The organism is Oligella urethralis DSM 7531, from assembly GCF_000372065.1.
Lineage (GTDB): Bacteria > Pseudomonadota > Gammaproteobacteria > Burkholderiales > Burkholderiaceae_B > Oligella > Oligella urethralis.
On record NZ_AQVB01000001.1, the window covers coordinates 288,357 to 335,121 of the forward strand.

Genomic DNA, 46,765 nt, shown 5'->3' on the forward strand with positions numbered 1-46,765 from the left:
GTGAATTTAAAAACGGTTAAGTCGCGTTTACCAGCTTTTTTGATACCCGCAGATGCAATACCAATCTCAACACCTGGTACTGCATGGATAGCTTCTGGACTGGGGATATGAAAATTAACAGCCATTTAACTTCCCATAAAACTCACAACAAATTTCGGTTCACCCGAAGTAGGTGGCCCTGAATCCATTCATTGTAACTTAGTTTAATCCTCCACTTTTTATGGTGGAGGATTTTGAGTAAAAAAATCTAGGGTTTTTACTAGGAGGGCTGCTTGTTAAGCGAGCTTTTGGAAACTGGCGCGAGCGGCTTGTAGCGTTTCCTCAATAATCTCGTCATTATGCGCGGCGGAGATAAAGCCTGCCTCAAAGCCTGAGGGAGCAAGGTGTACGCCGTGTTCTAGCATATGGTGGAAGAACTGATTAAAGGCATTTTGATCGCTGGCGGATACTTCGGCAAAGTTGGTCGGCACCTTTTCCGTAAAGTAGAGACCAAACATGCCGCCTGCAAAATCTGCACTAAAGGTGACGCCAGCCTTTTTCGCTTCCTCGACTAAGCCAGTGATCATCTTTTCCATTTGCGCAGTTAGTTGCTCATAGAAGCCGTCACGCGTGATGATTTCGAGTGTTTTTAAACCAGCGGCAACCGAGACTGGGTTACCGGATAGGGTGCCTGCTTGATACACTGCGCCGAGTGGTGCAATGTGCTCCATAATATCCGCACGACCACCAAAGGCACCCACTGGCATCCCGCCACCGATGACCTTACCTAGAGTGATAAGATCGGGCATAATCCCGGTGATACCCTGTACCCCTCTAGGACCGGCACGGAAACCAGTCATGACCTCATCAAAGATAAGTAGTGCGCCGTACTCATCACATAAACGACGCAAGCCCTCTAAAAAGCCGGCCTTAGCTTTGATTAAATTCATATTGCCAGCATAGGGTTCTACAATAATGCAAGCAATATCCTCTGGATGGGCTTCAAAGGCGGCACGTACCGAGTTTAAATTATTAAACTCTAGCACTAAGGTGTGTTTAACAAACTCCTCCGGTACGCCGGCAGAAGAGGGGTTGCCGAAGGTCAGTAGGCCAGAGCCAGCTTTTACCAATAAACTATCGGAGTGACCGTGATAGCAGCCCTCGAATTTAATGATCTTGTTGCGATTGGTCGCACCGCGAGCTAAACGAATCGCACTCATGGTGGCTTCCGTGCCGGAACTGACTAAGCGAACTTTTTCCACTGGGGCAAGCAACTGGGTGATTTTCTCGGCCAGTAAAATTTCAGCTTCGGTGGGAGCGCCATAGGATAGACCACGTGCCGCCGCTTCTTGTACCGCTTCAACCACCTCGGGGTGAGCGTGCCCCACAATGGCTGGACCCCATGAGCCTAAATAATCGATAAAGCGATTACCCTCGGCATCCCACATATAAGCGCCCTCAGCTTTGGCAATAAAGCGCGGGGTGCCGCTAACGGATTTAAATGCACGCACAGGTGAGTTAACGCCGCCAGGAATAGTTAAGCAGGCGCGGTCAAATAAAGCTTGATTTGTTGTCATGAAGATGCCTATTAAATAGTTTGCATTTAAAATAAATTACTAAGGTAGCGTGCCGTTGCTTCAATCTCATCGCTCTCAAATAATCCGCTGATGACGGCGATGCTATCTGCGCCAGCCTCAACCACAGAGCGTGCATTATGGCAGTCAATGCCGCCGATACCGACCAGTGCCGGGCGCTCGGTGGCCCCTAGTTGATGCGCTTGCATCACGGCTTTGGCTGCCGCAAATAAGTCCAACGACGCAACCACTGCCTCGGGCTTGACCGAGGAGGGGAAGAGCGCACCAAAGGCTAAGTAGTCAACCTGATCCTTAATCGCTTGCTGCGCTAAATTAATATCATTGTAGCAACTTACGCCGATGAATAAGCTTTGTCCCTGTGCTTGGCACGCTTTACGTAGCGCCTCGACGGAGCCGTCGTCACGACCGATATGTACCCCATCGGCACGACAGTCTAGGGCCAGTTGCACTGAGTCATTGACAAAAAATTGGCATTGATATTGGTGACAAATCGCTTTGGCCTCTAACGCTAGCGCCAAGGAGTCGGCATAGCTGAGCTTTTTTTGGCGCCATTGTAAAACCCGCATGCCACCGCGGCAGGCAGCCTCAATGGCGTGCAGCAGTTTGGCGTGATCCTGCCACTCAGGCGTAATCCCGTAAAGACCGTTTGCAAAGCGTTTAGTTACTTGTGTCATCGCTTAATCCAGTGGAAAATTCCTCTCAACATATGCCGTTCTAGTCAACAGTTTAGAATGTTAACAGTACAATTAGAACATAGCGTCTTTATCTTAATTAATTATTACTGGTTTTTAATGAGAACTTGGATGTGTTTGATCTGTGGCTGGGTCTACGATGAAGCGACAGGCGCCCCTGATGAGGGGCTTGCACCCGGCACCCGTTGGGAGGATATCCCCGATGATTGGATCTGTCCCGAATGCGCAGCGCGCAAGGTGGATTTTGAGATGGTGGAGGTTTAAATGGGAAGCTTTGATAAGCAACACTCATCAAGCGACGATCGCAATGTTGAGCATTTTACCGACTTAAGTGGTCAGTTTTTATTAGCCATGCCAGGTGTGGATTCCGATTTATTTAACGGCACGGTGATTTATTTATTTGAGCACTCGCCCGAGGGAGCAGGTGGGGTGATTGTTAATCGTGCCACCGATATTGAGTTAAGTGATTTAGTCGAGCGTTTCGAGTTGGAAGCGCCAGCCGATTATGTCAATAAAACCATCTTTTTTGGTGGCCCGGTGCAGCCGATGCGTGGCTTTGTATTACACCCACCGCTGAAAACTGCCGACGTTGATAGCACGAGCGGTCACAAAGACGTGCTTTTGCAAATCAGCAATTCATCCGATATGCTGCAGGATTATTTGCTTGGCAAGGGCCCCGAGGATGTGTTTATTTGCTTTGGTTATGCCGGTTGGGATGAGGGTCAGTTAGAGCGCGAATTAAGTGCAAATGTCTGGTTAACTGTGCCGGCTGACCATGATTTGATTTTTAAGCGACCACCCTACGATTGTTATCAGGCTGCCTTAGCCAGTTTGGGCATTGATATTAGTCATTTGTCGACACAAGCGGGTCATGCCTAAGTGATGAGTCAAGAAATACGTTTTTTAGCCTTTGATTTTGGCTTAAAAAAAATTGGTGTGGCGATTGGTGATTCATTGATACGGCAGGCGCGACCGCTTGCCATTATTAAGTCGGAAGTGAAGCAGCAACGCTTTGCGCAAATTGAGGCCTTGCTCAGTGAGTGGGAGCCCGATCAGCTAGTGGTGGGTTTGCCACTCACCTTGGCGGGCGAGGAGCAGGAGGCCTCGGCGCGGGCGCGGCGTTTTGCTAATCAATTACATGGTCGTTATGGCTTGCCGGTGGTCTTGGTTGAGGAGCAGTACTCCAGCATGGAAGCGCAAGATCTCATTCGCCAATATCAGCAGTTTGATGCCAAGTCAGCACGTCGTTTTGCAACTGAGGATGATGCAGTGGCGGCTGCAGTTATCTTACAACGACATTTAGATGTCCTCGCCTCTTAAGTGATAAAATAGCGGGCTAACTAGATCATTTAAACTCAGGAATAATCATGCAAAATGGATCCCCTAAGCAGCCTAAGCAGCGTAGCTTGGATGAGCTACCTAAGGCCGAGGAGCTATATCAGCGCTTAAAACAAGGTGTTGCTGAGTTAATCGCTGCACACCCGGCCGATGAGGTGCATTTGGTCGGTATTTATTCAGGTGGTGCGTGGTTAGCTCAGCGCCTTAAGCAGGATTTGGCGATTACGACGGACAATGCCTTAATTAATACCAGCCTCTACCGCGACGATTTTCGTAGGATTGGATTGCACACGCAAAAGCTACCCAGTTCGGTGCCTTTTGATGTGACGAATAAGCATCTGATTTTGGTGGATGATATTTTATATACCGGTCGTAGTGTTCGCGCCGCAATGAATGAGCTGTTTGATATTGGGCGTCCGGCCACCATTGCCTTGGCGGTGTTAATTGATCGGGGTGGGCGGGAGCTACCAGTACAGCCCGATGTGGTAGGTGAGGTATTTACCTTACCTAAGACACAGCGCTTTGTATTGTCGCAGGATGAAGAGCATGTATTTGATATTGCTTTAAAAGAGGTTGAACATGACTAACCCGCAATTAAATAAGCATGGTGAATTAGTGCATTTGCTCAGCACTGAGGGCTTGCCGCATGATGTGATTACCCATATTCTTGATACCGCAGAGACCTTTGTGCCCCTGGCTGAGCGTGAGGTTAAAAAAGTCCCCATCTTACGTGGTAAAAGCGTTTTTAATCTGTTTTTCGAAAACTCAACCCGTACCCGTACCACCTTTGAAATTGCTGCTAAGCGTTTATCCGCCGACGTTTATAATTTAAATATTAACGTCTCCTCCACCGCCAAGGGCGAGACCTTATTAGATACAATTGCCAATTTGACCGCCATGCAAGCGGATATTTTTGTTGTGCGGCACCAAGCCAGTGGCGCACCTTATCTGATTGCGCAGCATGTGGCACCGCATATTCATGTGGTCAATGCAGGTGATGGTAGGCATGCGCATCCGACGCAGGCCTTATTGGATATGTATACCATTCGTCATTTCAAAAAGGACTTCAGTAATTTGACGGTGGCAATTGTGGGGGATGTGCTGCATTCGCGGGTTGCTCGCTCTAATATCCACGCCTTAACCACGCTCGGGGTGCCAGAAATTCGTGTGATTGGTCCGCAGACCTTGATTCCTGGTGATTTATCACCGATGGGCGTACGGATTTATCATGATATGGATGAGGGCTTACGTGATGTGGATGTGGTGATTATGTTACGCATTCAAAATGAGCGTATGAGCGGTGCCTTTTTACCTTCATCGCATGAGTATTTTAAAAATTACGGTTTGACCATGGAGAAATTAGCGCTAGCCAAGGACGATGCGATTGTGATGCACCCTGGGCCAATGAACCGCGGGGTCGAAATTGCCACCGATGTGGCTGATTCGCCGCAGGCCGTGATTTTAGATCAAGTGACCTTTGGTATTGCTGTACGGATGGCAGTCATGAGTATTGTTGCAGGAGCTTCTGAATAATGAATATTCTAATTAAAAACGGTCGCTTACTGGATCCTAAAAATAAATTAGATGCGGTGCATGATATTGCCATTGCGGGTCAGCGTATTGTCGCCATTGATCCGGTGGATTTTGAGGCAGAGCGCGTAATTGATGCGAGTGGCTTGGTGGTGATTCCGGGCTTAGTGGATTTATCCGTGCGTTTGCGTGAACCCGGTTATGAGCATCGCGATACCTTGGAAAATGAGTTAATGGCCGCCTTGTCTGGTGGCGTGACTCGTCTGGTCTTACCGCCGGATACCGATCCAACCTTGGATGAACCAGGCTTGGTCGAGATGCTAAAGCATCGTGCCCGCTCATTAAATCAAACCTATGTGTACCCCTTGGGTGCGATGACGGTAGGGTTAAATGGTGAACGCATCACCGAAATGGCCGAATTGACTCGTGCAGGTTGTGTGGCTTTTTCACAAGCGAATCGTCCCTTGCCGGAACTGGGTACACTGAAGCAATGTATGCAATATGCCAAGAGCTTTGATTACAGTTTATGGTTAAGACCGCACGAACGCAGTCTTAGCGCTAACGGGGTGGCCGCTAGTGGTGAAGTGGCTTCGCGTCTCGGTTTAGCTGGTATTCCAGTGCAGAGCGAGACCATTGCCTTACATGCGCTCTTTGAATTGCAGCGTAGTATTGGCGTGCGTTTACACCTATGTCGTCTGTCCAGTGCTCAAGGCATTGAGTTGGTGCGTCAAGCCAAGGCTGAGGGTCTGCCAGTGACGTGTGATGTTTCCATCAATCATGTGCATTTGAGCGATGTAGATATTGGTTATTTTGACAGTAATTACCGCTTGGATCCGCCCTTACGCAGTCAACGAGACCGTGATGCCATTACGCGTGGCTTGATGGACGGCACTATTGATGCGATTTGTTCGGATCATATTCCGCTAGATGACGAGGATAAATTAGTCCCCTTTGCCGAGGCGGTTCCCGGCGCTTCCGGTGTGGAATTACTGTTTTCTCTGGTCTATAAATGGGCTCAAGAAAATGAGGTGCCGTTATTGGAGGCGCTGACCAAGGTCACTTGCGGACCAGTCTCTATTCTACAGCAAGCGGCGCCGGCCTTTTCTGCTTGCGGTCAGCTCTCGGTGGGCTCACCGGCTGATTTGGCTTTAGTGGATTTAGAGGCGTACTGGACGGTGAATCGCGACAACCTACTGAGTCAAAGTGTGCATACGCCATTTATTAATTACCAAGTACCAGGTCGCGTCAAGCTGACCGTTGTGAGCGGTTGCGTGATGTGGGAGGAAGGCAAGTGATTCTAATTCGAGTGCTGCGCTTTTTAATTCGATTAGTGTTACTTGTATTGCTACTGATGATCGGCCTTTTTTTTACCGGTCTGGTCTTCCCCTTGCTAAAGCAGTCTCAGCGCGAAGCGATTATTAAGGCTTGGTCCAAGCTCTTAATTTTGGTCTTGGGGGTTAAGGTCAGGATTGAGGGGGCGCCATTGCAGCAAACGGCGGTGATGTTGGTGGCAAATCACGTGTCCTGGATTGATATTTTTATTCTCAATAGCTGTCGCACCACCGCCTTTGTCGCTAAGCAAGAGATTAAGCAGTGGCCGATTGTTGGTCGCTTAGTGGCACAAGCGGGCACGATTTTTGTGGATCGCAGCAGTCGCTCCGCGATGCGCGAGGTGAATCAGCAGTTGGCTAGTCGCTATGCGCAGGGTATGTGTACGGGTCTATTCCCCGAGGGTACGACCTCTGACGGTTTAAGTGTTAAAAGCTTTTTTGGTGGTTTATTGGACGCACCACTAAAGGCACAGGTGCCGTTACAGCCGGTGGCGATTTTGTTGTACTTTAAGGGCGAGCGTAGTGGCTATCCATCTTTTATTGGTGATGAGACCTTAGTGCACAATATCTGGGTTTTATTGAGTAATTTTGGTATTTCGGTGACGGTACGCTATTTACAACCCCTAAGTGGCGAGGGGATGAATCGGGTCGAAGCGGCACAGCGTTGCTATGAACTGATTAAAACGGAGGTGGAGCGCGATGTGGTGGGCGCAGCTAGCGTCGCCACCGCTACGGGCGCTGATAGCAAGCATTAAGCACTGTGACTGCTTAGCTTTTTATCGACCAAATTTTTGAACCTAGCTTATCAACGGTACCCTCGGTATAGGGGATTTGGATCACTTTTCTATCGTTTAAGCGAATGGCCGTGAGCCGCCCACCCCAAACACAGCCTGTATCTAGGGCCAATAGATGCGGGCGAATTAATAAGCCGAGCGTAGACCAATGACCAAAGATAATCGTGGTGTCGGTCGTTTGGCGCTGGTCCAATTCAAACCATGGCAGTACCTTGACACCGTGATGAAGTGGGTACAATTGCGGTGCCCCTTTATAGGAAAAGTCCATGGCACCATCTAAAAAGCACATGCGCATACGGGTAAAGGCATTGATCACGACCCGTTGACGCTTACTGCCTTTTAAGGAGTCGTCCCACTGATTAGGCTCGTTGCCAAACACCTGTGCGAGCTTTTGCTGCCATTTATCCGAGCGTAAGACCTTGGTGCTGACCTCCTCTGCGAGTTCCAAGGCCTTTGCCGTTGTCCACGGCTTCATCACGCCGGCATGCACCATCAGGTGGCCATAGGCATAATGGGCGAGCGGACGGGTGCGTAGCCATTCGATATAATCGTTACGGTTTTTGGACTTTAAAATCTCGCCGATGGTATCGCTATGATGCTCACGCCTAAAGCCGGCAGCCACGGCTAAACAATGAATATCGTGATTACCAAGTATGGTAATCGCACGGTCGCCCAAGTCCATAATGCGTTTAAGCGTTTTTAAGGAGTCCTTGCCGCGATTAATAATATCTCCAGCAAACCAGAGCTTACAGTTTGGATCGTTTCTAATTTCCGGATGATTTAATAAGCTCTCCAGTTGTTGATAGCAACCCTGTACATCGCCAATTGCCCAGATATTAGGCATTGCTGAGGCTGGATTTAAGTCCAGCAGCGAATTGGCAGTGGTGCTTGCTTCAATAGCAGATTGTGCAGTCGATTTTTTGGTAGCTTTTTTAGGCATGAGTCTTGCGCTTAGGGCGATTCTTTCTTTCAATTAAATACAAGGCTAGGCTCGCAATGACGAGGGCGATGGTATTAGGCGCAAGTGCCGTTAACCAGGGTGGTAAGTTATTCAGCATACCAAGGTTAAGCGCCAATTGGTTGATCATAAAAAAGACGACCCCAATTAAGATACCACCAAAGACCTTAAGTCCGGCGCCACCCTTGCGTGTTTGCATAAAACTGATGGGAGCGGCCAAGGTAATCATCACCAAAAGGGTAAAGGGATAGACCCCCTTACGCCATAAGGCGACCACTTGTCGATTAGACTGTAGATGATTATCCTCTAAATATTGAATATAGTCTAATAAGCCCATAATCGACATGCGATCGGGCTGTAGCTCACTGGCTAATAAACGCGCTTGGGTCAAGCTGGTGCTAATCGTATAGCTGTCTAGCATCGTTTGTGTACTTAAGGGTGTCAGCGGCGCAGCCGGATCCATTAAGGCAGTTTCTAAATCAAAATCCGTGCGGATCAGCTTGGCCTGCGTTAATTGTAATTCCTGATGTTGGAATAGGCCGCGCTGGGCATGAATTAACTCCTTGAACTTGCCCTCGGCATCAAAGTTATAAATGCGGATATTTTCTACTTCGCGCTCGGAGCTGATGCGGGAGATATTAATCACTCGCAGGGCGCCGTTATCAGTTGGTTCTCTAAACCAATAACCACTATTCATACGCGCTCCGCTGCTTTTACCGAGTAGCTGGAGGTTTAGTTGACCCGTTTTGGACTCAGCATAAGGCGTCACGCCCTCTGACAGTAGCAGGGCAAACACCATAATCGGGATAGTCCCCATCCATAACATGCCGAGCAGACGACGGCTACTAATGCCGGAAACACGCAGCACCACCAACTCATTGCGTTGCGCCAAACCGGCTAAGGCAATGATTGCACCGATAAGGAGCGCAATGGGGAGCAAATCATAGAGCCGTGTTGGTATCTGCATGAGCTGTAGCAATAGCAGGGTGCCGAAGGTAAAACGCTCATTAAGATTGTCGAGGTTTTCGATCATGTCGAAAAACATGAATAAACCCACCAAGACAAGCGTGACTGCAATGGTGCTACGGTAGATTTCGCTGGCAATGTATCGATGCGCTGTTTTCATAAAAGCTTTAAAGGGTCAAAAGGCCATTTTAGCCGATTCGTATCATGACTGTGGCGCTTGTATGGCCAGACGTAGTTCACGCAATACTTGAGTTGCGTCGACTTCTAAGCCATGCCAGATCCTAAAGCTCTCCATGCCTTGCGCAACTAGCATACCAAGACCGTCTAATACATGCTTGGCACCTAAGCGCTTACTTTGCTCCAGAAAAGCGGTGCTGCCGCTAGGGCGATAAACCATATCATAGGCCAGAGCATTGTCCGCAAAAATGGTCGCAGGAATAGCCAAGGGCGCATCCTCTAAGCTACTGGCACTGGCATTGATCACAATATCCCATTGCCCAGGGATGTCATCTAAAGCGCTGGCACTAATGGCTGTGTCGTTCTTATCCAAGGCTTGCGCTTGTTCGGCCAAGGTCTGCGCCTTGCTGGCAGTGCGATTCGCAATATGTAAGGCGACACAGCCTGCCGTTAGCAAAGGTAGTAGAGTGCCACGGGCGGCTCCGCCAGCACCAATTAAGAGGATTCTTTTGCCCTGAATGGTGTGACCATGGCTTTGAATATCATTGACTAAGCCGATGCCATCGGTGTTGTCGCCGTGGATTTCATCCTCTTCAGACCACAAGGTATTAACCGCCTGCGCCGCCTTGGCGCGCTCGCTTAAGTGATTTTTAGCGAGTTCAAAGGCCTCAAGCTTAAATGGAATGGTAATATTCAAGCCGCGACCGCCGTCGGCAAAAAACTGCTGTACCGTTGCCACAAAATCCTCTGGCTTTACCTCTACCTTGTCGTAGCGGAGTTGCAAGCCACAGTGTGACGCAGCAATGGCGTGGAGGGTGGGTGAGAGACTTTGCGCAATGGGGTAACCGAAGACGGCACAATGCACCGTTTCTGCCGCTCGTTCAGGGTCAATCTCGCTTGCAGTCACGCCATTCAAGGTGTCGCCATCAAGGGCCTCATCAAGGGCGTCGTCGAAGAGCTCCTCATCCTCATCTGTCGCCGCATCATCTATCTCAGGGGCGGCGATAAACTCAAGAAAATGAGCGTTGGCTTTAAGTTTAAGCAAATTGATGCCATCCATCTTAATCTTTACCAAGGTGCCGCGCTCATACGCCGGCATATCACTGACCGTCAGGCTGAGGGGCGCATTGATGAGACGCACCACATCATCGCGTAGCACCTTGGCCTCGGCTTCGGTGATGCCTTGTTGCTGTAACCAACGCAAGCTCCAAAAGCGCTCCATGCTGTCTTGGAAATGGCGCCATTGCTGAATCAAAGTGTCGAATTGCGTCATTATCTTTAGTAAATCGAGGTCCTTAGGTTTATAAGGAGCGACCAAGGGTGCTGACACACCATGGTTAATGGCGCTGATTAATTGTTGTTGATTTAAGAGGTCCACATAGCGTCGTAGCGGTGAGGTCATCCAAGCATATTGTGGTACCCCCATGCTTTGATGTGCTACGGGGTGTGAGCTTTGTTTAGCGCGACCAAATTGCTGGGTACGGAAAATGCCTGGGACCTTTAAGCGACTCAACATCCCGGACCAAACCACATTGGTGAAAATCATCATTTCACCTATCATCAGATCCAGAGGATTATCGCGGCGGCGAGGTATTAACTGAACCTTAGCGTTCTGATCTCGCCAGTCGCCAGCTAGCTCAACGCTAAACTCAAGACCTTGGTGCTTTTCAGGGTAGCCGCGTAGCTCGTCACGCTTGGCGCTAAGGTGCTGGCTTAAGCGCCACAAGGGGCGGAGTAAAAAAGCATAGGGCATGTCCACCGATTCATCAGCCAGATTTTCTCGGCTGAGGAGCACCTCATCAAATTGTGATAGGCGTAGGTTTTCCTTGATGTAGATACTTTCTATCTTGCTCTCCTCACTGATAATGTCGCCAGTGCTAAGATCTGCCACCACATAAAGGGAAATACAAGGCTTAATTGCACCGGCATTCAGCGAAAAGGCATCCACCAAGGCCGCACTTTGCATGGTGATTTTTTTGCCCGGCAAATAGATGGTGGACATGCGTTTACGGGCGGCTAGGTCTAGCTCGGAATCCTTACTTACCGCAAGTGCCGGGGCGGCAATATGCACGCCGAATTGATAGGTGTCATCGGCTATCTGTTTAATCGAAAAAGCATCATCAATTTCCGTGGTTGAGTCATTGTCAATGGAATAGGCCTCCACCTCGGCGATGGGTAGTTCAGGCAAACTCGGTATCGTAAGCTCCGGCGCCTCATAACCTTTAGGCAGAAATTTTTCGCAAAAGCTAGCCAAGGTAATTGCCAGTTCGTCTTGATAAACCCCGAGTTTGAGTAGCATTTCCTTAATACCTAAACCGCTTCGTGAAAGCGCAGATTCAAAGGCTTTCCAGGCCATGGTGTTTTTATTCGGGTGGCTTAGGAAGGTGTTTAGGTCCTCACGCATGGCGTCAGGAATCTGGAAATTAACTAAGCTTTCAACCCATTGTGCTTGCAATTCCTCCTGTAAGCGCTTTTTCTCAATGGCCGCTAGTGCCGCTTCAAGAATGTCTGGTGGCGCAGCTTTATACAGCCCTTTGCCCCGGCGATGAAAATAAACCGGCGAGCCGTGTAGGCGCACTAAAAGCGCTAGTTTTTCAATAATGCTTGGTTCATGACCGTAGTAATCCTCGGCCAAATCCTCCGCCCTAAAGTCCTCTGGCGGCGCAAATTCCCATAAAAAAGCGGGATCCATCTCTGCGGCTAGATTTTCTGCGGTAGGAATGAGCTCGCTTAAGGTGCAAGGCGCTTTATCAAACTCGAAAATGACATGACTGCGTTTTAGTTTGCTGCGTTTACCGGTGCTTAATTCAATTTGATAATTGGCTTCGGTTTCGGAAAGAATGCGGGCAACTTTGAACTGGCCACTTTCCTCAAAAATAACATTCATGCTGATTTCACTCGGTGATAGGGCAAAGGGTGCTGAAAAAGGGTTGGGGTCTAGGCTAAGCAGGCAAAGGCAAATATATCTTGTATATAGTCGCTAAAGCAGCTGAAACTATGATCGATGCCGGGTACCATGATTTGCTTGGCACCGGCATAGCGTTTGCTCATTTCCTGCCAATCCAACACCTCATCACGGTCACCCGCTAATAAAAAATAGCGCTCGGGCTTGATTTGCGCCCGGAATAAGGGCCTTAATTCACATAAATCCTTGAGGGTAAATTGAAAGGGCCGGTCATCATGGAAATAGCGTAGCTGACCTAATTGGGTTGATAAATCACGGGTGGCGTAAATTGCTGGATTAATCAGAATAGCGCGACAGTCGTGTTGCTCCGCTAAATAGGTCGCATAATACCCGCCTAAAGACGAACCGATAATGGTTAAGGGCTGCTGGCCATCGTGCTGCTCGGCAATCAAGGCTTCGCAAAGGCGTATGGCTGCTGCCGGTGAGGAGGGTAATTGTGGCATAAAAAACTGTGCCGATAAGCCTCGCTCAGCCATGGCCTGAGCCATAAGCTGCGCTTTGGTGGACTGTGGCGAAGAACGAAATCCGTGTAGGTATAAAATCATCGTCTTAACTATATTTTTGCTTTAGCTTGCTAATAAGTTTGTCGTGAAAGCCACCAAAGCCGCCATTACTCATCACCAAAATATGATCGCCGGGCTGTGCCGCTGCGGCTACGGCTTGCACTAATTGCTCTAAATCATGATGGACCTCGGTGGGTTGTGACATAGTGGCAAAAACACGCTCCGCATCCCAATGAATGCTGTGTTTACCCTGGGTTTCGTTATAGCAAAAGAGCAAATCGGCTTGCTGTAGTGATGCTGGTAGGCGCGCTGACATGGTGCCTAATTTCATCGTATTGGAGCGTGGCTCAAGCACCGCAATAATGCGTGCATCACCGACTTGCTTGCGTAAACCCGCTAGGGTCGTACTAATCGCTGTTGGATGATGTGCAAAATCATCGTAAACGGCAATGTTTTGAACGGTCGCCCGTAATTCCATACGCCGTTTAATACCTTCAAAATGGCTCAAAGCCTCACAAGCAAGCGTTGGGGCGACGCCGATATGCTCGGCCGCACTAATTGCCGCCAGCGCATTTTGTACATTATGTAAACCGATCAATGACCACTCAATGGTGGCAATTACTTCTGCGCCATGGAGCACTTCAAACTGACTGACTGAGGCCTCAATGAGGCGGACATTCCACGTGGCTTTAGGATCACTGGCATGGTCATGCTCATGCGCCAGACCGCTGCCCAAGCTGCATTGCTCACTCCAGCAGCCCATCGCCAACACCTCCTGCAGCGCCTGATCGGTCGCAGGATAAATGACACGTCCCTGCTGGGGAATGATGCGCACTAAATGATGGAACTGCTTTTGAATGGCGGCCAGATTTTCAAAAATATCGGCATGATCAAATTCTAAGTTATTCAGTACTGCCGTGCGTGGACGGTAGTGCACGAACTTGGAGCGTTTGTCGAAGAAAGCGGTATCATACTCATCTGCTTCAATGACAAAGTAGCGTTGTGCTGCATCAAAGCGTGCAGAGATACCAAAGTTTTGGGCAATACCGCCAATCAAGAAATTCGGCGCTAAACCGGCGTATTGTAAAATCCACGCCAACATGGAGGAGGTGGTGGTTTTGCCATGCGTACCGGCAATCGCTAAGACATGCTGTTGGCGCAAGATCTGCTCACCCAACCACTGCGGTCCTGAGGTGTAGGGCAGCCCCTCGTTAAGAATGGCCTCCATCAAGGGGTTACCTCGGCTAACAACATTGCCGATAATAAATAAATCGGGCTTTAATGCCAGTTGCTCGGCACCGTAGCCCTCAATCAGCTCAATCCCTTGCTCTTCAAGCTGTGTACTCATGGGCGGATAGACCGCCATATCACAACCGGTCACTCGATGGCCAGCAGCACGCGCAATGAGTGCTAGTCCGCCCATAAACGTACCACAAATACCTAAAATATGAATGTGCATAAAAAATCTCTCCTGCGGACTAGTATTTTAAGCTTTTTAAACAGTCTGCCGCTTTATTCCTTCGGGAATGGCTAAAATCATCCATTATGTACCAATTTTTTTGTAGCCCCATGATAATTTTAAAAAGAGGCTTTGCAAGCAAAAAAAGTCGCTTCTTAACTAGGCTCAAGGGCCTTGTGGCTAAGCTTGTTTCCTTATCCGTGATGGCAGCTTCGGCACTGGTGATGACGGTAGCGCTGGGTTTGCCGTCGAGCCCAGTTCAGGCGACGCCCTTAAAGCTGCAACCATTCACAGCTGCCGAGGTGGACAGAGAGAGCTTAGCGCATCTACTCAATACACCCTTAATGAATCTTGCGGGTGAAGCCATCCGTATTAGCGATTATCAAGATAGGGTGATCGTGCTTAATTTTTGGGCGAGTTGGTGCCCACCTTGTGTTGAAGAAATGCCGGATTTAGCAGCGATCCATCAGGCGCATGAGTCTGTGCAGGTGATTGCTTATGGGGTGGATACGGAGGCAAATATCCGTCGCTTTGTTGATAAGCTAGCGCTGGATTTGCCGATTGTGATTGGTGAGCCGACGGCTATTCGTTTGATGCGTCAACTGGGTAATCCCTCAGGTGGTCTGCCATTTACCTTGATCTTTGCGCCTGGTGCTGAGCTGAAGTATAAGATCATTGGTCAGGTGAATGCCGAGGAGTTGCGTAGTAAATTAGCCGAGATGACGAGGTAATGGCTTGGCTGCATGCGTTGAATTCTTCAGAAATGGTAGAATTTAATAGACAAAAGCAGTCATTTAACGTTAAATTAACGATTGTCAAAATTTATTAACGGCGTTATGCGTATTTTAATCATTAACGGTCCTAACCTAAATATGTTAGGCTTGCGTGAGCCTGAGGTTTACGGTGCGCAGACACTCGCAGATATTGAGTCTGAGTTGCAGCATTTAGCGGCTGAGCTAGGGCTTACTGTGGAGTGCCTACAGAGTAATTTCGAGGGCGAGCTTGTGAGCCGTATTCAGCAGGCACGAGGACAGTTTGACGGCATCATTATTAACGCCGCTGCGTATACCCATACAAGTATTGCAATACGTGATGCGCTGGCAGCAGCCGAGGTGCCATTTATAGAGGTTCATTTATCAAATGTGCATGCGCGGGAGCCTTTTAGACACCACTCCTATCTTGCCGATAAGGCAGTTGGTGTGCTGTGTGGTTTAGGCTCATTTGTGTATGAGGCGGCATTACGGTATTTTGCACAAACAACAAAAAATTAAAATCAAGGATTACGGGATAACCTTATGGATCTTAGAAAACTAAAAACGCTTATTGACCTGGTGGCTGAATCAGAGATTTCAGAGCTTGAAATTACTGAGGGTGATGGTAAGGTCAAGATTGTCAAATCAAAACCTCAAGCTGAGGTAAACACGGTCTATTCACCTATGGCCATGCCGCAGATGTACCAAGCGCCGGCCGTAGCACCGCAAGCACCGGTTGCAGCGCCTGCTGAGGCAGAGGCAGCCGCTGCTGCGCCAGCACAGGAAGATGGTTATGTTGTTAAAGCACCGATGGTCGGTACCTTTTATCGCTCCCCAAGCCCTAACGCTGCGCCTTTTGTGGATGTGGGCAAGCCAGTAAAAGAGGGTGATACCTTGTGTATTGTAGAAGCGATGAAGCTATTAAACGAGATCGAGGCAGATGTCAGCGGTGTGGTCAAAAAGATCCTCGTTGAAAATGGTGAGCCGGTGGAATTCGGTCAGCCTTTATTCATCATTGGCTAAGTGATAAATCGCCAATCGCCAATCGTTTAATCAAGGTTTAAAAGTATTCTATGTTTGAAAAAGTGCTCATTGCCAACCGTGGTGAGATTGCGCTGAGAATTCAGCGAGCTTGTCGTGAGTTGGGTATCAAAACAGTGGTCGTGCATTCGGAAGCCGACCGTGAAGCGAAATACGTCCGTTTAGCCGATGAATCCGTCTGTATCGGACCAGCGCCGGCCCAAGAAAGCTATCTGCATATGCCGGCCATTATTGCTGCGGCTGAAGTGACTGATGCCGAGGCGATTCACCCAGGTTATGGTTTCTTGGCGGAAAATGCGGATTTTGCGCAGCGTGTTGAAAGAAGCGGTTTTGTTTTTATCGGTCCGCGCCCTGAGTCCATTTTAACGATGGGCGATAAGGTCAGCGCCAAAAAAGCGATGATCGAAGCCGGTGTGCCAGTGGTACCTGGTTCGGACGGTGCCTTAGGTGAGGATCCGGACGAGATTTTAGAGACCGCACGTCGGGTTGGATTGCCAGTGATTATTAAGGCTGCCGGTGGTGGTGGCGGTCGCGGTATGCGCGTGGTGCACCATGAGTCCGAATTGATTAATGCGGTACAAATGACTCGGGCTGAGGCAAGAGTGGCTTTTGGTAATCCTGAAGTCTATATGGAAAAGTACCTTGAAAAACCACGCCATATCGAGATTCAGGTGCTTGCCGACGGTGAGGGTAAAGCGGTTTGGTTAGGTGAGCGTGACTGCTCTTTACAGCGTCGTCACCAGAAAATCATTGAGGAAGCGCCCGCGCCTGGCATTGAGCGTGAATTAATCCGCAAAATTGCCGAGCGTTGTGCCGAGGCTTGCCGTCAAATGCGTTATCGCGGTGCCGGTACCTTTGAGTTCCTATATGAAAACGGCGAGTTTTACTTTATTGAGATGAACACGCGGATTCAGGTGGAGCACACCATTACCGAGTGCATTACCGGTATCGATTTGGTGCAGGAGCAGATTAAAATTGCGGCGGGTGAGCCGTTTACCCTAACCCAGGATGATATTCAGTTAAAAGGTCACGCCATTGAGTGTCGCATTAACGCTGAGGATCCTTATACCTTTATGCCCTCACCTGGTTTGGTGAGCAAGTGGCATACCCCTGGTGGGATGGGCGTGCGTATGGATTCTCACGTCTTCTCCGGCTATCGTGTGCCGCCGCATTATGACTCCATGATTGGTAAAATCATTACCTATGGTCAGGATCGTAAGCAGGCTATTGCGCGTATGGAGATTGCCTTATCTGAGATGATTGTTGAGGGCATTAGCACTAATATTCCTTTGCATCAGGAGTTATTGCATGACCCTGGCTTTATCCAAGGGGGCATGGATATTCACTATTTAGAGAAAAAGCTGGCTGCGCGTAGTAAAAAATCCGCTTAGTCATCTTGTGGGTGAGTAGTTGATGAGATACCTTCGGGTAGTGAAGCCGGGCTTAGACTCGGCTTCTTGGTTTGTAGATCGTATTTGAGAGGCGCAGCATGCGTGAATTAGTCATTCATTGTAATCAGGATATCGCCGAGGAAATTTCCGATTTTTTGATGGATCAGGGGGCGCTATCGGTATCCGTTGAGGATGCGGATCGTGATACTGAGGAGGAGCAACCGCTCTACGGTGAGCCCGGGATGGAGCTCTTAAACTATGCATGGCAACGCAATCATGTGATTGCCTTATTGGACGATGAGACGGCCACTGAGGTTTTATTGCTGTCAATGGCGGTGGCCTTTGGCGAGGATGAGTATGAGGTAGCCAGCATTACCGAGGTTGAGGATAAAGACTGGGTACGTTTAACACAAACGCAGTTTGATCCGATGAAGCTTGGTGAGCGTATTTGGATTGTGCCGAGCTGGCATATGACGAGCCATGATGTGCTGCAAATTCGCCAAAATACTGATAACTTAGTGATTCAACTCGATCCTGGGATGGCTTTTGGTACCGGCTCGCATGCGACCACGCGCTTATGTGCGGAGTGGTTGGAGCAGCACCCACTCGCCGGCAAATCGGTGCTCGACTATGGTTGCGGCTCTGGTATTCTATCGATTATTGCCGCTAAGTTACATGCTGCCGAGGTGGTCGGGATTGATATTGATGCCCAGTCCGTGGATACCGCACGTCATAATGCCTTAATCAATGAAAGTCAGATTTATTACGGCTTGCCAGATGAGTTGCCGGAGGGTCGCTTTGATGTGGTGGTCGCCAATATTCTTGCTAATCCGCTGAAAGCCTTAGCTCCCTTACTAGCAAATCGTGTTAAAGCAGGCGGCTCCTTAGTACTTTCCGGTATTCTTGAGGGGCAGTATGAAGAGATGATCGATTACTATCGAGCTTGGGTGCATTTGGAGGTATGGCATGCGGATGAGGGTTGGGTATGTCTGCACGGCAAGGTCGAGGCCTAAACAGCACCTAGTCAGATTAAATGGTGCCTATTGAGAACTCAACGCTTATGAAAACTCGCTGCCCGAACTGCCAAACCAGATTACATGTCACCCCAGAGCAATTGCATGCGCGCGGGGGCAAGGTGCGTTGCGGTATTTGTCATACGGTGTTTAGTGCCAATGACTACGCTGAGAATCCAAATGCGCCTGCTCAGCCTCAAGCAGCTAGACCGCATCGCTACCGTGAAGAGTCACCACCGGGCTATCTGGAGGATGAACCCTATGTCGATGAGCGCAGGGCAGGTAGACAGCATCAGCGGATCTATCAGGACGAGCCTTTTATCGAGGACTCAAGGGATTATGACGAAGGCTATGATGCTATCAGACACGATGATTATGATGATGAGGTCTACTATCGTGAGTATCGTCGAGCGCGCCGTCGTGGTGGGGTGTTTTGGCTGTTTGTGGTGTTAATACTGCTTGTCGCTTTGTTGTGGCAGGGTGCGGTGGTGTTTCGTAATCAGTTGGTGCATTACTTTCCCGCCACACGCCTTGTGATTACCCAAGTATGTGCTATCGCGCAGTGTGAATTAGGTGGGACGCGATCGATTAGTCAGTTTAGTTTGGAAAATGTCTCACTTAAGGTGCGAAGCGATGTGCCGCCACAACCATCACACACGGCCTTGTTGTTACAAGCTAGGCTAGTTAATAAAGAGAATAGAGTGGCCGAATGGCCGGCGCTTGTTTTAAGCTTAAAGGATGAGCGTGGTCAGGTGGATCGACGACGTATTATTAAAGTTGAAGAGTATTTGCCCGCGGCAATGCGAGTGCAGCCAATGGCCGCATTATCCCAATATCCTATTGTCTTGCGTTTAAACTTAGCTGGTGCCATGGCGACCGGCTTTGAATTAACACCCTATTACGAAGAGTAGTTATGTCAGAACAATCAAACGACGTTTTAATTTGTGGCTCCTTAGCCTTTGATACCATCACCCGCTTTGAGGGACATTTCAAAGATCATATTTTAGCCGATACCATTCATAGCTTAAGTGTGTCCTTTTTGGTGCCGACCATGCGCAAGGAGTTTGGTGGTTGCGCCGGTAATATTGCCTACAATTTAAAGTTGTTAGGTGGAGCGCCAGTGCCAGTCGCTACGGTCGGACGTGACTTTGCCGACTATCAGCAGCATTTTGCAAGCCTCGGCATTGAACAACGTCGTATTGCCGTGTTAGAGGATGTTTTTACTGCACAATGTCATATCACCACGGATTTATCAGGTAATCAAATCAGTGCCTTTCACCCAGGCGCCATGAGTTTTGCGGCAGATAATGATATCAGTCAGGAGCAGGCGGCGTGGGCCATTGTGGCACCAGATGCGAAGGAAGCGATGTTTAAGCATGCCGAGCGTCTGCATGCAGCTGGCATTCCATTTATTTTCGATTTGGGTCAGGCCATGCCCTTATTTGATGGCAATGACTTAGCGGCCATGATGAAATTAGCCCGTGTTTTAACGGCAAATGACTATGAGATGGCTGTGATCGAGCAACGAATGGCAAAGCCAGTAGACGAACTAGCTAAGGATTTGGAAGCGATTATTGTGACCCTGGGGGGCGCTGGTTCAGTGCTTTATCATGAGGGAGAAAAAATCACCATTGAGCCGGTAACGCCAACGGCTATTGAGGATCCCACCGGTTGCGGTGATGCGCATCGTGCGGGTGTGTTGTATGGTCTTGCGGCTGGTTGGTCCTGGCTTGATAGCGCTCGTCTGGGTAATGTGATGGGTTCGATTAAAGTAGCCGTGGGTGGTCCGCAAAATCACCGACCAAGCTTAGAGGAAATTCAAAGCATATTTATTAAGACCTACGCCAATAATCCTTGGCAGTAAGATGAACAAAAGCGCCAGTATGAGAAATATTAGGCGCTTTTTTTATGCTTAGCCGATTTTGAGTGGGTATTTGTTGAACTCGATCATAGTTAAGAATAAAGAGCTTCAATACCCATTGTTAGATGTATAGAGACGATAAATTGTTCTTAATTTTTTCAGAAAGAAACCTCTTTGTCTTAATTATGTAAACACTAATGTTTTCGGGGTTTTACTCATTTAATGACACTCAGCATATTGATAGACTGAGCAGTCGTTTACATTATCTCTACTTTTAATATAGGTGCCTTATGAAAAATATAAATGTTACACGTCGCCGATTACTAACGACGAGTGGTAGCGTCCTAGGCTTGGCATCAGTTAGTGCCCTCAGTAACTTTAGCTCAACTACCAAAGCATTAGCAGCAACCCAAGGAAGCACGGCAAACAACTCTGCTTTACCAGCCTATGCCGATTGGAAAGACGCCAACCATTTAATTATTCATAGTGCTAACACTATGGAGACCAAGCGTCATGCATTTGGTAGCGGGATTATTACTCCTCTTGAACGCCTATTTGTACGTAATAACATCGCTCCGCCAAGCGAAGAAATTGTAAAAGATCCTGATGCCTGGGTTTTAGAAATTAGTGGAGTTAAAAATCCTCAAAGTTTGACCGTTGCTGAACTTAAGACATTAGGTGTGAGCACTGTTGCTATGGTCTTGCAATGTAGCGGTAATGGCCGCGCTTATTTTCCCTCGAAACCGAGTGGGACCCAATGGACAGTTGGTGCTGCTGGGTGCGTTATGTTTACGGGTGTACCTGTTAAAACTTTGTTAGAACACGTGCAAGGCATGGATGAAGGCGCGAAATACATGACAGGTACGGGTGGAGAACCAATCCCTGATGGTTTGGATCCAAATACTATTCAAGTTGAACGTTCAGTACCTCTGGAAGCCATTGAGGACGCTTTACTCGCTTGGGAAATTAATGGTAAACCTATTCCGTTGGCTCATGGTGGTCCTTTGCGTCTGGTCGTGCCTGGTTACACTGGTGTCAACAATGTTAAGTATATCAAGCGTCTAGCTTTTACCGCAGAACAGTCAGCAGCCAATATTCAACAAAGTGGTTACAGACTTGCTCCCATGGGAGAGAAGGGAGCTCCTACTCAAGAATCAGTATGGACCATGCCAGTTAAGTCGTGGATTACTTACCCAAGCGATCCCGATGAGCAAGTACATGCTGGGAAAATACAGATCCAAGGACTTGCGATGGGCGGTACTACAGATGTCACGAAGATTGAAGTTTCTACTGATGGTGGAGAAAGCTGGCATGAAGCTGAATTTATCGGTCCAGACTTGGGTCCTTACGCATGGCGACAATTCGTCTTATCAGTTGAGTTAGAGACCGGTACATACAAGCTTGCTAGCCGCGCAACTAATAAAAACGGCGAGACTCAACCGGCAGATCGATTAGAAAATAATCGCGGATACCTTAATAATAGCTGGGTTGATCATAGCTTAGAAGTAGTTTTAGTTTAGTCCTATCATTTTTATACAACATGCAGGCTGAAACTCCTTGTTTTCAGCCTGCATGTTACGTTTAATCCGGTATTTATGAAACAATTATTAGTCGCTTTAGGCACCCTTATCGTATCATTCTCTAGTGTCACCGCATTTGCAGACGAAGCACGTTTGGAACGTGGCAAAGAGTTATTTATTAGTTCAGCGCAACCTATTCCCTGTGCTATTTGTCACACTCTCAATGATGCTGGCACCACAGGCACTATCGGTCCGAATTTTGATGAGTTAAAACCAGATGCAGAACGCATTCGCAGAACCATGCTTGAAGGCATGGGTGCTATGCCTTCATTTGAGGATATGGATGAAGACGATAGAGAGGCAGTTATCGAGTATTTAGTGTCAGCTACTCAATAGCATCATTTCACATGACATGATCTAAAGATCAAAACGCCCTATAACATCATATAGGGCTATAATTTAATTGTCGGTAGCTCTCAAAAGTCTGAATGTCAGACTTTTTTGACGGGCTGAGCTACTCCTTTGCTTTAAAGGGGTAAGACTGATACCAAGAGCAGATGAGATTGTGGACATTTGTCGTAAAACAAAGCAAGCGATTGTTAGTCTTCGGCGAGCGTGTCGACAACTTTCCCCGATATTGAACTATGATGAGTCAACTTGTACTTGCTCACTCAACTTTATCTCGAAGCACTTGGTCTTAATTGTGCGGCGTAATGACTGACCATACATAGCTGAGCCAGATAATTCTTTTCAACCATCTTTCGATCCAGTGCCGTCGCAGGAGTCCATTCGGAGCCGCTAGGATGGATTTTCTTTTGACTGCGCGCTTTATAAGCGTAAAACTTTGCCACTCGGGTTGTGCAAGGCGCACATCATAACACTGTCGCATCAGCTGGTACATACTGCTTAACACGTATTATGAGCAACACTTATTTTTTGCTAAAGACTTCTATGGCTGACCTCTGTTTATTAAACAGGTTAATGGTCATCACCATATCCTGGGTGAGCAGACGAAGCTTAAAAAACCGAACTTTATAAGCCTGATTGACCAAAAACTCAATTTTCGACAGAGTTATTCGTGTTTTATATCGCCATTGATTTTGCGCGCCCAAAAACCAGTGAGATGGGATACGCTAAACGCTATGGCGATTGTTAATTAAATGGAGAATCGTATGACTGATGATATACATAAGCTACCAAAACAGACCAAAGCGCAACTATACAGGGCGCTTGATGAATACCGAATTGCTTTTATTATGGCGTGTAATAACCTGTATTCGAAGAAGTTATATGACCAAGGGTTGACCTATGCTGATGTGATCGAAGCAATGGATAACGTATCAGGATGGCTACAATTTGTTGAGGGTGACGAGATTCAATATGTCGTAACGACAAATGAAGCAGGTCGCCCCCTCTTAGTACCCATAAGCCACTACGGTCGAGACTTAATCAGTCAGTACAACATTAGAGAGTATCAGGGCACTCAGGACTATGTTGATAAGGCAATCATAGTCGACGAGAACCCGCAGATATTCATTTTAGAACCGACAGCAGAAGTGGTTGCAGGGCTAGCAAAATTAGCAAATCAAAACCCCAATCTAATGCGGGCGTTCGGGCTAGATCCTGATGACTTTAAAAATTATAAAGAGGAAGACAAATAAAATTCATCATCCCAATAACCTCATTGCCATTGAACGTGATGACCACGTCACCTTGTTAACCTGACTGAGCGTTTGATTGAGTGGAAGAAGACAGGTCGCTTTCCAGCTTAATTGACATTTTGTTCATATAATCCCTTATTTCATTTCGCAATGACTGTGTTAGCATGATTTGAAGTTTCTACCCATCACTTCATCTGGTTGCAGGAGGTTAGCTATGAAAATCATGGATCTACGCAGTGTTGGTCTTGATATGGATTTCCCATTCAAGAAGCGTTATGAAAACTACATTGGCGGTAAGTGGGTGCCACCGACCGCGGGTAACTATTTTGAGAATATCAGCCCAGTTAATGGTCAAGCCTTTTGTGAGGCACCACGATCTGATGCTGATGATATCAATTTAGCCATTGATGCAGCCGAGCGAGCGTTCAAGGGGTGGGCTAGTACACCCGCCCAAGAGCGTTCGGCCGTGCTGTTACGCATCGCCGATCGCATGGAGCAAAACCTTGAGCTGCTCGCAGTTGCAGAAACCATTGATAATGGTAAGCCTTTACGTGAAACGATGGCGGCTGACTTACCACTCGGTATCGATCATTTCCGTTATTTTGCGGGGTGCCTGCGCGCCGAAGAGGGTGCCATCTCTGATATTGAGCCAAATACCGTGGCTTATCATTTCCAAGAGCCAATTGGTGTGGTGGGGCAAATTATTCCGTGGAACTTCCCACTCTTGATGGCGTGTTGGAAGTTGGCGCCTGCCTTAGCAGCGGGTTGTACCATTGTGATGAAGCCGGCGGAGCAGACGCCTGTATCGATTCTCTTATTGATGGAGATTATTGGTGATTTATTACCACCAGGCGTTGTTAATATTGTGAATGGCTTTGGTAAGGAAGCGGGTGAGGCCTTAGCAACTAGTCATCGTATCGCCAAGATCGCCTTTACCGGTTCGACCCCAGTCGGTCAGCATATTTTACGTTGCGCTGCGGATACTCTTATCCCCGCCACGGTGGAGTTAGGCGGTAAGAGTCCAAATATTTTCTTTGAAAACGTAATGGATGCCGATGATGCTTTCCTCAATAAGGCGCTTGAGGGTGCTGCGATGTTTGCACTTAATCAGGGTGAGATATGTACTGCACCGTCACGCCTTTTAGTTCAAGAGTCAATTTATGAGCGCTTTATTGAAAAAGTGATCGCACGCGTTGATGCCATTAAAAAGGGTAATCCACTCGATAAAACAACCATGGTCGGTGCTCAGGTATCTGAGGCCCAGCTTAACCGTATTCTAGGCTACATTAACCTTGGTCGGGATGAGGGCGCGACGGCCTTAATCGGAGGTGAGCGCAACCTACTTGGTGGTGAGTTAGATAGTGGTTATTTTGTGAAACCTACGATGCTCTTAGGGGACAACAAAATGCGCATCTTCCAAGAGGAAATTTTTGGTCCTGTTGCTGCCGTGACTACCTTCAAAGATGAGGAAGAGGCGCTTGCGATTGCTAATGACAGTATCTTTGGTTTAGGGGCTGGGGTTTGGAGTCGTAATGGTTCACAAGCCTATCGTATGGGTCGTGGTATCCTAGCCGGTCGTGTATGGACGAACTGCTATCATATGTATCCTGCACATGCTGCCTTCGGTGGTTATAAGCAATCAGGTATTGGTCGTGAAACCCACAAGATGGCGCTAGCGAACTACCAGCAGACGAAGTGCTTATTAGTGAGTTACAGTGATGATGCCTTAGGCTTCTTCTAATTGTGTAGCGCTCGCTTAAGTTAAACCCCAAAGTCCGACATAGATTTTGGGGTTTTCTTGTATTAAAAAATAGTGTGAGCGCTAGTTTATAGTCACTCCCCCAAAATAAAAAAGCGCCAATAGCATGACATACTAGGCGCTTTGCTGATAAGAGTTGGATCTGCAAACTAAATAAAGGCTTTAACTAAGGGGGACTCAATTCCCTTTAGACCGGCTAATAACACCTGACATACAATCGCTACCACCATCGGTGATAAATCAATGCCTTGCATGCGATTTAATAGCGGCAAATTACGGATGGGCGTAAGAATCGGTTCCAGTAAGGCCTTAAAGAGGGTGATCGCTGGTGACATGGGGTTAATCCACGACAAAATGGCATAAAACAGGGTCAACCAAAAAAGTAGGTTGAGCGCATTTTTAGCTAAAAGCAATAAGCCTTCAAACGGCAAATAGCTCAAAAGGGCTTGCGCTTGACTGCCTAGGACAATGAAGAGTGCCAATAATAGCTGCAATACACAGGTTATGTAGGCAGCGAGTAGGGAGGCTGTATCAATGCGACGGGTCACTGGGAGGATTTTGCGTAAAGGCACCACGAGCCAACTGGTGAACTGAGTGACATTGGCAATTAGGGGGTTAAAGGCTGGTATACGCAAGTAGTAAAACCATGCGCCCAATAGTAATGCAGCACAAAATAGGGTGCCTATAATCTGGATTAAGAACAATATCATCGTCATATACTAAGTCTCTTAAGGCAAGGGCTGCTTAAAAATAAACTAGCCGACTGAGTCGTCGGCTAGTAAGCAAAACCGGGTCAATCAATTAGCAACTATTTTAGCAGATCGATTCGCACCGAAATTTTTAATTAAGCACCGTCCCGGACGATTAGTCATTGCTATTGCTTTTGCCCACCGGGAACGGCCATTTAGGTTTAGCCGCTTCATTGGGCACACTGACTTTACGTGTTACCACGGCTTTAGCAGGGGTTGGTGGGTTATCCACTGGTTTATCCGCTGGCGCTTTTTTAACGGCGACTTTTTTAGTTGCCGCCTTTTTGGCCGGTGCTTTTTTAGCTACCGTTTTTTTAGCGGTGGTCGTTTTTGTGCTTACTGCGCTTTCAGTAGCCTCAGGGGTAAGCTCAGTCTGGGCTGCCGTCTTCGTTGCGGCTTTGCTAGCCGCAGTTTTTTTCGCAGCTGTCGTGGCTTTCTTGGCAGCTGTCGTTTTTTTCACGGCAGGTGTAGCTTTCTTTGCAGCCGTTGTTGCTTTTTTCGCTGCAGTGGTGGTTTTCTTCGCCGCTGCTGTTTTGGCTGTGCGCTTAGTTGCTGTTTTAGCGGCCGTTGTTTTGCTGGCTGCCTTCTTTGCTGGTGCCGCTTTTACTGCTGCTTGCTTAGTGGCTGTCGTCGTTTCAGTCTTGAGCTCTTCAGCAGTGCTGTTGGTAGCAGCAGCGGTTTTTTTGGCTGCCACTTTTTTGGCGGCAGGGCTTTTAGCAGCACTGGCTCGGGTCGTAGTTTTTCGTGCCGTGGTTTTCTTTACGGCTTTTTTGGCTGCCGTGGTTTTTGTAGCGGCAGTCGTTTTAGTCTCGACTTCATCCGTAGCCGCTACGGTTGCCGCTTTGGTGGCTGCGGTTTTTTTGCTGATAGCCATTGAAACGCTCCTTGATTAGTTAATCGTCTAACTTAAGATTACTGTATTTTTAAGTTCAAATCACTGATTACTTAATGTGCTGCTCTGATAACACCTGCTGCAGACGCGCTAACACCACATCACGACCTAGTAGAGCCAATACGGCATCAACCGATGGGGTCTGCTTTTGACCCGTAATTGCCACTCGCAGTGGAATACCGAGCGCAGGCATTTTGACCGCTTTGGCCGCAAGGGTCTCTTTAATCGTGGCTGCTAAGCTCTCGACTGACCAGTTGTCTAACTGCTCGGCGCGCGCTTTAAAATCCGCTAAGATAGCAAGCGCATCAGGCGTTAGGACTTGCGCTTTAAGTGCCTCATCCGCTGCTTGATAAGGACCAAAGAAGAGCATGGCTGAATCTGCTAACTGCTCTAGGGTCTCGGCCCGATCCTTAAATAAATTAAGAATAGCCACCGTCTCAAAGCCATCGGTTTGACCGCCACGGGCTTCAATGCGTGGTAGCACAGCCTGCATCAGCTCCTCATCGCTAAGTTGCTTAATATAGTGGGCATTGAGCCAGTTTAGCTTTTTAGGATCCCATTGCGCAGCCGCTTTGGAGAGGTTGTCAGTATTAAACCATTCGATAAATTGTGCGCGACTGAAAATCTCATCGTCACCATGACTCCAACCCAAACGAGCTAGGTAATTGACCATGGCCTCAGGTAGGTAGCCCTCATGATGATATTCCATCACACTGACGGCACCATGTCGTTTGGATAGCTTTTGACCATCCGGTCCTAAAATCATCGGCACATGACAATAGACGGGGATCGTGGCGCCCAAGGCTTCTAAAATATTAATCTGACGCGGGGTGTTATTGACATGGTCATCACCGCGAATCACATGCGTGATCCCCATATCCCAGTCATCCACCACCACACAGAAGTTGTAAGTGGGGCTGCCATCGGGACGCGCAATAATCAAATCATCCAACTCGGCATTGGCAATCGTAATAGGACCTTTAACCATATCGTCCCACATCACAAAGCCATCTTGAGGATTTTTAAAACGCACCACCGGATGTCGATCGGCGGGAATGGGTGGGAGTGTTTTACCAGCTTCAGGGCGCCAAGTACCATCGTACTTAGGCTTTAAACCCTTAGCGCGAGCAGCCTCACGCATGGCCTCTACTTCCTCGGGGCTACTGTAGCAATAATAAGCTTTACCCTCATCAAGTAATTGCTGGATGACCTCTTTGTAGCGCTCAAAATGCTGTGTTTGATAGAAGGGACCCTCATCATGATCTAAATCTAGCCACTGCATCCCCTTTAGAATAGCCTCGACCGCTTCAGGGGTGGAGCGTTCTAAATCGGTATCTTCAATTCTTAAAATAAACTGACCCTGATGGTGACGGGCAAAGGCCCAAGAAAAGAGGGCGGTACGTGCACCACCTAAATGTAAATAGCCAGTTGGGGAGGGAGCAAAACGAGTTCTAACGGTAGCAGTTGTCATGATGTTAAATCGGTTTAAATCTAAAATTTCCTCACGCAGTAAGGTGGCGTGATGTTAGTTTTAATTGTACGCTTTACATTGTAAAATAGGAACTATCATACCATTAAGATGCAACATAGCTGAGCTTGAGTTGCTCCCTTATCGCCAATTAGCTGACATTATTCTTATGTATAAACATCGACTAGCCGCCTTATTTGATCCTAGCTCCATTTTGGTGATTAGTGATATTGATTTGCCCCTCTCTAAGTACATTGCAGGTCGCTCCCGGCGCCAGGTTGAGTGGCACCGCTGGGATATAGCCTCACAGCAAGAGGTGGTAAATGTCGGCACCAGTCTGCGGGCGGACACGCCGGATGATACCTTGGAGGCTCCTGATCTTGCCTTAATCTGCTTAGCCTCTAAAAAAGTTGAGCTAGCGCTACAACTACTATCCAAAAGACGACCTAAGGCCTTAATTATCCTGCCCTATACCGATATCGATGCCGATGCACTTAGCTTAGCCCCTAGGATTAAGGCCTGGGCCCAGGAGCATCAATGCCTCTTGTTGGGGCCACGTAGCTTCGGTGTGCAGCGTCCGATGCAGGGGCTGAATTTTAGTCGTATCCCCTTAGTGCATCGCGGTAAGGTGGCGGTTGTCTCACAGTCACGGATGATTTTAATGTCTGTCTTAGACTGGGCTGCCGAGTCCGGTGTCGGTGTGTCGACAGCGGTGTCCACGGGCGAGGTCCCAGGGGTGAGCTTAGCGGAGATCATTGAGTACTTGGCGGGCGACACTTACACCAGCAGCATCGTGTTGTATTTGGATAAGTTAACTCAAGGACGTGCTTTACTCAGCGCCTTAAGGGCAGCAGCGGCGGTTAAACCGGTGGTGGTATTCCGTGCGGGGCGCATGGATAGCGAGCTGTTGGGTGAGGACGTGGTGTTTGATGCGGCCGTTAGGCGCTCTGGTGCGGTGCGAGCCAATTATATTCTGGAGCTTTTCTCGGCATTGAAGACCGTTAACCATATTCGTAAGCCTAAAGGTGGTCGCTTAGCTATTTTAGGTAATGGCCGTGCACAGACGCAGTTACTTTGGGATGTCTTGGGTTCAGCCGGTGAGGCGGCACGCCTTGGCTATTTATCACCAGACACACAGCATACTTTAGCGGTGCATTTGGGTCCCGGTTCGATTACGACTAATCCGGTCATCGGTTATAAGCCATTTAGCAGTAGTAGTTTAGTGGCTGCCTTAAAAATATTGGTTGACGATCCGGCGATTGATGCGGTGATGCTGATTTTAGCGCCCGATGAGGCGAGCGATATGGAGGAAATCGTGCGCGGCTTGGCGGAGTATGCGCCTAAAGCGCCCAAGCCGATATTTACCACGCTCTTTGGTGAAGAGATTATGCATCCCTTAAGGCAGATTATGGATGAAGCAGGTACGCCAGCCTTTAGAAATCCGGAAACTGCGTTTTTTGGTTTTAATACGATTAATGCCTATCACTATAACCAGCAGCTATTACAGCAGGTGCGGATTCCCTTATTGGTCAACACTGAACCTGATAAAGAGGCGGTGCAAACACTTATTGATAAGGCGCGGGCTGAGGGTCGGACGGTACTCAGTTTAGAGGAGATACGCAGTATTTTCCGTAGCTACAATGTCGATATGCTGTGGGCGGATGAGATGGACGAGCATCGTGAGGAAATTGACGATGAGGCCCCTTTTGCGCGTGTGACGGTCAAGCGAGATCCGATTTTCGGGCCATGGATTTATTTTGGTGAGGGTAAGCATGAGGTGCGTATTTCAGAGCATGATCATGGGCAAGATTTGCCACCCTTAAATGCGTTTTTGGCAGCGCAGCTCATTGAGCGTAGTCGTTTTTGGCGTTTAGAATTGCATTTTTATGCAGAAGAACATCATTTTGTGAAGTTGCAAAAGCTGCTTGAAATCGTCAGTGATTTGGTGAGCGAGCACCCAGATATTGAAACGATGGAAATTAATCCTATTGCTTTAGGGTTAAATAATCTCATTGCCGATAGTGCCACGATCAGTCTTACGGCGGAGCCACAAGCGAAGACTGTCGAAAGTCGCTACCAACATTTGGCGATCCATCCTTATCCTCATTATTTGGTTGAGCATAAAGTGTTTCAGGACGGTATACCGTGGACCTTGCGACCGATTCGTCCAGAAGATGCCGAAGCGCTACAAAACTTTATTCGCAGCTTATCCGACAGCTCGCGTTATATGCGCTTTGTGTCAATGATGAGTGAATTAACGCCAAAAATGCTAACGCGCTATACCTATGTGGATTATGACAAAGAGCTAGCCCTAGTGGCGACTACCGAGGTGCCTAATCCAGCGAATCGCGGCCTGCCGCAAGAGGTCATTATCGGTTTAGCCCACTATTTACGTAATAACGACGGGGTCGGTGCCGAATATGCTTTGGTTATTTCGGACGATTGGCAGCGCCGTCGTTTGGGGCATTCGCTGATGTCAAAGCTGATCGAGCTAGGTCGACAGCAGGGCTTGGAGTATCTGGAGGGTATTGTGCTTAGCAATAACAAAGCGATGTTGAGTCTAATGACTGGCTTGGGCATGATAAATGATCCTGACCCGGAAGATCACAGCGTACGTCGAGTATGGATGCCTTTTAAGTAGCGTACGGAGTAGCTCATTAGCTCTTAGGGGGCTGGCTGTCGTGAGGAGCGGCGAGTGGCGATAAAAAAACCTGCTTATCCAACGATCAGCAGGTTTAATCATGTAGCTCAACTTAGTTCGCGTGGGCGCTCAAGAAGTCGTTAATGTCGCGAATTTCTTCGGCGCAAACCTCGTGTTGCATCGGGTAATCATGCCATTCTACCTCATAGCCCCATTCACGCAGTTGATCGCGACTTTGTTCGCCGCGCGCCATTTGCACCACTGGGTCAAGGGAGCCATGCACCATTAAAATGGGCGTGTTTTGATTGGCCGCATGACGCTCCTCAGCCGTTTGTTCGAGCAATGGCAGATAGCCTGAGAGGCCGATTACGCCGCCAAGCTTTTTGGGATAACGTAGGCCAGTCGCTAGCGCCATAGCGCAACCCTGTGAAAAGCCCGCCAAGAAAATGTTTTCAGAAGGAATACCACGTTCAATTTCACGCTCGATCAAGGCATTAATATCCTCAATTGACTTGCGAATGCCCGTTTCATCTTCACGCACACCACCAATATCCATGGTGAGAAGATCGTACCACGCAGGCATCACATAGCCGTTATTGATAGTGACGGGAATGGAGGGCGCATTGGGGAATACAAAGCGGATGTTTAAGGCCTCCGGCAAGCGAAAGTAGGGCGGTACTGGCACAAAGTCATGTGCATTAGCCCCTAAACCATGCATCCAAATCACGCTGTGGGTGGGTACGGTATCCTTTTTAGGATGAATTAACTCAATACAATTTAACAGTTCTTGACTCATAAAAACACTTCCTTAATCTAGGGTGAGGCGTAAGACGCTTTACTCTATCACGTCCTTGAGAAATTGAAATAAAGCTCGGTATTGCTTACGTTGTGGTGTTTGATTCTCGCTTAGCTTAGCGTTTTGCGCCTGCTCCTTGCGAGCGGCACGCACCACACTGCGGAGGGCTTGAATATCAAGCTGTGGGTATTGTTCGATAAACTTCGTCACCTCCTCATCGCTTTCAATTAAGCGCTCACGCATTAATTCTAATCGATGGAAATGATCATTTTGCTCCTTGGAACCATGCTTCCAGGTGTGCAACAGCGTTTTAATCGTCTCCAGATCGGCTTGGCGCAAGAGCTTTGCGGCATAATGCGTCTGGCGTCGCTTAGCGCCATGGCTTTTGAAACTTTTTGCTTGCTCCAAGGCGCGCGTCATTTCCTCCTCCAGTGGGAGTTGACGTATTCTATCCACAGAGAGCTCAATTAATTCCTTGGTTAAATCAACAATGGCATGTAGTTCACGCTTAACCTGCGACTTGCTAGGGCCGTCATAGCCGTTGTCATCGAAGCTTGGGTCGTTGTTGTGCTCGGATTCTATTGTCATAGAGGTATTAAAAGGTTTATAAAAACGTGTCAGTCGTATATGATAGCCTGAGAGCTAAATTGATTGGTAAAAAACCATCCATCCTATTTACAAGGTAGTTGATTTTTAATGAGTGTTAGCAGTTCAGATTTTGAGTTAATTGTACAAAAGGCCTTAGCCAAAGCCAAAGAATTGGGGGCTAGTGATGCGTCCGCAGGCGTGTCCGAATCGGCTGGTTTAGTGGTGGGCGTGCGTCAGGGGCAAGTAGAAACCATTGAGCGTACCCGCGATCGTTCCTTAGGGGTGACGGTTTATCGTGGTAAGGCGCGCGGTTCGGCCTCCACCTCGGATTTGAGTGATAAGGCTTTGGCAGAAACGGTTGCTGCCGCCTGGAATATCGCTCGTTATACCGCAGAGGATGAGGCTGCTGGACTACCGGACCCGCAGGACTTAGCGACGGATTTTCGTGATCTGCAACTTTATAAGCCGTGGGATATTGATCCTAGTAGTGCCACGGAATTGGCCTTGCAGGCAGAAGAAGCGGCACTCGCATCGAGTGACAAAATCACGAATAGTGAGGGGGCGCAGGTTAATACCGGTAGCGGTCGTTTTGTGATCGCTAATAGTGCGGGCTTTATGGGTGGTTATCAGTATAGTCAGCACGGTATTTCCGCTACTGTGATTGCCGGCAAGGGTGACGGCATGCAGCGTGATTATTGGTATACCGCAAATCGCTATCCAGAGCGTTTGCAATCGCCCCAACAGGTGGGCGAGATAGCAGCGCAGCGCACGGTCAAGCGTTTAAATGCGCGTAAGCTACCCACAGGGCGCTATCCAGTGATTTATGAGGCCCCGCTAGCCATTGGTTTAATCGGGCATTTGGCGCAGGCTATCAGCGGTGGTCTGCTGTATCGTAAAAGTAGCTTTTTACTCGATTCCTTAGGCACTGAGTTGATGCCCTCGCATCTTACTATCCATGAGGATCCCTTTATTTTGGGCGCCATGGGCAGTGGCACCTTTGATAATGAGGGGGTTGCCACGACGGCGCGTGATTTGCTTAAAGACGGCATTTTGCAGGGCTATTTACTATCAAGCTACAGTGCACGTAAGCTAGGCATGCGCACCACTGGCAATGCGGGCGGATCGCATAATTTGATTATGCAATCGAGCTTGACCCAGCCTGAAGACAGCTTAGCCGCATTATTAAAGAAAATGGATCGGGGTTTATTGCTCACCGAGTTAATTGGCCGAGGGGTGAATTATGTGACCGGTGATTATTCCCGTGGCGCCTTTGGTTATTGGGTGGAAAACGGTGAAATCCAGTATCCTGTGCAGGAAATTACCATTGCTGGTAACCTACGGGAGATGTTTCAGCAAATACAGGCCGTTGGCGCAGATCAAATCACGCGTGGCGCTAAAACCAGTGGTTCCGTACTGATTGAGCAGATGGCGGTTGCCGGTGCCTAAGGGAGCCTAAAAGTAGGGTAAATCGCTAAGGTGCAAGTCAATAATTTGTGCTAGCATATTTCGCATATTTTTAATAGGAGTTCTGATTTATGGAAAGACGTTCGTTTCTGAAAAAAGCTGGTTTAGGTGTGGCAGCGGCCGGTGCAGCTACCGTGACGGCACCCGTTATTGCACAAGATGGTCCTACGGTACGTTGGCGTATGGCCACCAGTTTCCCTCGTAACTTGCCTGCTTTATACGGTGCAGCGACTCGTTTCTCCGAGTACGTCAACAAGATGACGGACGGTAAGTTCCAAATTGATGTATTCCCAGCGGGTGAGATTGTGCCAGCCTTTGAGGTGTTGGATGCAGTTTCTAATGGCACGGTTCAATGTGGTCACACATGTGGTTACTACTACTTTGGTAAAAAGCCTGCCTACTGTTTTGATACCGCCGTACCTTTTGGTTTGACAGCTCGTCAGATGACCGCTTGGTTAATTGAGGGTAATGGCATGAAGCTGCTACGTGAGCTTTTTGCCGAGGTTAACGTGGTTAACTTCCCCTTAGGTAATACCGGTGCTCAGATGGGTGGTTGGTTCCGTAAAGAGATTAAGTCCTTAGACGACCTTAAGGGTGTTAAGATGCGCACCGCCGGCTTTGCGGGTGAAGTCTTATCTAAAATCGGTGTGGTGCCACAGCAGTTAGCTGGTGGTGATGTGTACCCTGCACTTGAAAAGGGTACCTTGGATGCGGTTGAATTCGTGGGTCCCTTTGATGATGAGAAATTAGGCTTTGTTAAGGTAGCGCCGTATTACTACTACCCAGGTTTCTGGGAGGGTGGTCCAGCCGTTTCACTTTATACCAACAAAGACGAATACGAGAAGTTACCAGAAGTGTATAAAGCGGTACTTGAGACAGCCTCTTTCCGTGCTACCAATGATATGTTGGCAATTTATGACTTTAATAACGCCACCTCACTCCGTAATTTAATTGCTGAGGGCGCTATTTTAAGAGAGTTTCCGCGCGATATCTTGGAAGCTGCTTATAAAGCCACGGCTGAGCTCTACAAAGAGTACTCAGAAAAAGATGAGATGTTTAAGCGCTTACATGATGACTACATGGCTTACCGCAACTCGGTAGCGCCTTGGTTTAACGTGCTAGAGACCTCCTATACACGCTTCCTTGCCTATGCGATTAATCGCTTAAGCTAAAGCGCAGATTCTGTATAAAAACAACGCTAAGGGGTTGATATCATTCCCTTTAGCGTTTTTTGTTTTATAAAATAATAATTTATGTTATTATAGTCGGCTTACTCGGCTTGTACTGCCAAGTGTTTAATAATGGCATGGCGAGCATGAGCTTTTTAACTTTTAAGGATAAAAAATCATGAAGACTTTTGTGGCAAAACCCCATGAAGTCAAACGTGACTGGTATGTTATCGATGCAAAGGGCAAGGTTTTAGGACGTGTAGCCAGCGAAGTTGCACGCCGTTTGCGCGGTAAGCATAAGCCCGAGTATACCCCTCACGTTGACACAGGCGATTACATCGTGATCATCAACGCAGCCGATGTTGTAGTTACCGGCGCTAAGTTTGAAGATAAGAAGTACTATCATCACACTGGTTATCCAGGCGGTATCCGTGAGACGAACTTCCGCAAGATGCAGGAGCGTTTCCCTGGTCGTGCCTTAGAAAAAGCAGTTAAAGGCATGTTACCTAAGGGTCCTTTAGGTTACGCTATGTTCAAAAAACTCAAGGTATATGCAGGTCCTGAGCACCCTCATACTGCCCAGCAACCTCAACAGCTTGATATTTAAGGATAAGTCATGATTGGTGATTGGAATTATGGCACGGGTCGTCGCAAAACCTCGGTTGCTCGTGTTTTCTTGAAAAAAGGTTCTGGTAATATCGTTGTTAACGGTAAGTCGCTTGAGGAGTACTTCGGTCGCGAAACTGGTCGTATGATTTCTCGTCAGCCATTAGCTTTATTGGATATGTTGGAGAGCTTCGACATCCAGGTTAACGTTCACGGCGGTGGTGAGAGCGGTCAAGCGGGTGCGGTTCGTCACGGTATTACACGCGCATTAATTGACTACGATGCCTCTTTAAAGCCTGAGCTTTCTAAAGCTGGTTTTGTTACTCGTGATGCACGTGCTGTTGAGCGTAAAAAGGTTGGTCTACGCGGCGCACGTCGTCGTAAGCAGTTCTCTAAGCGTTAATTTTACGTTTATCGATTTGCTACAGCAAAGAGCCGCTACCTGTATTGGGTGGCGGTTTTTTTATGGGTGGCGTTTAATCTGGTATGGTAGCGCTTTTAGCCCAACTGAGCGAATCCTCACGACTTAGTCTTAGCGATCCTTTACAATGAAGGGATCAAATCATAGTAGTGTCTACCAGTGTATAGGCGCTTATTTTTTAGATTACAGGACAGGAATTTTATGACGGCGGCTCATCAGAAAATCAACGTTGGCATTGTCGGTGGTACAGGCTACACAGGCGTGGAGTTGTTGCGTATTTTGTCGCAACATCCGCAGGTGGAATTAAAAGCCATTACGTCCCGCAGCGAAGAGGGCGTGGCAGTAGCAGATATGTTTCCGAGCCTGCGCGGCAAGGTGGATTTACGCTTTGTGACGCCAGAAAATGCGGCCTTAAATCAATGCGATGTGGTGTTTTTTGCGACGCCCCATGGCGTGGCCATGTCTCAGGCTGAGGAGTTGTTAGCAGCTGGCGTCAGGGTGATTGATTTAGCGGCCGACTTCCGCTTGCAGGATACCGTAGTGTTTGAAGCATGGTATAAGCTGCCACATCGCTGCCCCGAGCTGTTGAAAAATGACAGTGTTTATGGCTTAGTTGAGATCAATCGTGAGCGAATCAAAAACGCTAAGATCATTGGTAATCCCGGTTGTTATCCGACTACCGTGATTCTAGGTTTGGCCCCCTTATTAGAGCAAGGTCTTATCGAATTGGATGGGATTATTGCTGACTGTAAATCCGGTGTGTCGGGCGCTGGGCGTGGCGCCTCAGTCGCTAATTTACTCTCTGAGGCGGGTGATAACTTTAAGGCTTATGGCGTGAGCGGCCATCGCCACCACCCTGAAATCAGTGAGCAGTTGCAGCAGCTTGCTGGTGCGCCCGTAGGTCTGACCTTTGTGCCGCATTTGGTGCCGATGATACGTGGCATGTTTTCGACCATTTATGTGCGTATTAAGCCTGAGGCGAGAGCGATGGATTTTCAAGCGCTGTTTGAAGCGCGCTATGCTGGCGAACGTTTTGTGGATGTGATGCCTGCCGGCAGTCTACCCGAAACGCGTAGCGTGCGTGCCTCAAATAACCTACGCATTGCGCTATCACGCCCGGGTGATGGTGATACCCTGATTATTTTAGTAGTGCAGGATAATCTGGTGAAAGGTGCAGCAGGTCAAGCGGTCCAAAATATGAACTTGATGTTTGGCTTGCCTGAATCTGAGGGTCTGGAATTTGTAGCAGTACTGCCATAGTATGTTGGCGCGCGTCTTTTTATTGCTGCTGGGTGTGGCGATTGGTGGTGGCTTAACCTTCTACCAACAGCGGGCAGAGCATTTGCGTGAATTGGATCAGTTGCAGCTCAGCTTAGAAGAGCGATTTCAGCAAGCAAATGAGCAAGCGACGATTAATTTGCAGGCGCTTGAGCATCAGTATAATGAGCAAAAGGCCAAGGCACTCTTGGATAATGCGATGATTGCTCAATATAGCCGTGAAATTGTTAGGTTGAATGACGAGCTCACGCGGCTAAATGGCGAATTAGCCTTTTATGAGGAGATGATTCCAGCCGGGCCTGATGGCGCTATCAGCCTACGAGCCTTTGAGGCGCAGCAAGAGGGGCGCTATATTAGTTTTAAGCTGATGCTCTCCGTCAGCGGGCGCGGTTTGCAGCAACCCTTTGTGGGTCGTTTGCAATTCACTGCGCAGGGTGAACGTGATGGCAAACCACAGACTATCACGTTGTATCCCGAGGTGGTGCCGAGCGTTGCGACTTCATCAGACAGCGGATCCTTAATCGGTAGCATTGCTCAAGCAGGCGCCGAGACCAAGGGGGCTGACTTGAAAAGCGCTCAAATGAGCCCCATCTTAGAGCTTAACTTTAGTCGCATTCAGCGTCGCGAAGGCTTATTGGCGATCCCATTTGGCTTTACGCCCAAGGAGATTACTCTGAAGGTGCTAGAGGGCAAGAGTGTTAAGCTAAGCAAGACGATCTCATTATAAGTGATTGTATTTTAAAGATATTTTAATATTAAAACCACTATAGTGATAGTGGGTATAGCGGGGACCTTATCGACCCTGTGGTAGAATTAGTAACGCATTGATTTTATGCGCAAGAAAATAGCGCATTGGAGCAAGATATGAGTATTGAACAGGTAGATTTACAAGCACCTAGTAGCCCATTAGTTTTTACAGATGCCGCTGCTGACAAGGTGCGCGATTTATTAATTGACGAGGGTAACCCTGACTTAAAGCTACGCGTGTTTGTGCAGGGCGGTGGCTGTTCAGGTTTCCAGTATGGCTTTACCTTTGATGAAGATGTGGATGAGGAAGACACACAAATCAATAAAAACGGTGTCACCCTATTAGTGGATCCGATGAGCTTCCAGTATTTATTTGGGGCTGAGATCGACTACAAAGAGGATATTGAGGGTGCGCAGTTCGTGATTCGTAATCCGAATGCCGCAACCACCTGCGGTTGCGGTTCGTCTTTTTCAATTTAATCCCTAGTCGCCACAGCGCTGACTTATGCTGGATAGAGGGAGCCTGCTACGCTTGCGTGGCGGGCTCCTGTCATTTCAGGTGTGCATACGGGTAGACGCTCCCTAAAAGCCCATGCAAGCCAAGCAAAGGCGGTGGACTCCATCGCTTGCGTAGCTATGCCTAAGGCATCACTCCGCAGTACCGTATAGGGTAAGGCGCGGGCCAATTGACGCATAATTTCTGGATTCGCTGCGCCGCCGCCAAAGACAATGAGCTCTTCGGTGTCACTGGCATAGCGGGTTAAACTATCCACAATGCAGCTGACGGTAAAGGCTGTGAGGGTGGCTTGAATATCCTCCGCTTTGTAGGAATGCACGGTGGGATTGAGTTCAAAAAAAGTCGCTAGCTTTTGCTCTAACCACGTACCATTAAATAAATCGCGGCCAGTGGATTTAGGCGGTGCCGCTTGCAGCCAAGCTTCGCTACTTAAGAAAAAGCTCAGCATTGCCTGATTGATTTCACCCTGTGCGGTCCAGCGACCGTCCTTGTCAAAGCGTTGGCCTAAGTGCTTTTGGCACCAATAATCCAGCAGCATATTGCCTGGGCCGCAATCGAAACCAGTGGTGGCCTGTGCCGGGTGCAGTAGGCTGAGGTTGCTAATGCCGCCGATGTTTAAGAGTGCACGCGCTTTATGCTTATCGTGGAAAATGGCGTGGTGAAAGGCCGGAATCAGTGGTGCACCTTGACCACCGGCAGCAATATCCCGGCTTCTGAAGTCAGCAATCACATCAATGCCTGTAAGCTCAGCCACCAAGGCTGGGGCATTTAGCTGAATGCTGTAGCCGTGCTCGGGACGATGGCGCACGGTTTGACCGTGAATCCCTAGCGCATTAATCTCCTCAGCGACTAAGCCATTTTCCAATAAAATAGTTTGCGTCACCTCGGCATATAAGCGAGCAAGCTCCAAGGAGACCTCAGCCGCAACACGTAGCTCATCTGGACCACTTTGATTTAACCTTAAAATAATCTCTCTCAAACTCAGTGGAATATCAATGCTGCTCGTATTGATCAATTGCACGGTTTGCTCCGCCGTGGGCTCTATTCGAATCAATGAAGCATCCACCCCATCCGTACTGGTGCCGGACATGATGCCGATAAAATAAGATGACTGTCGGTTCATAAAATGCGCCTTGGGAAGCAATAATCCCGCATAATAAAGGGTATAATTTAGCACATAATAGACAAAGTGCCATGACGGTCCTTTGTCACTGAAAATTTGTACATCTATAAACGTTTTGGAGTTTATTTATCCATGTCTGAGCAAGAAATTCAGATCAGCCAAGAAGTAAAAGACGACATGCGCACGGTGTTGCGTGGCTGTGATGAGCTGTTAGTCGAAAGCGAGTTGATGCAGAAAATGCAACGTAGCAAGGATACAGGCGTGCCGCTACGGATTAAACTAGGCTTAGACCCGACTGCACCGGATATTCACTTAGGTCATACGGTAGTGCTTAATAAAATGCGCCAATTACAGGATTTGGGTCACCAAGTGATTTTCCTGATCGGTGATTTTACGGCGACGATTGGTGATCCGAGTGGTCGTGATACCACACGTCCACCACTTACCAAAGAGCAGATTCAGCTGAATGCTAAGACTTATTATGAGCAAGCCTCGCTTATCTTGGATCCAGAGCGTACCGAGATTCGATATAACTCAGAGTGGTGTGATAATCTATCTTCACGCGATATGATTTCCTTAGCATCACGTTACACTGTCGCCCGCATGTTGGAGCGTGATGACTTTACCAAGCGCTATAAGGGCGGTGTGCCGATTTCTATTCATGAGTTTATCTATCCCTTATTACAGGGCTTTGACTCAGTGCAGCTTAAGAGTGATATTGAATTAGGCGGTACTGACCAGAAGTTTAATTTATTAGTCGGTCGTGATTTACAGCGAGAGTTTGGGCAGGAGTCGCAGTGTGTGCTGACAATGCCGCTACTCGAGGGCTTGGACGGGGTTGAGAAAATGTCTAAGTCTAAGCATAACTACATTGGTATTACTGAGGATGCCGATAGTATGTTCGGTAAAATCATGTCAATCTCAGATGAGTTGATGTGGCGCTATTATGTTTTATTGTCACGTCTGAGTTTGGAGCAGATTGAGGCTTACCGCAAAGAGACCGAAAATGGTCGTAATCCACGTGATTTCAAGGTGATGCTAGCGCAGGAAATCATCACGCGCTTCCACAATGCAGCTGCCGCTGACAGTGCCTTACAAAAGTTTGAGGCACGTTTCCGTGATGGTCAGATTCCGGATGAGATGCCGGAGATTGAATTAGCAAATGGGCCTTTGTCCATTGTTCACGTTTTACGTGATGCCGGTTTAGCGAGTTCAGGTTCTGAGGCCACGCGTAATATTCAGCAGGGTGGGGTACGTATCGACGGTCAACGTATCGAAGATCGAGCACTGCAATTAGCTGCTGGTACCTACGTGGTACAGGTTGGTAAGCGTAAGTTTGCGCGTGTGACAATTAAGTAGTACGAGCAATCAATCCATCATATTTGGAGGTGTGTTATGAAGTTAAGTAGTCAATCCATTCAACCTAATCAGCCGATTGATACGCGTTTTGCCTTTGGCAAAATGGATAAGCAGTCTAATATTGCCTTATCCTCCAATATCAATCCTCACTTTAGTTGGACTGATGCACCTGCCGAGACCAAGTCCTTTGTGATGGTATGTGTGGATACGGATGTGCCGAGCAAAGCGGATGATGTTAATCAATTGGATCGCGAGGTGCCGGCAGACTTACCGCGAGTGGAGTTTTATCATTGGGCCTTAATTGATATTCCGGCAGATGCCACTGAAATTAAAGAGGGTGAACATTCTAAAACCGTCACGCCTAAGGGTAAAGGCGGTCCGTCTGCACCTAATGATTTGCGTCATGCGATTAATAATTTCACCGATTGGTTTGCGAGTGACCCGGATATGAAGGGCGATTATTTTGGTTACGATGGTCCTTGCCCACCGTTTAATGACTCGCTTATTCATCACTACCATTTCACCCTCTATGCCTTGGATGTGGAAAAATTACCGCTGGAGGGTAATTTTACATGTGCAGATGTGGTAAAAGCGATGGCTAATCATATTTTGGCCTCAGACACAATCACTGGCACTTATACCTTAAACCCGCGTTTGGCCGCTGAATAAACGGATCTAAGGCCATCAGCATAGCGAATCTCAGCGCATTGCGCTGGGATTCATCATAGTTTGAAATTCATTTACCCTATTTACCTATCATTAGGAGTTTTATCAATGTTTGACCGTAGCAATACTTTGGATAAAGTTGATCCAGATTTATGGGCAGCCATTCAAAAAGAGGATGAGCGTCAGGAACAGCATATCGAATTAATCGCTTCTGAAAACTACACTAGCCCTGCGGTGATGCAGGCTCAAGGCTCACAATTAACCAATAAATACGCTGAGGGTTACCCTGGCAAGCGCTACTATGGTGGTTGTGAGTATGTCGATATTGTTGAGCAATTAGCGATCGATCGTTTAAAGCAGCTCTTTGGCGCTGAAGCGGCTAACGTTCAGCCTAACTCAGGTTCGCAAGCCAATCAGGGAGTTTATTTGGCAGTGCTACAGCCGGGCGATACCGTTTTAGGTATGAGCTTAGCTGAGGGTGGTCACTTGACGCACGGCGCGCCGGTTAATGCCTCTGGTAAGCTCTACAACTTTGTGCATTACGGTCTAAATGATAAGGAAGAGATTGATTACGATGAGCTTGAGCGTTTAGCACAAGAGCATAAGCCTAAATTGATTGTGGGCGGTGCCTCTGCCTATGCCTTAAAAATCGATTTTGAGCGCATGGCTAAAATCGCCAAGGATTGTGGCGCGTACTTTATGGTAGATATTGCGCATTACGCTGGTTTAGTGGTTTCAGGTCAGTATCCTAACCCCGTACCGCACGCCGACTTTGTGACCTCAACAACGCACAAGTCGCTACGTGGTCCTCGTGGTGGTGTGATCATGATGAAAGCTGAGCATGAGAAAAAAATTAATTCAGCGATTTTCCCGGGTCTTCAAGGTGGTCCATTGATGCACGTGATTGCTGGTAAAGCGGTTGCATTCAAGGAGGCGATGGCGCCTGAGTTCAAGGCGTGGGGCGAGCAGGTAATTAAAAACGCCAAGGTACTTGCCGACACCTTAACCGCACGTGGTCTACGTATCGTCTCAGGCCGCACCGAGAGCCATGTGATGCTAGTGGATTTACGTAGCAAGGGAATTACTGGTAAGGTAGCCGAAGAGGCTTTAGGTAAAGCGCATATTACGGTTAATAAAAACGCCATTCCTAATGATCCAGAAACACCGTTTGTTACCAGTGGTATTCGTATTGGTTCACCGGCGATTACGACACGCGGCTTTAAAGAGGCTGAAGCTGAGCTTACGGCTAACCTGATCGCTGATGTGTTGGAGCATCCGCATGATGAGGCCTTCCTTGAGGAAGTGCGCGCCAAGGTTAACGCCTTGACGGCGAAGTTCCCCGTGTACAAATAAGCAACACGCAGCTTTTAATACAGCTCATCTTGGGGTAAAACGCAAGGTGAGCTGATTCTGTACAGTTATGAAATGTCCTTTTTGCGGTAAGACAGATACTCAGGTCGTTGACTCTCGTTGGCAAGACGAGGGTAGAGTGATTCGTCGACGTCGTCGTTGTCCTGATTGCGAAAAGCGATTCACCACCTTTGAACGAGTCGAAAAGGTGATGCCGATGGTGGTCAAACGCGACGGTAGACGAATCGAGTTTGACTTATCAAAGCTTGAAGCCAGTATGAATATGGCCTTACGTAAGCGGCCGGTTAGCACGGAGGCGCGTGAGAATGCACTGCAGGCCATTCAGGATGCTGTCTTTAATATGGGCGAAAAGGAAATTAGCACTGAGACCGTGGGTGAACTGGTGATGCAAACGCTTAAGGAGCTGGATCAGGTGGCTTATGTGCGTTTTGCTTCGGTCTATCAGAGCTTTGAGCATATTGATGAATTTGTTAAGGCCATTAGCGAGATGCAGGGTCAAAAGCATGGCATCACCAAACTAAAGCATCATGAATCCAAGTCCTGAGGCACTGCTACGACAGCAAGATGAGCAATGGATGCGAGAGGCTATCCAACTTGCTCACTCTGCGCTTTATATTACCTCACCGAATCCTCGTGTCGCCTGTCTGATTGTGCGAGACGGTCGGGTGGTGGGTAAAGGCTGCACCCAAGCGGTCGGTCAGGATCATGCGGAAGTGCAGGCAATCAAAGATGCTAAGGCTCGAGTGCCTGCGGAGGCGTTACGGGGCGCCACTTTTTACGTGACGCTGGAGCCATGTAGTCACTATGGTCGTACACCACCGTGTGTGGACGCGGTGATTGCATGCCAGCCTGCTCGGGTGGTCATTGCGATGCGTGATCCCAATCCCTTAGTGGCTGGGCGTAGTATCACCAAAATGCAGCAAGCGGGGATTGAGGTGCGTAGTGGTATCCTGGCAGAAGAAGCATTGGCGCTGAACCCCGGCTTTATTTCGCGGATGGTGACTAAGCGCCCATGGTTGCGTAGCAAAATAGCCTGCTCCATGGACGCTAAAGTCGCCCTTGCAGACGGTGAGTCGAAGTGGATTACTGCTGCAGCAGCGCGTGCTGATGGTCAGCATTGGCGTGCCCGCAGTTGCGTCGTTTTAACCGGTATCGGTACGGTGTTGGCAGATGATCCTTTATTAAATGTACGTGCAGTAGAGACACCACGTCAACCGATTCGAGCGGTGATTGATCGTCGCTTCATCATCGATGAAAAGGCGGCATTATTTAATGGTGACCCGGTTTGGTTGTTTGTGGAAGACAGAGCCTTAACGGCAGCGGAGCAGCAAAAAGAGGCGCGCTTAGTGCAGGAGAAAAATGCACGGCTGATTAAGATACCGTTGAGTAATAACGATGGCGCTAGCGAGGCATTGGATTTACACGCTGTGATGGCGTATCTGGCGGACAATGAGATAAATGAAGTGCATTTAGAAGCGGGTCCGCGATTAAATGCGGCCTTTCTAGAGGCAAATTTAATGGATGAAGTGCTCATGTATATGGCACCAAAAATCATCGGTCCAGGCAGAGAGGCATTTGCGCTATCACCTTTGCAACGCTTAAGTGAGGCCAGGCAAATGGTGTTTTTTGAACAACAGCTTGTGGGCACGGATATACGTTTAAGCGCACGGGATGCACAGCGTTGGCAAGCAATGTTGGCAGCGATTTCTGAATAGGTTAAAGGGATGTTTACAGGGATAATTACAGGAGTTGGTCAAATTACTACGGTCACGCCCTTAGGGCATGAGGGTGATAAGGATAGCGGTGTGCGTGTGCATATCAATGCCAATGGATTTGATTTAAGTCGCACCAAGCTGGGCGATTCAATCGCTATTCAAGGTGCGTGTATGACCGTGGTGGCCTTTGATGAAAAAAGCTTTGAGGTCGAAGTGTCGCGTGAGTCCCTCAATAAAACGGTCGGCTTGGATCGTATCGGTGAGGTCAACCTGGAGCATGCCATGCGTCTGGGTGATAGCTTGGACGGGCATATCGTCGCTGGTCACGTGGATGGTAAGGGGCTGGTAAATAGCTTTCAGCCAGTGGGTGAGTCGCATGAGCTGAAACTAGAAATACCTGCTGCACTGAGTAAGTACCTGGCCTATAAAGGCTCTGTGGTCGTTAATGGCGTCAGTCTGACGGTCAACTCTGTGCATGATCTACCCTCCGGTGGCTGCGAGATTAGTATTAATTTAATCCCTCATACCTTGGAAGTCACTACCCTCAAGCACTTACAAAAGGGTGCCGAGGTAAATATTGAGGTGGATTTATTAGCGCGCTACGTGGAAAGAATTTTAAGCTTATCCCCTAGCGATGGTGCGATTGATATTCATGAAAAGGCGTTTTTTAATTGTCGATCGTAGTGTTAGGTGATATAATTCTTGGCTTAATGTCATTATCATCTGATATGATGGTATAGATAGGATTGGTGGCCGAGTGGCTGAAGGCGCACGCTTGGAAAGCGTGTATACGGAGACGTATCGAGGGTTCGAATCCCTCTCAATCCGCCAGTAATATATAAAAATAGCCTATGGAATCATAGGCTTATTTATTATTGGTTTATGTATAAAGTAATTATTGGGTAATTCTATGTAACTACTTACCTTGTATTTGATATTTCTAATGGAGATTAGGAGAATACAATGGCTAGTATTTACAAATATAAAAAAGGATATCGAATCCAAGTAACTATTAATGGGGTTCGTAGATCTGCTACTTTCTTAACTAAAAAAGAATGTATCGAGTGGGAATATAGTATCAGAAAGGAGCTAGATAATTCCCATATTGAATCTACTGCGATTACTTTAGAAGAGCTTATACTTCACTACATCAATAAAGTTACTAACTATAAGAAAAGAAATAAAGCAGAAAGAAACAGACTTCTTAAGATAATCCGAGATTATCCTGAGCTTGTACTTAAACCAGTAAATCAAATTACCAGATACGACTTAGCTCAATGGAGAGATTCAAGACTATCTACTATATCTTCTGGTTCTGTTCTTAAGGAATTCATGGCTTTAAATTGACCCTACCGTAATGAGAGGATCTTGTTTCTGGATCAAGAGCAAATAGTCTTTCTTTTTCTTCAGGAGTTGCCTGACCTGAGTGAAATTTATTGTATAACTCCAGTGATTCATCTTGTAGTGCCGATGTTAAATACTCAGATGCTACACTTCCCGGCATAGAGGCAGCATTACCTATAAATCTACCAGCACCTTGGATTGCTCGTGAACCTACCCCATTCTTAACACAGCCCGAAAGTAGAATGTGCTTTCAGCCTGTAGTCGACAGGACTTAAACGATTTAAAGACTCGTGAGGTCTTTCGGTATTGTAAATGGAAATTGATCCTAGCCAATTTAATAGACAGTCTGTTCCTCTAAAGCAACATAATAATTTTGTTCATATTGAATGGGACTAAGCCAGCCATTGGCTGAGTGGCGTNGCATTCTGTTGTAATACACTTCAATGTACTCAAATAATACGTGTTTGAGTTGGTCTCTTGTTCGATAGTTCTCTCCATGAATAATATGTGCTTTTAGGGTATGGAAGAAGCTTTCTGCCACAGCATTATCCCAACAGTTACCTCGA

Annotated in this window: 48 protein-coding genes and 1 tRNA gene (1 of these 49 running past the window's edge); 34 read left to right on the top strand and 15 right to left on the bottom strand. The window is 47.9% G+C overall.

All coding sequences use genetic code 11. The annotated features are described in order from the left end of the window. The 3 genes from argJ to thiE form a co-directional block, all read right to left on the bottom strand. On the bottom strand, positions 1 to 125 hold the 5' portion of the coding sequence (argJ, locus tag A3GA_RS0101295; protein ID WP_018025577.1) for a bifunctional glutamate N-acetyltransferase/amino-acid acetyltransferase ArgJ. The gene continues 1,099 nt to the left of window position 1, outside the view; 125 of the gene's 1,224 nt are visible here — the first part of the coding sequence; its start codon is at positions 123 to 125; its stop codon lies beyond the left edge, outside the window. Positions 126 to 275: 150 nt separating this feature from the next. Further along, complete coding sequence (gene hemL, locus A3GA_RS0101300) at positions 276 to 1,556, bottom strand: glutamate-1-semialdehyde 2,1-aminomutase (RefSeq protein WP_018025578.1); 1,281 nt, start codon at positions 1,554 to 1,556, stop codon at positions 276 to 278. A 26-nt stretch (positions 1,557 to 1,582) separates the two neighbouring features. After that, entirely contained in the window at positions 1,583 to 2,248 is a 666-nt protein-coding gene (thiE, locus tag A3GA_RS0101305) for a thiamine phosphate synthase (protein WP_018025579.1), read from the bottom strand. A gap of 117 nt (positions 2,249 to 2,365) precedes the next feature. Between thiE and A3GA_RS0101310 the strand changes: the two genes are divergently transcribed. The 7 genes from A3GA_RS0101310 to A3GA_RS0101340 are packed head-to-tail and all read left to right on the top strand — an operon-like array spanning position 2,366 to position 7,220. Beyond that, positions 2,366 to 2,530 (top strand): rubredoxin, encoded by a 165-nt coding sequence (locus tag A3GA_RS0101310; RefSeq protein ID WP_026156731.1) that lies wholly within the window; start codon positions 2,366 to 2,368, stop codon positions 2,528 to 2,530. Further along, positions 2,531 to 3,145 carry a YqgE/AlgH family protein gene (locus A3GA_RS0101315; RefSeq protein ID WP_018025581.1) on the top strand — a complete coding sequence of 205 codons (615 nt, stop codon included), beginning with the start codon at positions 2,531 to 2,533 and terminating at the stop codon, positions 3,143 to 3,145. A gap of 3 nt (positions 3,146 to 3,148) precedes the next feature. Then, positions 3,149 to 3,586: a Holliday junction resolvase RuvX gene (gene ruvX, locus A3GA_RS0101320; RefSeq protein WP_018025582.1), complete on the top strand. Its 438-nt coding sequence runs from the start codon at positions 3,149 to 3,151 to the stop codon at positions 3,584 to 3,586. 47 nt (positions 3,587 to 3,633) lie between these two features. Next, the gene (pyrR, locus tag A3GA_RS0101325; RefSeq protein ID WP_018025583.1) at positions 3,634 to 4,191 is read left to right on the top strand and encodes a bifunctional pyr operon transcriptional regulator/uracil phosphoribosyltransferase PyrR; all 558 of its coding nucleotides are present in this window, start codon (positions 3,634 to 3,636) and stop codon (positions 4,189 to 4,191) included. Continuing rightward, on the top strand, positions 4,184 to 5,137 hold the full coding sequence (locus A3GA_RS0101330) for an aspartate carbamoyltransferase catalytic subunit (protein WP_018025584.1): 954 nt from the start codon (positions 4,184 to 4,186) through the stop codon (positions 5,135 to 5,137). Before pyrR ends, A3GA_RS0101330 begins: the two co-directional genes overlap by 8 nt. Next, positions 5,137 to 6,429 carry a dihydroorotase gene (locus A3GA_RS0101335; protein WP_018025585.1) on the top strand — a complete coding sequence of 431 codons (1,293 nt, stop codon included), beginning with the start codon at positions 5,137 to 5,139 and terminating at the stop codon, positions 6,427 to 6,429. The genes A3GA_RS0101330 and A3GA_RS0101335 overlap by 1 nt, the downstream gene beginning before the upstream one ends. After that, positions 6,426 to 7,220 carry a lysophospholipid acyltransferase family protein gene (locus A3GA_RS0101340; RefSeq protein ID WP_018025586.1) on the top strand — a complete coding sequence of 265 codons (795 nt, stop codon included), beginning with the start codon at positions 6,426 to 6,428 and terminating at the stop codon, positions 7,218 to 7,220. The genes A3GA_RS0101335 and A3GA_RS0101340 overlap by 4 nt, the downstream gene beginning before the upstream one ends. 13 nt (positions 7,221 to 7,233) lie before the next feature. Here the strand turns inward: A3GA_RS0101340 and A3GA_RS0101345 are convergent, their stop codons facing one another. Genes A3GA_RS0101345 through mpl form a run of 5 tightly spaced genes read right to left on the bottom strand, consistent with a single transcriptional unit; the run spans position 7,234 to position 14,287 of the window. Continuing rightward, the gene (locus tag A3GA_RS0101345; protein ID WP_018025587.1) at positions 7,234 to 8,199 is read right to left on the bottom strand and encodes a symmetrical bis(5'-nucleosyl)-tetraphosphatase; all 966 of its coding nucleotides are present in this window, start codon (positions 8,197 to 8,199) and stop codon (positions 7,234 to 7,236) included. Beyond that, entirely contained in the window at positions 8,192 to 9,343 is a 1,152-nt protein-coding gene (gene lptG / locus A3GA_RS0101350) for an LPS export ABC transporter permease LptG (RefSeq protein WP_018025588.1), read from the bottom strand. Before lptG ends, A3GA_RS0101345 begins: the two co-directional genes overlap by 8 nt. A gap of 42 nt (positions 9,344 to 9,385) precedes the next feature. Continuing rightward, positions 9,386 to 12,247: a shikimate dehydrogenase gene (aroE, locus tag A3GA_RS0101355; RefSeq protein WP_018025589.1), complete on the bottom strand. Its 2,862-nt coding sequence runs from the start codon at positions 12,245 to 12,247 to the stop codon at positions 9,386 to 9,388. A 50-nt stretch (positions 12,248 to 12,297) separates the two neighbouring features. Then, positions 12,298 to 12,870 carry a YqiA/YcfP family alpha/beta fold hydrolase gene (locus tag A3GA_RS0101360; RefSeq protein WP_026156732.1) on the bottom strand — a complete coding sequence of 191 codons (573 nt, stop codon included), beginning with the start codon at positions 12,868 to 12,870 and terminating at the stop codon, positions 12,298 to 12,300. Between the two features lie 4 nt (positions 12,871 to 12,874). Further along, complete coding sequence (gene mpl, locus A3GA_RS0101365; RefSeq protein WP_018025591.1) at positions 12,875 to 14,287, bottom strand: UDP-N-acetylmuramate:L-alanyl-gamma-D-glutamyl-meso-diaminopimelate ligase; 1,413 nt, start codon at positions 14,285 to 14,287, stop codon at positions 12,875 to 12,877. 176 nt (positions 14,288 to 14,463) lie between these two features. On the opposite strand from mpl, the gene A3GA_RS0101370 reads away from it, so the two are divergent. The 11 genes from A3GA_RS0101370 (at position 14,464) to A3GA_RS0101425 (ending at position 25,267) form a co-directional block, all read left to right on the top strand. Then, on the top strand, positions 14,464 to 15,018 hold the full coding sequence (locus A3GA_RS0101370) for a TlpA family protein disulfide reductase (RefSeq protein ID WP_231552477.1): 555 nt from the start codon (positions 14,464 to 14,466) through the stop codon (positions 15,016 to 15,018). Positions 15,019 to 15,123: 105 nt separating this feature from the next. Beyond that, on the top strand, positions 15,124 to 15,558 hold the full coding sequence (gene aroQ / locus A3GA_RS0101380; RefSeq protein WP_018025594.1) for a type II 3-dehydroquinate dehydratase: 435 nt from the start codon (positions 15,124 to 15,126) through the stop codon (positions 15,556 to 15,558). A 24-nt stretch (positions 15,559 to 15,582) separates the two neighbouring features. Next, complete coding sequence (gene accB / locus A3GA_RS0101385) at positions 15,583 to 16,062, top strand: acetyl-CoA carboxylase biotin carboxyl carrier protein (protein WP_018025595.1); 480 nt, start codon at positions 15,583 to 15,585, stop codon at positions 16,060 to 16,062. Positions 16,063 to 16,112: 50 nt separating this feature from the next. Beyond that, entirely contained in the window at positions 16,113 to 17,471 is a 1,359-nt protein-coding gene (gene accC, locus A3GA_RS0101390) for an acetyl-CoA carboxylase biotin carboxylase subunit (protein ID WP_018025596.1), read from the top strand. 98 nt (positions 17,472 to 17,569) lie between these two features. Continuing rightward, positions 17,570 to 18,484: a 50S ribosomal protein L11 methyltransferase gene (prmA, locus tag A3GA_RS0101395; protein ID WP_018025597.1), complete on the top strand. Its 915-nt coding sequence runs from the start codon at positions 17,570 to 17,572 to the stop codon at positions 18,482 to 18,484. Between the two features lie 47 nt (positions 18,485 to 18,531). Next, the gene (locus tag A3GA_RS0101400; protein WP_115342741.1) at positions 18,532 to 19,395 is read left to right on the top strand and encodes a DUF3426 domain-containing protein; all 864 of its coding nucleotides are present in this window, start codon (positions 18,532 to 18,534) and stop codon (positions 19,393 to 19,395) included. 2 nt (positions 19,396 to 19,397) lie between these two features. After that, on the top strand, positions 19,398 to 20,348 hold the full coding sequence (locus tag A3GA_RS0101405) for a carbohydrate kinase family protein (RefSeq protein WP_018025599.1): 951 nt from the start codon (positions 19,398 to 19,400) through the stop codon (positions 20,346 to 20,348). Positions 20,349 to 20,635: 287 nt separating this feature from the next. Then, positions 20,636 to 21,865, top strand: a complete 1,230-nt coding sequence (gene sorT, locus A3GA_RS0101410; protein WP_018025600.1) for a SorT family sulfite dehydrogenase catalytic subunit — start codon at positions 20,636 to 20,638, stop codon at positions 21,863 to 21,865. Between the two features lie 75 nt (positions 21,866 to 21,940). Continuing rightward, positions 21,941 to 22,261, top strand: coding sequence for a SorU family sulfite dehydrogenase c-type cytochrome subunit (sorU, locus tag A3GA_RS0101415; RefSeq protein WP_018025601.1), 321 nt, complete (start codon positions 21,941 to 21,943; stop codon positions 22,259 to 22,261). A gap of 776 nt (positions 22,262 to 23,037) precedes the next feature. Further along, positions 23,038 to 23,526, top strand: a complete 489-nt coding sequence (locus A3GA_RS0101420; RefSeq protein WP_018025602.1) for a hypothetical protein — start codon at positions 23,038 to 23,040, stop codon at positions 23,524 to 23,526. Between the two features lie 214 nt (positions 23,527 to 23,740). Continuing rightward, the gene (locus tag A3GA_RS0101425) at positions 23,741 to 25,267 is read left to right on the top strand and encodes an aldehyde dehydrogenase family protein (protein ID WP_018025603.1); all 1,527 of its coding nucleotides are present in this window, start codon (positions 23,741 to 23,743) and stop codon (positions 25,265 to 25,267) included. Between the two features lie 167 nt (positions 25,268 to 25,434). On the opposite strand, the gene A3GA_RS0101430 is transcribed toward A3GA_RS0101425, so the two are convergent. The 3 genes from A3GA_RS0101430 to gltX all read right to left on the bottom strand — a co-directional run bounded on the left by A3GA_RS0101430 (position 25,435) and on the right by gltX (position 28,397). Further along, positions 25,435 to 26,001 (bottom strand): YggT family protein, encoded by a 567-nt coding sequence (locus A3GA_RS0101430; RefSeq protein ID WP_018025604.1) that lies wholly within the window; start codon positions 25,999 to 26,001, stop codon positions 25,435 to 25,437. Positions 26,002 to 26,149: 148 nt separating this feature from the next. Next, positions 26,150 to 26,908 carry a hypothetical protein gene (locus A3GA_RS0101435; protein ID WP_018025605.1) on the bottom strand — a complete coding sequence of 253 codons (759 nt, stop codon included), beginning with the start codon at positions 26,906 to 26,908 and terminating at the stop codon, positions 26,150 to 26,152. 67 nt (positions 26,909 to 26,975) lie between these two features. Further along, positions 26,976 to 28,397, bottom strand: a complete 1,422-nt coding sequence (gene gltX / locus A3GA_RS0101440) for a glutamate--tRNA ligase (protein WP_018025606.1) — start codon at positions 28,395 to 28,397, stop codon at positions 26,976 to 26,978. A 166-nt stretch (positions 28,398 to 28,563) separates the two neighbouring features. Here gltX and A3GA_RS0101445 point away from each other — a divergent pair, with 166 nt between their 5' ends. Beyond that, the gene (locus A3GA_RS0101445; protein ID WP_018025607.1) at positions 28,564 to 31,035 is read left to right on the top strand and encodes a bifunctional acetate--CoA ligase family protein/GNAT family N-acetyltransferase; all 2,472 of its coding nucleotides are present in this window, start codon (positions 28,564 to 28,566) and stop codon (positions 31,033 to 31,035) included. Positions 31,036 to 31,147: 112 nt separating this feature from the next. On the opposite strand, the gene A3GA_RS0101450 is transcribed toward A3GA_RS0101445, so the two are convergent. Together A3GA_RS0101450 and yjgA are read right to left on the bottom strand one after the other, a co-directional pair. Continuing rightward, the gene (locus A3GA_RS0101450; protein ID WP_018025608.1) at positions 31,148 to 31,831 is read right to left on the bottom strand and encodes an alpha/beta hydrolase; all 684 of its coding nucleotides are present in this window, start codon (positions 31,829 to 31,831) and stop codon (positions 31,148 to 31,150) included. A gap of 39 nt (positions 31,832 to 31,870) precedes the next feature. Further along, positions 31,871 to 32,419, bottom strand: coding sequence for a ribosome biogenesis factor YjgA (gene yjgA, locus A3GA_RS0101455; protein WP_018025609.1), 549 nt, complete (start codon positions 32,417 to 32,419; stop codon positions 31,871 to 31,873). 108 nt (positions 32,420 to 32,527) lie between these two features. On the opposite strand from yjgA, the gene pmbA reads away from it, so the two are divergent. The 7 genes from pmbA (at position 32,528) to erpA (ending at position 38,584) form a co-directional block, all read left to right on the top strand. After that, the gene (gene pmbA / locus A3GA_RS0101460) at positions 32,528 to 33,865 is read left to right on the top strand and encodes a metalloprotease PmbA (protein ID WP_018025610.1); all 1,338 of its coding nucleotides are present in this window, start codon (positions 32,528 to 32,530) and stop codon (positions 33,863 to 33,865) included. 89 nt (positions 33,866 to 33,954) lie between these two features. Further along, entirely contained in the window at positions 33,955 to 35,055 is a 1,101-nt protein-coding gene (locus A3GA_RS0101465; protein ID WP_018025611.1) for a TRAP transporter substrate-binding protein, read from the top strand. Positions 35,056 to 35,230: 175 nt separating this feature from the next. Next, positions 35,231 to 35,659: a 50S ribosomal protein L13 gene (gene rplM, locus A3GA_RS0101470; protein WP_018025612.1), complete on the top strand. Its 429-nt coding sequence runs from the start codon at positions 35,231 to 35,233 to the stop codon at positions 35,657 to 35,659. A 9-nt stretch (positions 35,660 to 35,668) separates the two neighbouring features. Then, complete coding sequence (rpsI, locus tag A3GA_RS0101475; RefSeq protein WP_018025613.1) at positions 35,669 to 36,061, top strand: 30S ribosomal protein S9; 393 nt, start codon at positions 35,669 to 35,671, stop codon at positions 36,059 to 36,061. 219 nt (positions 36,062 to 36,280) lie between these two features. Further along, entirely contained in the window at positions 36,281 to 37,339 is a 1,059-nt protein-coding gene (gene argC / locus A3GA_RS0101480) for an N-acetyl-gamma-glutamyl-phosphate reductase (protein ID WP_018025614.1), read from the top strand. 1 nt (position 37,340) lies between these two features. Continuing rightward, complete coding sequence (locus tag A3GA_RS0101485; RefSeq protein WP_018025615.1) at positions 37,341 to 38,084, top strand: DUF6776 family protein; 744 nt, start codon at positions 37,341 to 37,343, stop codon at positions 38,082 to 38,084. A gap of 137 nt (positions 38,085 to 38,221) precedes the next feature. Next, positions 38,222 to 38,584: an iron-sulfur cluster insertion protein ErpA gene (erpA, locus tag A3GA_RS0101490; RefSeq protein WP_018025616.1), complete on the top strand. Its 363-nt coding sequence runs from the start codon at positions 38,222 to 38,224 to the stop codon at positions 38,582 to 38,584. 23 nt (positions 38,585 to 38,607) lie between these two features. Here erpA and A3GA_RS0101495 read toward each other — a convergent pair whose 3' ends face one another. Continuing rightward, complete coding sequence (locus tag A3GA_RS0101495; RefSeq protein ID WP_018025617.1) at positions 38,608 to 39,744, bottom strand: anhydro-N-acetylmuramic acid kinase; 1,137 nt, start codon at positions 39,742 to 39,744, stop codon at positions 38,608 to 38,610. A 132-nt stretch (positions 39,745 to 39,876) separates the two neighbouring features. Here A3GA_RS0101495 and tyrS point away from each other — a divergent pair, with 132 nt between their 5' ends. The 8 genes from tyrS to A3GA_RS0101535 all read left to right on the top strand — a co-directional run bounded on the left by tyrS (position 39,877) and on the right by A3GA_RS0101535 (position 46,202). After that, complete coding sequence (gene tyrS, locus A3GA_RS0101500) at positions 39,877 to 41,103, top strand: tyrosine--tRNA ligase (protein WP_018025618.1); 1,227 nt, start codon at positions 39,877 to 39,879, stop codon at positions 41,101 to 41,103. A 36-nt stretch (positions 41,104 to 41,139) separates the two neighbouring features. Beyond that, complete coding sequence (locus A3GA_RS0101505) at positions 41,140 to 41,772, top strand: YbhB/YbcL family Raf kinase inhibitor-like protein (protein ID WP_018025619.1); 633 nt, start codon at positions 41,140 to 41,142, stop codon at positions 41,770 to 41,772. A 105-nt stretch (positions 41,773 to 41,877) separates the two neighbouring features. Next, positions 41,878 to 43,122: a serine hydroxymethyltransferase gene (gene glyA, locus A3GA_RS0101510; RefSeq protein ID WP_018025620.1), complete on the top strand. Its 1,245-nt coding sequence runs from the start codon at positions 41,878 to 41,880 to the stop codon at positions 43,120 to 43,122. 67 nt (positions 43,123 to 43,189) lie between these two features. Next, entirely contained in the window at positions 43,190 to 43,684 is a 495-nt protein-coding gene (nrdR, locus tag A3GA_RS0101515; protein WP_018025621.1) for a transcriptional regulator NrdR, read from the top strand. Further along, positions 43,668 to 44,855: a bifunctional diaminohydroxyphosphoribosylaminopyrimidine deaminase/5-amino-6-(5-phosphoribosylamino)uracil reductase RibD gene (gene ribD / locus A3GA_RS0101520; protein ID WP_018025622.1), complete on the top strand. Its 1,188-nt coding sequence runs from the start codon at positions 43,668 to 43,670 to the stop codon at positions 44,853 to 44,855. Before nrdR ends, ribD begins: the two co-directional genes overlap by 17 nt. Before the next feature lie 9 nt (positions 44,856 to 44,864). Then, positions 44,865 to 45,539: a riboflavin synthase gene (locus A3GA_RS0101525; RefSeq protein ID WP_018025623.1), complete on the top strand. Its 675-nt coding sequence runs from the start codon at positions 44,865 to 44,867 to the stop codon at positions 45,537 to 45,539. A 59-nt stretch (positions 45,540 to 45,598) separates the two neighbouring features. Beyond that, positions 45,599 to 45,686, top strand: a tRNA-Ser gene (locus A3GA_RS0101530). 132 nt (positions 45,687 to 45,818) lie between these two features. Continuing rightward, the gene (locus A3GA_RS0101535; protein ID WP_018025624.1) at positions 45,819 to 46,202 is read left to right on the top strand and encodes a hypothetical protein; all 384 of its coding nucleotides are present in this window, start codon (positions 45,819 to 45,821) and stop codon (positions 46,200 to 46,202) included. Between the two features lie 331 nt (positions 46,203 to 46,533). On the opposite strand, the gene A3GA_RS11920 is transcribed toward A3GA_RS0101535, so the two are convergent. Beyond that, positions 46,534 to 46,765: IS3 family transposase (locus A3GA_RS11920; protein ID WP_018025625.1), on the bottom strand; the 232-nt coding region annotated here is incomplete at its 5' end.

Excerpts from the sequence above, each read along its gene's own strand:
- lptG (WP_018025588.1), bottom strand. The coding sequence starts at position 9,343 with ATGAAAACAGCGCATCGATACATTGCCAGCGAAATCTACCGTAGCACC.
- A3GA_RS0101345 (WP_018025587.1), bottom strand. The coding sequence starts at position 8,199 with ATGCCTAAAAAAGCTACCAAAAAATCGACTGCACAATCTGCTATTGAA.
- A3GA_RS0101420 (WP_018025602.1), top strand. The coding sequence starts at position 23,038 with ATGACTGATGATATACATAAGCTACCAAAACAGACCAAAGCGCAACTA.
- A3GA_RS0101445 (WP_018025607.1), top strand. The coding sequence starts at position 28,564 with ATGTATAAACATCGACTAGCCGCCTTATTTGATCCTAGCTCCATTTTG.
- rplM (WP_018025612.1), top strand. The coding sequence starts at position 35,231 with ATGAAGACTTTTGTGGCAAAACCCCATGAAGTCAAACGTGACTGGTAT.
- erpA (WP_018025616.1), top strand. The coding sequence starts at position 38,222 with ATGAGTATTGAACAGGTAGATTTACAAGCACCTAGTAGCCCATTAGTT.
- prmA (WP_018025597.1), top strand. The coding sequence starts at position 17,570 with ATGCGTGAATTAGTCATTCATTGTAATCAGGATATCGCCGAGGAAATT.
- A3GA_RS0101330 (WP_018025584.1), top strand. The coding sequence starts at position 4,184 with ATGACTAACCCGCAATTAAATAAGCATGGTGAATTAGTGCATTTGCTC.
- A3GA_RS0101310 (WP_026156731.1), top strand. The coding sequence starts at position 2,366 with ATGAGAACTTGGATGTGTTTGATCTGTGGCTGGGTCTACGATGAAGCG.
- nrdR (WP_018025621.1), top strand. The coding sequence starts at position 43,190 with ATGAAATGTCCTTTTTGCGGTAAGACAGATACTCAGGTCGTTGACTCT.
- rpsI (WP_018025613.1), top strand. The coding sequence starts at position 35,669 with ATGATTGGTGATTGGAATTATGGCACGGGTCGTCGCAAAACCTCGGTT.
- aroE (WP_018025589.1), bottom strand. The coding sequence starts at position 12,247 with ATGAATGTTATTTTTGAGGAAAGTGGCCAGTTCAAAGTTGCCCGCATT.
- A3GA_RS0101450 (WP_018025608.1), bottom strand. The coding sequence starts at position 31,831 with ATGAGTCAAGAACTGTTAAATTGTATTGAGTTAATTCATCCTAAAAAG.
- gltX (WP_018025606.1), bottom strand. The coding sequence starts at position 28,397 with ATGACAACTGCTACCGTTAGAACTCGTTTTGCTCCCTCCCCAACTGGC.
- thiE (WP_018025579.1), bottom strand. The coding sequence starts at position 2,248 with ATGACACAAGTAACTAAACGCTTTGCAAACGGTCTTTACGGGATTACG.
- glyA (WP_018025620.1), top strand. The coding sequence starts at position 41,878 with ATGTTTGACCGTAGCAATACTTTGGATAAAGTTGATCCAGATTTATGG.
- A3GA_RS0101405 (WP_018025599.1), top strand. The coding sequence starts at position 19,398 with ATGTCAGAACAATCAAACGACGTTTTAATTTGTGGCTCCTTAGCCTTT.
- ruvX (WP_018025582.1), top strand. The coding sequence starts at position 3,149 with ATGAGTCAAGAAATACGTTTTTTAGCCTTTGATTTTGGCTTAAAAAAA.
- mpl (WP_018025591.1), bottom strand. The coding sequence starts at position 14,287 with ATGCACATTCATATTTTAGGTATTTGTGGTACGTTTATGGGCGGACTA.
- A3GA_RS0101435 (WP_018025605.1), bottom strand. The coding sequence starts at position 26,908 with ATGGCTATCAGCAAAAAAACCGCAGCCACCAAAGCGGCAACCGTAGCG.
- yjgA (WP_018025609.1), bottom strand. The coding sequence starts at position 32,419 with ATGACAATAGAATCCGAGCACAACAACGACCCAAGCTTCGATGACAAC.
- A3GA_RS0101425 (WP_018025603.1), top strand. The coding sequence starts at position 23,741 with ATGAAAATCATGGATCTACGCAGTGTTGGTCTTGATATGGATTTCCCA.
- A3GA_RS0101315 (WP_018025581.1), top strand. The coding sequence starts at position 2,531 with ATGGGAAGCTTTGATAAGCAACACTCATCAAGCGACGATCGCAATGTT.
- pyrR (WP_018025583.1), top strand. The coding sequence starts at position 3,634 with ATGCAAAATGGATCCCCTAAGCAGCCTAAGCAGCGTAGCTTGGATGAG.
- ribD (WP_018025622.1), top strand. The coding sequence starts at position 43,668 with ATGAATCCAAGTCCTGAGGCACTGCTACGACAGCAAGATGAGCAATGG.
- argC (WP_018025614.1), top strand. The coding sequence starts at position 36,281 with ATGACGGCGGCTCATCAGAAAATCAACGTTGGCATTGTCGGTGGTACA.
- A3GA_RS0101465 (WP_018025611.1), top strand. The coding sequence starts at position 33,955 with ATGGAAAGACGTTCGTTTCTGAAAAAAGCTGGTTTAGGTGTGGCAGCG.
- A3GA_RS0101535 (WP_018025624.1), top strand. The coding sequence starts at position 45,819 with ATGGCTAGTATTTACAAATATAAAAAAGGATATCGAATCCAAGTAACT.
- A3GA_RS0101505 (WP_018025619.1), top strand. The coding sequence starts at position 41,140 with ATGAAGTTAAGTAGTCAATCCATTCAACCTAATCAGCCGATTGATACG.
- A3GA_RS0101430 (WP_018025604.1), bottom strand. The coding sequence starts at position 26,001 with ATGACGATGATATTGTTCTTAATCCAGATTATAGGCACCCTATTTTGT.
- accB (WP_018025595.1), top strand. The coding sequence starts at position 15,583 with ATGGATCTTAGAAAACTAAAAACGCTTATTGACCTGGTGGCTGAATCA.
- A3GA_RS0101485 (WP_018025615.1), top strand. The coding sequence starts at position 37,341 with ATGTTGGCGCGCGTCTTTTTATTGCTGCTGGGTGTGGCGATTGGTGGT.
- A3GA_RS0101525 (WP_018025623.1), top strand. The coding sequence starts at position 44,865 with ATGTTTACAGGGATAATTACAGGAGTTGGTCAAATTACTACGGTCACG.
- sorU (WP_018025601.1), top strand. The coding sequence starts at position 21,941 with ATGAAACAATTATTAGTCGCTTTAGGCACCCTTATCGTATCATTCTCT.
- sorT (WP_018025600.1), top strand. The coding sequence starts at position 20,636 with ATGAAAAATATAAATGTTACACGTCGCCGATTACTAACGACGAGTGGT.
- A3GA_RS0101335 (WP_018025585.1), top strand. The coding sequence starts at position 5,137 with ATGAATATTCTAATTAAAAACGGTCGCTTACTGGATCCTAAAAATAAA.
- hemL (WP_018025578.1), bottom strand. The coding sequence starts at position 1,556 with ATGACAACAAATCAAGCTTTATTTGACCGCGCCTGCTTAACTATTCCT.
- A3GA_RS0101400 (WP_115342741.1), top strand. The coding sequence starts at position 18,532 with ATGAAAACTCGCTGCCCGAACTGCCAAACCAGATTACATGTCACCCCA.
- A3GA_RS0101495 (WP_018025617.1), bottom strand. The coding sequence starts at position 39,744 with ATGAACCGACAGTCATCTTATTTTATCGGCATCATGTCCGGCACCAGT.
- aroQ (WP_018025594.1), top strand. The coding sequence starts at position 15,124 with ATGCGTATTTTAATCATTAACGGTCCTAACCTAAATATGTTAGGCTTG.
- A3GA_RS0101360 (WP_026156732.1), bottom strand. The coding sequence starts at position 12,870 with ATGATTTTATACCTACACGGATTTCGTTCTTCGCCACAGTCCACCAAA.
- tyrS (WP_018025618.1), top strand. The coding sequence starts at position 39,877 with ATGTCTGAGCAAGAAATTCAGATCAGCCAAGAAGTAAAAGACGACATG.
- pmbA (WP_018025610.1), top strand. The coding sequence starts at position 32,528 with ATGAGTGTTAGCAGTTCAGATTTTGAGTTAATTGTACAAAAGGCCTTA.
- accC (WP_018025596.1), top strand. The coding sequence starts at position 16,113 with ATGTTTGAAAAAGTGCTCATTGCCAACCGTGGTGAGATTGCGCTGAGA.